Source organism: Streptosporangium amethystogenes, from assembly GCF_000721075.1.
Taxonomy (GTDB): Bacteria; Actinomycetota; Actinomycetes; order Streptosporangiales; family Streptosporangiaceae; genus Streptosporangium; species Streptosporangium amethystogenes.
Map to the genome: position 1 here is coordinate 227,747 of NZ_JOEQ01000015.1, position 56,943 is coordinate 284,689.

General features: G+C 70.5%; 47 protein-coding genes and 1 pseudogene (2 of these 48 only partly in view). 27 read left to right on the plus strand and 21 right to left on the minus strand.

Translation table 11 applies throughout. The annotated features are described in order from the left end of the window. A protein-coding gene (locus IG98_RS50730) for an MFS transporter (RefSeq protein ID WP_051752666.1) crosses the window boundary here: on the minus strand, positions 1 to 368 show its 5' portion. It extends 7 nt beyond the left edge of the window; the window shows 368 of its 375 coding nt (coding positions 1-368); it begins with the start codon at positions 366 to 368; its stop codon lies beyond the left edge, outside the window. A 201-nt stretch (positions 369 to 569) separates the two neighbouring features. Next, positions 570 to 1,007, minus strand: coding sequence for a Rossmann-fold NAD(P)-binding domain-containing protein (locus tag IG98_RS0122770; RefSeq protein ID WP_211264059.1), 438 nt, complete (start codon positions 1,005 to 1,007; stop codon positions 570 to 572). Positions 1,008 to 1,086: 79 nt separating this feature from the next. Between IG98_RS0122770 and IG98_RS0122775 the strand changes: the two genes are divergently transcribed. Next, positions 1,087 to 1,419 (plus strand): WCX domain-containing protein, encoded by a 333-nt coding sequence (locus IG98_RS0122775; protein WP_051752668.1) that lies wholly within the window; start codon positions 1,087 to 1,089, stop codon positions 1,417 to 1,419. 99 nt (positions 1,420 to 1,518) lie between these two features. Beyond that, positions 1,519 to 1,647: a hypothetical protein gene (locus IG98_RS54340; RefSeq protein WP_281178509.1), complete on the plus strand. Its 129-nt coding sequence runs from the start codon at positions 1,519 to 1,521 to the stop codon at positions 1,645 to 1,647. Positions 1,648 to 1,767: 120 nt separating this feature from the next. On the opposite strand, the gene IG98_RS0122780 is transcribed toward IG98_RS54340, so the two are convergent. Beyond that, the gene (locus IG98_RS0122780; protein WP_030915571.1) at positions 1,768 to 2,508 is read right to left on the minus strand and encodes a Mut7-C RNAse domain-containing protein; all 741 of its coding nucleotides are present in this window, start codon (positions 2,506 to 2,508) and stop codon (positions 1,768 to 1,770) included. A gap of 560 nt (positions 2,509 to 3,068) precedes the next feature. On the opposite strand from IG98_RS0122780, the gene lanL reads away from it, so the two are divergent. The 3 genes from lanL to IG98_RS0122800 all read left to right on the plus strand — a co-directional run bounded on the left by lanL (position 3,069) and on the right by IG98_RS0122800 (position 8,167). Continuing rightward, positions 3,069 to 5,849 (plus strand): class IV lanthionine synthetase LanL, encoded by a 2,781-nt coding sequence (gene lanL, locus IG98_RS0122785; RefSeq protein WP_051752670.1) that lies wholly within the window; start codon positions 3,069 to 3,071, stop codon positions 5,847 to 5,849. Positions 5,850 to 6,047: 198 nt separating this feature from the next. Beyond that, positions 6,048 to 7,814, plus strand: coding sequence for an ABC transporter ATP-binding protein (locus IG98_RS0122795; RefSeq protein ID WP_030915579.1), 1,767 nt, complete (start codon positions 6,048 to 6,050; stop codon positions 7,812 to 7,814). Between the two features lie 122 nt (positions 7,815 to 7,936). Further along, entirely contained in the window at positions 7,937 to 8,167 is a 231-nt protein-coding gene (locus IG98_RS0122800) for a zinc-ribbon domain-containing protein (protein ID WP_030915582.1), read from the plus strand. A gap of 399 nt (positions 8,168 to 8,566) precedes the next feature. Here the strand turns inward: IG98_RS0122800 and IG98_RS0122805 are convergent, their stop codons facing one another. Further along, complete coding sequence (locus IG98_RS0122805) at positions 8,567 to 10,840, minus strand: ATP-binding cassette domain-containing protein (protein WP_030915585.1); 2,274 nt, start codon at positions 10,838 to 10,840, stop codon at positions 8,567 to 8,569. A 116-nt stretch (positions 10,841 to 10,956) separates the two neighbouring features. On the opposite strand from IG98_RS0122805, the gene IG98_RS0122810 reads away from it, so the two are divergent. Continuing rightward, entirely contained in the window at positions 10,957 to 11,760 is an 804-nt protein-coding gene (locus IG98_RS0122810) for a TetR/AcrR family transcriptional regulator (RefSeq protein ID WP_030915588.1), read from the plus strand. A 66-nt stretch (positions 11,761 to 11,826) separates the two neighbouring features. Continuing rightward, positions 11,827 to 11,994 carry a DUF6203 family protein gene (locus tag IG98_RS50735; RefSeq protein WP_157594463.1) on the plus strand — a complete coding sequence of 56 codons (168 nt, stop codon included), beginning with the start codon at positions 11,827 to 11,829 and terminating at the stop codon, positions 11,992 to 11,994. Positions 11,995 to 12,086: 92 nt separating this feature from the next. On the opposite strand, the gene IG98_RS0122820 is transcribed toward IG98_RS50735, so the two are convergent. Next, the gene (locus tag IG98_RS0122820; RefSeq protein ID WP_030915591.1) at positions 12,087 to 12,854 is read right to left on the minus strand and encodes a HalD/BesD family halogenase; all 768 of its coding nucleotides are present in this window, start codon (positions 12,852 to 12,854) and stop codon (positions 12,087 to 12,089) included. A 159-nt stretch (positions 12,855 to 13,013) separates the two neighbouring features. Between IG98_RS0122820 and IG98_RS0122825 the strand changes: the two genes are divergently transcribed. Further along, a complete protein-coding gene (locus IG98_RS0122825; RefSeq protein WP_030915594.1) occupies positions 13,014 to 14,939 on the plus strand; it encodes a B12-binding domain-containing radical SAM protein in 1,926 nt (641 codons plus the stop codon). 108 nt (positions 14,940 to 15,047) lie between these two features. Here the strand turns inward: IG98_RS0122825 and IG98_RS45140 are convergent, their stop codons facing one another. The 3 genes from IG98_RS45140 to IG98_RS0122840 are packed head-to-tail and all read right to left on the minus strand — an operon-like array spanning position 15,048 to position 20,365. Beyond that, positions 15,048 to 18,314 (minus strand): non-ribosomal peptide synthetase, encoded by a 3,267-nt coding sequence (locus IG98_RS45140; RefSeq protein ID WP_037970984.1) that lies wholly within the window; start codon positions 18,312 to 18,314, stop codon positions 15,048 to 15,050. Between the two features lie 12 nt (positions 18,315 to 18,326). Beyond that, positions 18,327 to 19,559, minus strand: a complete 1,233-nt coding sequence (locus IG98_RS0122835; protein ID WP_030915600.1) for a cytochrome P450 — start codon at positions 19,557 to 19,559, stop codon at positions 18,327 to 18,329. Further along, on the minus strand, positions 19,556 to 20,365 hold the full coding sequence (locus IG98_RS0122840) for an FkbM family methyltransferase (RefSeq protein WP_084195566.1): 810 nt from the start codon (positions 20,363 to 20,365) through the stop codon (positions 19,556 to 19,558). The genes IG98_RS0122835 and IG98_RS0122840 overlap by 4 nt, the downstream gene beginning before the upstream one ends. A gap of 70 nt (positions 20,366 to 20,435) precedes the next feature. On the opposite strand from IG98_RS0122840, the gene IG98_RS0122845 reads away from it, so the two are divergent. Next, positions 20,436 to 21,788: an MFS transporter gene (locus IG98_RS0122845; protein WP_030915604.1), complete on the plus strand. Its 1,353-nt coding sequence runs from the start codon at positions 20,436 to 20,438 to the stop codon at positions 21,786 to 21,788. 2 nt (positions 21,789 to 21,790) lie between these two features. Here IG98_RS0122845 and IG98_RS0122850 read toward each other — a convergent pair whose 3' ends face one another. Genes IG98_RS0122850 through IG98_RS0122860 form a run of 3 tightly spaced genes read right to left on the minus strand, consistent with a single transcriptional unit; the run spans position 21,791 to position 25,005 of the window. Further along, positions 21,791 to 22,546 (minus strand): thioesterase II family protein, encoded by a 756-nt coding sequence (locus IG98_RS0122850; protein WP_030915607.1) that lies wholly within the window; start codon positions 22,544 to 22,546, stop codon positions 21,791 to 21,793. Beyond that, a complete protein-coding gene (locus IG98_RS0122855; RefSeq protein WP_051752674.1) occupies positions 22,543 to 24,282 on the minus strand; it encodes a non-ribosomal peptide synthetase in 1,740 nt (579 codons plus the stop codon). The genes IG98_RS0122850 and IG98_RS0122855 overlap by 4 nt, the downstream gene beginning before the upstream one ends. 12 nt (positions 24,283 to 24,294) lie before the next feature. Then, the gene (locus tag IG98_RS0122860; RefSeq protein WP_051752675.1) at positions 24,295 to 25,005 is read right to left on the minus strand and encodes an LmbU family transcriptional regulator; all 711 of its coding nucleotides are present in this window, start codon (positions 25,003 to 25,005) and stop codon (positions 24,295 to 24,297) included. Positions 25,006 to 25,279: 274 nt separating this feature from the next. On the opposite strand from IG98_RS0122860, the gene IG98_RS0122865 reads away from it, so the two are divergent. Then, positions 25,280 to 26,686, plus strand: a complete 1,407-nt coding sequence (locus IG98_RS0122865) for a cation:proton antiporter domain-containing protein (RefSeq protein WP_084195567.1) — start codon at positions 25,280 to 25,282, stop codon at positions 26,684 to 26,686. Positions 26,687 to 26,693: 7 nt separating this feature from the next. On the opposite strand, the gene IG98_RS0122870 is transcribed toward IG98_RS0122865, so the two are convergent. From IG98_RS0122870 to purF, 4 genes are read right to left on the minus strand one after another with little or no spacing between them, the layout of a single operon-like run. Beyond that, positions 26,694 to 27,722: an ATP-grasp domain-containing protein gene (locus IG98_RS0122870; RefSeq protein ID WP_030915619.1), complete on the minus strand. Its 1,029-nt coding sequence runs from the start codon at positions 27,720 to 27,722 to the stop codon at positions 26,694 to 26,696. 40 nt (positions 27,723 to 27,762) lie between these two features. After that, a complete protein-coding gene (locus tag IG98_RS47185; protein WP_051752678.1) occupies positions 27,763 to 29,004 on the minus strand; it encodes a DegT/DnrJ/EryC1/StrS family aminotransferase in 1,242 nt (413 codons plus the stop codon). Next, on the minus strand, positions 29,001 to 29,711 hold the full coding sequence (locus IG98_RS47190; protein WP_051752680.1) for a class I SAM-dependent methyltransferase: 711 nt from the start codon (positions 29,709 to 29,711) through the stop codon (positions 29,001 to 29,003). The genes IG98_RS47185 and IG98_RS47190 overlap by 4 nt, the downstream gene beginning before the upstream one ends. 32 nt (positions 29,712 to 29,743) lie before the next feature. Then, on the minus strand, positions 29,744 to 31,234 hold the full coding sequence (gene purF, locus IG98_RS0122885) for an amidophosphoribosyltransferase (RefSeq protein ID WP_030915626.1): 1,491 nt from the start codon (positions 31,232 to 31,234) through the stop codon (positions 29,744 to 29,746). Positions 31,235 to 31,355: 121 nt separating this feature from the next. Here purF and IG98_RS0122890 point away from each other — a divergent pair, with 121 nt between their 5' ends. The 3 genes from IG98_RS0122890 to IG98_RS0122900 are packed head-to-tail and all read left to right on the plus strand — an operon-like array spanning position 31,356 to position 37,488. Then, on the plus strand, positions 31,356 to 31,559 hold the full coding sequence (locus tag IG98_RS0122890; RefSeq protein ID WP_030915629.1) for an MbtH family protein: 204 nt from the start codon (positions 31,356 to 31,358) through the stop codon (positions 31,557 to 31,559). A gap of 56 nt (positions 31,560 to 31,615) precedes the next feature. Then, positions 31,616 to 34,075 (plus strand): amino acid adenylation domain-containing protein, encoded by a 2,460-nt coding sequence (locus tag IG98_RS0122895; protein WP_157594464.1) that lies wholly within the window; start codon positions 31,616 to 31,618, stop codon positions 34,073 to 34,075. After that, on the plus strand, positions 34,072 to 37,488 hold the full coding sequence (locus IG98_RS0122900) for a condensation domain-containing protein (RefSeq protein WP_169750165.1): 3,417 nt from the start codon (positions 34,072 to 34,074) through the stop codon (positions 37,486 to 37,488). Before IG98_RS0122895 ends, IG98_RS0122900 begins: the two co-directional genes overlap by 4 nt. A 133-nt stretch (positions 37,489 to 37,621) precedes the next feature. On the opposite strand, the gene IG98_RS0122905 is transcribed toward IG98_RS0122900, so the two are convergent. Then, entirely contained in the window at positions 37,622 to 38,404 is a 783-nt protein-coding gene (locus tag IG98_RS0122905) for an IclR family transcriptional regulator (protein WP_030915638.1), read from the minus strand. 100 nt (positions 38,405 to 38,504) lie between these two features. Between IG98_RS0122905 and IG98_RS0122910 the strand changes: the two genes are divergently transcribed. From IG98_RS0122910 to IG98_RS0122945, 7 genes are all read left to right on the plus strand, one after another. Continuing rightward, on the plus strand, positions 38,505 to 39,653 hold the full coding sequence (locus tag IG98_RS0122910) for a cupin domain-containing protein (protein ID WP_030915641.1): 1,149 nt from the start codon (positions 38,505 to 38,507) through the stop codon (positions 39,651 to 39,653). After that, positions 39,650 to 40,486, plus strand: coding sequence for a fumarylacetoacetate hydrolase family protein (locus tag IG98_RS0122915; protein WP_030915643.1), 837 nt, complete (start codon positions 39,650 to 39,652; stop codon positions 40,484 to 40,486). Before IG98_RS0122910 ends, IG98_RS0122915 begins: the two co-directional genes overlap by 4 nt. Continuing rightward, positions 40,486 to 41,208, plus strand: coding sequence for a maleylpyruvate isomerase family mycothiol-dependent enzyme (locus IG98_RS0122920; protein ID WP_030915646.1), 723 nt, complete (start codon positions 40,486 to 40,488; stop codon positions 41,206 to 41,208). The genes IG98_RS0122915 and IG98_RS0122920 overlap by 1 nt, the downstream gene beginning before the upstream one ends. Positions 41,209 to 41,240: 32 nt before the next feature. Next, complete coding sequence (locus tag IG98_RS0122925) at positions 41,241 to 42,524, plus strand: FAD-dependent monooxygenase (protein ID WP_051752684.1); 1,284 nt, start codon at positions 41,241 to 41,243, stop codon at positions 42,522 to 42,524. Between the two features lie 591 nt (positions 42,525 to 43,115). Beyond that, positions 43,116 to 44,564 carry an argininosuccinate synthase gene (gene argG / locus IG98_RS0122935; protein ID WP_030915654.1) on the plus strand — a complete coding sequence of 483 codons (1,449 nt, stop codon included), beginning with the start codon at positions 43,116 to 43,118 and terminating at the stop codon, positions 44,562 to 44,564. A 356-nt stretch (positions 44,565 to 44,920) separates the two neighbouring features. Then, the gene (locus IG98_RS0122940) at positions 44,921 to 45,406 is read left to right on the plus strand and encodes a hypothetical protein (protein ID WP_030915657.1); all 486 of its coding nucleotides are present in this window, start codon (positions 44,921 to 44,923) and stop codon (positions 45,404 to 45,406) included. Beyond that, positions 45,403 to 45,711 (plus strand): winged helix-turn-helix domain-containing protein, encoded by a 309-nt coding sequence (locus IG98_RS0122945; protein ID WP_030915660.1) that lies wholly within the window; start codon positions 45,403 to 45,405, stop codon positions 45,709 to 45,711. The genes IG98_RS0122940 and IG98_RS0122945 overlap by 4 nt, the downstream gene beginning before the upstream one ends. A gap of 309 nt (positions 45,712 to 46,020) precedes the next feature. Here IG98_RS0122945 and IG98_RS0122950 read toward each other — a convergent pair whose 3' ends face one another. Next, positions 46,021 to 46,518 carry a hypothetical protein gene (locus tag IG98_RS0122950; RefSeq protein ID WP_030915663.1) on the minus strand — a complete coding sequence of 166 codons (498 nt, stop codon included), beginning with the start codon at positions 46,516 to 46,518 and terminating at the stop codon, positions 46,021 to 46,023. A gap of 193 nt (positions 46,519 to 46,711) precedes the next feature. Here IG98_RS0122950 and IG98_RS0122955 point away from each other — a divergent pair, with 193 nt between their 5' ends. The 3 genes from IG98_RS0122955 to IG98_RS0122965 are packed head-to-tail and all read left to right on the plus strand — an operon-like array spanning position 46,712 to position 49,778. After that, on the plus strand, positions 46,712 to 47,245 hold the full coding sequence (locus tag IG98_RS0122955) for a PadR family transcriptional regulator (protein WP_030915666.1): 534 nt from the start codon (positions 46,712 to 46,714) through the stop codon (positions 47,243 to 47,245). Further along, positions 47,242 to 47,982, plus strand: coding sequence for an ABC transporter ATP-binding protein (locus IG98_RS0122960; RefSeq protein ID WP_030915669.1), 741 nt, complete (start codon positions 47,242 to 47,244; stop codon positions 47,980 to 47,982). The genes IG98_RS0122955 and IG98_RS0122960 overlap by 4 nt, the downstream gene beginning before the upstream one ends. A gap of 5 nt (positions 47,983 to 47,987) precedes the next feature. Then, positions 47,988 to 49,778, plus strand: coding sequence for an FtsX-like permease family protein (locus tag IG98_RS0122965; protein ID WP_030915672.1), 1,791 nt, complete (start codon positions 47,988 to 47,990; stop codon positions 49,776 to 49,778). A 94-nt stretch (positions 49,779 to 49,872) separates the two neighbouring features. Here IG98_RS0122965 and IG98_RS0122970 read toward each other — a convergent pair whose 3' ends face one another. The 4 genes and pseudogenes from IG98_RS0122970 to IG98_RS54890 form a co-directional block, all read right to left on the minus strand. After that, positions 49,873 to 50,547 carry a class I SAM-dependent methyltransferase gene (locus IG98_RS0122970; RefSeq protein WP_030915674.1) on the minus strand — a complete coding sequence of 225 codons (675 nt, stop codon included), beginning with the start codon at positions 50,545 to 50,547 and terminating at the stop codon, positions 49,873 to 49,875. An 85-nt stretch (positions 50,548 to 50,632) separates the two neighbouring features. Beyond that, a complete protein-coding gene (locus IG98_RS50745) occupies positions 50,633 to 50,791 on the minus strand; it encodes a hypothetical protein (protein ID WP_157594465.1) in 159 nt (52 codons plus the stop codon). Between the two features lie 162 nt (positions 50,792 to 50,953). Further along, entirely contained in the window at positions 50,954 to 51,595 is a 642-nt protein-coding gene (locus IG98_RS45150; protein WP_084195570.1) for a GNAT family N-acetyltransferase, read from the minus strand. 112 nt (positions 51,596 to 51,707) lie between these two features. Then, positions 51,708 to 51,826 (minus strand): annotated as a pseudogene (locus IG98_RS54890) (IS30 family transposase); the annotation flags it as partial. A gap of 760 nt (positions 51,827 to 52,586) precedes the next feature. On the opposite strand from IG98_RS54890, the gene IG98_RS0122985 reads away from it, so the two are divergent. The 4 genes in view from IG98_RS0122985 to IG98_RS0123000 are tightly spaced (at most 48 nt apart) and all read left to right on the plus strand, a layout consistent with a single transcriptional unit that may run on beyond the window. Continuing rightward, the gene (locus IG98_RS0122985; protein ID WP_157594466.1) at positions 52,587 to 54,161 is read left to right on the plus strand and encodes a pyridoxal phosphate-dependent decarboxylase family protein; all 1,575 of its coding nucleotides are present in this window, start codon (positions 52,587 to 52,589) and stop codon (positions 54,159 to 54,161) included. Beyond that, positions 54,158 to 55,699 (plus strand): phenylacetate--CoA ligase family protein, encoded by a 1,542-nt coding sequence (locus IG98_RS0122990; RefSeq protein WP_030915683.1) that lies wholly within the window; start codon positions 54,158 to 54,160, stop codon positions 55,697 to 55,699. Before IG98_RS0122985 ends, IG98_RS0122990 begins: the two co-directional genes overlap by 4 nt. Before the next feature lie 48 nt (positions 55,700 to 55,747). Continuing rightward, positions 55,748 to 56,248 carry a hypothetical protein gene (locus tag IG98_RS0122995; RefSeq protein ID WP_030915687.1) on the plus strand — a complete coding sequence of 167 codons (501 nt, stop codon included), beginning with the start codon at positions 55,748 to 55,750 and terminating at the stop codon, positions 56,246 to 56,248. Between the two features lie 25 nt (positions 56,249 to 56,273). After that, positions 56,274 to 56,943, plus strand: the 5' portion of a protein-coding gene (locus IG98_RS0123000; RefSeq protein ID WP_030915690.1) for a hypothetical protein. Its footprint extends 113 nt past the window's final position; the window shows 670 of its 783 coding nt (coding positions 1-670); its start codon is at positions 56,274 to 56,276; the stop codon falls past the right edge of the window.

The window sequence follows — 56,943 nt, forward strand, 5'->3', positions numbered from 1 at the left end:
GAACGTCCAGGCGGGCCAGCCGTACTCGCGGCTCTGAACCAGCGGGAAGACGAGCAGCAGTGAGGCGGTGGAGGCGAGGACCGCACCGGGCAGGTCAAGCCGGAGCTCCGGATCGGGCGGGTGGCGGGCAGGAATCTGATCGCGGCGAGTATGGCGATCAGGCCGATCGGCAGGTTGATCAGAAAGATCATGCGCCAGCCGGTGCCGAAGAAGTCGGCGTCGACCAGCCACCCCGCCAGAGTGGGGCCGCCTACCGCCGACAGCCCCATGATCGGGCCCATCGCGCCGAAGGCCGCCTGCAGCTCTCTGGGCGGGAACATCTCCTTCATCATGCCGAAGCCCTGGGGGATCATGGCCGTACCGAACAAGCCCTGCAGTACGTGGGCGGCGATCTGTATGGGGTGGCAGGGGCGGGCGGCGTCGCGAGAGATGTCAGGTTGTCGGTCATCAGGTCTCCAAGCTGCGGGACAAATCGACCGGACCGGGCCGTTGAGGCATCGGCCGGCACGGAGCAGGGAAGCGGGTGTCTCGTTCAAGGCGGGAACAGGACACCCGTGTGAGAGCGGCGGTCAGCGGAAGTCCACAAGGTGGTCGCGGGCCCATTCGGCGTAGTCGCGCGGGGCGCGCCCGGTGACCTGTTCCACGTCCGGCCAGACGCGCATCAGCGCGGACCAGTCCTGGTCGGCGTAGCCGTCGGCGCCGGACGCCGCGCCGCCGTCGTACTCGACGAAGCCGAGCATGAGGTCGGCGGTCTCCGCGGCGAATCCGCCCTGGGCCTTCATCAGCTCCCGGGCGCGCTCGCGGGTGACCTCCTCGTAGCGGACATGTTCGCCGAGCGCTTGGCCGATGGCCTGGACCTGCTCGCGGACGGTGACCAGTGCGGGCCCGGTCAGGGTGTAGGCCTTGCCGTGGTGGCCGTCGTGCAACAGGGCGGCCACGGCGACGGCGGCGATGTCGGCCTCGTGGATCAGGTTCATCGGCTCGTCCGCGAACGGGTAGCGCACCACGCGCTCGGACCGGACGGACGGCGACCTCGACCGCCTCACCGGCCCGGCCACCACCGGAGCTCGTTTCCGCCAGCGGGAGTTGCCCGCGGCCGACGCCGCCGAGTTCGTCCAGGACCGGTTCGACGCCCGCCCCACCCGCTACGACATCGTGGTCCACCTCCACGCCCCGGCAGGTGATGTCGAGCAGGTCGTCGCCGTCACCGGAGGAAGGGTCGAGCCCGTCGACGACCACACCTGCCGCCTGCACATGAGCGTCGACGCCTTCGACTGGCCGGTCATGATCCTCGCGGCGGTGCGTGCCGAGTTCGACGTCGTCCAACCCGCCGAGTTCCGTGACCACATTCACGCCATGAGCGAGCTCTTCATGCGCGCCGGCGGACCGCGCCAGGCGTCGGAGTCATCTGGGCCATAGGACGGGCCGTCACCAACAAACCGCCTGATCAGGCCAGAATCTGACCTGTAGCCCCGTTGGCGTCGGGCACGTTCCCACCCCACGCCAGGAGGCAGTCAGATGACCGTTAAAGCAGTTCCCGATGGCTACTCGACCGTTACGCCGTGGATCACCTCATCCGATACCGCCAAGCTCATGGACTATGTGAAGGAAGCATCCGGTTCAGGGCGCCGTGTTCGGGTTTCTTGAACGCCATGGTGATCGTGCCGGTCTCGCCTCGGTGCGGTCAGTGCGTGGTCATCCGCCCACGCGTGCCGAGGAACCTTGAGGTAGGCCACCGCGGGGCGCTCCGGGCCGTGAAGCTCGAACCTATGGGCCAAGGGTGGCCGTGTGCATGGCCGAACGTACGATCTCCTCCAGGTGTTCGCTGTGCGCGCCGCGCCAGTAGATCTGGCCGCACTCCGAGCAGCGGCCGTAGACGTCGTAGGAGCGCCTGGTCCCGGCCTCCAGCAGGCGGTCGATCTCGTGCTTTTCGACGGGTATCAACTCTCCGTTGCAGGCCGTGCAGCGGGTCCACGGCCGCAGCGGTGGTGCGAACCGCTCCAGCAGGTCATGGAGTTGATCATGCGCCTTGTTGCCTCGTACGTAGGCGCCGAGCCAGAGCGCCCGGCGGCACAGCAGACCGTGGTCCTGGGTCAGTAGCACGCGGCGTTCCCTGTTGGCCTCAACGACCAGTGCGGGATCGTCCATGTCGTTGTGGTAGGTCGCGTCCACGCCCAGCAGCCGGAGCCTTCGCGCGAGGGTGCCCAGGTGGACGTCGAGCAGGAACCGGGGCCCGTGCCGTCCCGGTTCGAGCGGCACCGGCTGGGGGCGGGGCACGGCGTGAATGTGGACCACGTCACCGGCCGCGGGCAGGTAGGACGGGCCGACCTCCACGCCTTCGACGATCAAGGGCCCCACCTCCGGCAACGGAACACCGAGCGACTCCACGACATGGCCCAGTGTCGATGTCCCATCGGGCGTCACCCGCTGCCACTCGCGTCGCCGGCGCGCGGGCAGGAACAGCAGCAGCTCGGGGGCGACACGCAGGTGGATGTCAGGTTCGCTCACACTGCCAGCATGCCATCCGCCACAGGCTCCGGCTTGACCTCCTCCCCCCTGGAAGGGAGAGGATTCCCACGGTTGCCCGTGAGGGTTCCTGCTTCACCGCCGGTCGCCCGCCAGGAGGATTCCCCCTTGAGGTCTTACACCTGGCTGCGGTCAGGACCACGGCTAATCGGTGTGGCGTGCGCGCCAGGGTATTCTGTGCGGTGTCTCCTCGGGGGCAGGCATCCCTGTCTCACCGGATATCGGTTATGGCCGCGTAGTAAGGTGAAGTCATGACAAATGTAAATAACTGACATTACTTTACGTATGAATGATAATTTTCGTCCTTGACAGAGTGCGCCGCGTACAGCTGTTTCGGCGATCCGAACCCCTGTAGGAGGTTGTCGGGGTGAGCGTGTTCATAAATGCGAATAATGGTGTGACCAATTCGCTGAAGATTTTTTTCCGCACCGGATAAACGCCCTCTCACCTCGTCGGCAATTGAAAATCCAGTCATTGGCAATAGCTCTCTGTTAATCTCAGGTTCTGCGAAAAAGAATCCCGACGACAGGGGGTGGGTCCACGTGAGGACGCGTCCGGGAGACCATGCCATCCTCTGTGACATCGTGACCGCCGAGGTCGGGCGCGCGGGCGCCCGGGAGTGGTCGATCACTGATGACGGACTCTGGTGCAAGGTCACGCCGGACACCTATGCGATCCCCGACCAGGGGTGGAAACTGCACGTCTCCGCGACGATGCTCTCCGCCCCCGTGGTGCTCTCCCGCGTCTCGCGGGTGCTGGCCGGAGCCAGGTGCGCCTTCAAGTTCCCCGCCCGGCTGCACGACTACTGGAAATTCCTCGAACCGCACTGCAGCCGCGCGCAGGCCGGGAAGTTCGTCACCGTCTACCCGCGCGACGACGCGGAGTCGGTCCGCCTGGCCGCCCTGCTGGACGAGGTCACCCGGGGCCTTCCCGGACCCGTGATCCTCTCCGACCGCCCCTACCGGGCGGGCGGGATCGTGTACTACCGTTACGGCGCCTTCCGCGGGCACAGGACGCTCGGCAACGACGGGTTCTACGAGATCCGGCTGCGCTCACCGGAGGGCCGCCTCGTCCTCGACGCGCGGGAGCCGCGCTTCTCCCCGCCGCCGTTCGCGGTCTGCCCGTTCGAGGCTCCGGTGGCGGACCGGCGGCCCGGAGCGGCCGCGGTCATGCTGAACGGCCGCTTCGTCGTCCGCGAAGCCGTGAGGCACGCGAACCGGGGCGGGGTGTATCTCGCCGAGGACACCACGACAGGGCGCGAGGTGGTCGTCAAGGAGGGCCGCCTGCACGCGTGCGCCGATCTGAGCGGCAGGGACGCGCGGGACCGGGTGGCGACGGAGCGCTCCCGCCTTGAGGATCTCGCGGCGACCGGGGCGGTGCCGGCCGTGGTGGACTTCTTCGAGCAGGGCGGGCACGCCTTCCTCGTCGAGGAGCGTGTGCCGGGGATCACGCTGCAACGCTGGTCGGACGGGAACGCCGGCCCGCTGGGCGAGAACGGCTTCGGCAACGGGGCGGCGGAGGTCCTGCCCCTTCTTGGCCGGCTGGTCGAGCTGCTGAAGGCGGTGCACGGCCGGGGGCACGTGTTCGGCGACCTCTCGCCGAACAACGTGATGCTGCTCCCCGGCGGCGGACTCCGGCTCATCGACCTGGAGCACACGGCCGTGCCGGGCGCCACCGTCATGGTGGGCGGGACCCCGGGCTACCTGGCGCCGGAGCTGGTGGAGCATGTCGGGGAGCCCTGGCCCGCACCGGACGGCGGCGCCGACCTCTACAGCCTCGGCGCGATGGCGTACTTCCTCGCGGTCGGCGCCCACCTGGACCCGCCGGGCCCCGAGCTGGACCCGCCGGGCCCCGGCCGGGTCGCGCCGGTGGCCACCGACAACCCCACGCTGGCCCTGCTGCGGCCGCTGGCGGAGGGTCTGCTGGCAGCGGAGCCGGAACGCCGCTGGTCCTTGGAGCGATGCGAGCGCTTCCTCGCCGGACTCACCCGCCGGCCGGGCGCCGCCGGGCTCACCGCCGGGCCGGGCGCCGCGGAACCGGTCCGGCCGCCTCACCGGATCGATCGGCTGATCGACGACGGGATCGCACACCTGGTGGAGGCGGCGGATCCGGGCGACGGCAGCCTGGCGGCGTGGTCCGATGCCTCCGGCGGGCCCGAGGCGGATCCGTGCTCGGTGCACGCCGGCGCGGCGGGCGTCCTCGGGGTCCTGACGCTGGCCATGCCCGCACCGGAGGCGACCGCCGCGGTCGCCGCGCTCTCCCGCCGGCTGCGGCTGCGGCTGGCGGAGGAGGACGTCTGGCGGCCCGGCCTCCACTTCGGCCGCTCCGGAGCGGTGTGGGCGCTGTACGACGCGGCGGTGGCCCTGGACGACGCCGGGCTGGCCCGGTACGCGGTGCGGGCGGCGGGCCTGCTGCCGACGGATCACCCCGGCCCGGACGTGACGCACGGGCTGGCCGGATGCGGCATGACGGTCCTGCGCGTCGCACTGCGATCCGGCGATCCGGCGCTGCGGGAACGCGCGGCCACGATCTTCCAGAACCTGCACGACGCGCGGTCGTACCTGGACGGCCACCCGCAGTGGCCGACACCGCGGACGTTCGACTCCGGCCTCGCCGGAGCCAACCACTTCGGTTTCGCGCACGGCCTCGCCGGAATCGGGACCGCGCTGCTCCACGCGGGCCGGATCCTCGACCGGCCGGACTGGACGGCGACCGCGCACGAGGTCGCCCGCGCCCTCTACGCGCACGTGGACGTCGACGGCGACACCGCCTGGTGGCCGACCCTCCGCGGTGACCTGGGAACGGTCCGTCCCCGCAGGCCCCACTGGTGCAGCGGATCCTCCGGAATCGGCTCCTTCCTGGTGAGGTACTGGCGCGCCGCCGGCGACCCGAAGGCACTGGACCTCGCACGCGGGGCGGCGGCGGCCGTGCACCGCACCCGGTGGCAGTCGGGGCCGGTGCCGTGCCACGGGCTTCCCGGCGACGGCGAGTTCCTGCTCGACATGGCCGATCTCACCGGTGACGACCGCTACCACCGGTGGGCCCGGGACCTGGCCGCCTGCCTGGAGACCAGGGCGGTCGGCCGTTCCGGCCGGCTGCTCGTGCCCGACGCCCAGGCGGGCTTCTCACCCACCTTCCTCGGAGGTACGGCGGGCGTCGTCGCCTTCCTCCTCCGGCTGCGTCACGGGCATCCCCGGCTGTGGATGCCCGATGACGTCCCCAAGCTCGCCGTTCGCGACGGGACGGCGATGAAAGAAGAGCGGGCCGTATCAGAGGTGGCCCCGCCGACCACAGGAGGTGAAGACCATGTCCTTCGACGTTGAGGACCTGCAGGCTCTCCAGGAGCTGGAGCCGGGTGCCAATGAGGCGCTCCGGCTGACCAACTGTTTCAGGCACGCCGGTTGCACCGACAACTGACGTGACGGGTGACTGAGGTGAAGGCCCCGCCCTCCCGCTCTCGGGAGGGCGGGGCTCTGTCCGATCACCAGGCGTTCGATTATCAGACAAGGACCGGTACGGCCGTGCGCGATCGTCCCCCCTCCGTCCCGGAGCCCCCTCCCGCCCCAGGGACCTGGCGCAGGGTCGTGCGGCTGTTCATGCCGTACCGGGGCGCCGTCTGCGTCCTCGTCGTGCTGATCGCCGCCTACTCCGCCCTGAACGCCGCCGTCCCGCTGCTGACGCGGGTGGTTTTCGACCGGGCGCTCTTCGGGCCTGGCGGCCCCGACCTGCCGCTGCTCGCCCTGATCGCCGGGCTGGCCGCGGCGATCGCCTGCGCGGTGGGCGCCGTGGACATGGGACAGACGTGGCTGTCGGCCCGCGTCGCGCAGCGGGTGGTGCACGGGCTACGCGCGGAGATGTTCGGCCGCCTGCAGCGCATGCCGCTCACCTTCTTCGCCACGGAGCGGGGCGGCGAGATCCAGTCGCGGCTGGCCGGAGACACCACGCAGATCGAGTACGCGGTCAAGGACACCCTGCCCGGCGCGCTCTCCGGCCTCATCGGATTCGTGGTCGCGGCCGGCGCGATGGTGACCCTGTCACCGGTGCTCGCGGGCGTCGCCCTGATCCTCGCGCCGCTCGTCCTGCTGGTGGCCTCCCGGTCGGGGCGGGCGCTCTCGACCCTGTCGGCCGACGGCCAGCGCACCCGGGCGGAGCTCTCCTCCATCATCGCCGAACGCCTGTCGCTGGGGGGCGTCACCATGGCCAGGGTGCACGGCAGGCGTCAGGAGGAGGCCGCCGGGTTCGCCGCGGAGAGCGAACGGCTGGCACGGCTGGGGGTCCGTTCCGGCTTGGTGGCCCAGCTGGTGCTGAGCGTGGGCCACGTCTTCTTCGTGCTGACCCCCTACCTGGTGTTCGTGGCGGCGGGGCTGACCGGCGGGATCACTCCGGGCACCCTGGTCGCCTTCACCGTGCTGCAGGCGAGGCTCTACCAGCCCCTGTGGCAGATCCTGCACATCTCCACCGAGTTCCGCGCCGCCCAAGGGGCGTTCGAGAGGGTCTTCGGCTACCTCGACCTCCAGCCGGAGCCCGAGGCGGGACAGAGTCCCGCCTCGGGCCCCGGCGCGCTCGCCGCCCGCGAGGCCGGCTTCCGTTACCCGGGGACGAGTGAGGAGGACCGTCCGGCGCTGTACGGCGTGAGCCTCGACATCCCGGCCGCCTCCACCACGCTGGTGGTGGGTCCGAGCGGTTCGGGCAAGACGACGCTCGGCCACCTGCTCGCCGGGCTGCACCCGCCCACCGAGGGAGCGGTCGTGATCGACGGGACGGAGTTCGGGGCGCCGCTGCCCGGACGGATCTGCATCGCCACGCAGGACCCCTTCCTCTTCCAGGGATCGGTCGCCGACAACCTCAGATACGCCGCGTCCGGCGCCACGATGGACGATCTCGTGCGGGCCTGCCGGATCACCCGGATCCACGAGCGGATCGCGGCGCTCCCGGACGGCTACGACTCGCCGGTGGGCGAGCGGGGGGCGCTGTTCTCCGGTGGCGAGCGGCAGCGCATCGCCCTGGCCCGCGCGCTCCTGGCCGACGCGTCCGTGCTCGTGCTCGACGAGGCGACCTCCGCGCTCGATCCGCTGACCGAGCTGAAGGTCGTCGAGGCGATCCTGGCGGAACGGGCCGGACAGACGACCGTGATGATCACCCACAGGTTCGGCATGCTCGACTCCTTCGACACCGTCGTGGCGCTGGAGGAGGGGCGGGTGGTGGAGTACGGCTCGCGCCTTGACCTGCTCGGCGACCGGTACGGGCTGTATGCCCGGATGGTCCGCGCGCAGACCGGCGCGGCGTAGCCTGCTCGGGTCCGCGCTCATGGAGGCGGGGGTCCGGCTCACGGGCCGGTGGCGGCCCCGCGCCCCCTGAGACCCGGCCGCCCGGCGGGCCACCGGCAGGTTCCGTCGGGTATGACTGGGGGATGCTCATCTTCGGACTCCGCACCGTGACCCACCGGCTCGGCGTGCTGACGCTTCTCTGCCGCAACTGCGGCAACACGGCGGCGCAGGTGCTGTCCAGAAAGGTCACCAAGTTCAGTCTGTTCTTCGTCCCGCTGTTCCCGGTGCGGACGAAGTACGGGGTGCAGTGCACTTTCTGCGGGGCGTCCTATGACATCTCGAAGGACGAGGCGGATCGTCTGGCGGTCCGCTGAGCACCGCCCACGATCATCCGGCACGTCATGGAACACTTCGCCCGCGTCCCGGAACCGCTCGAACCAGACCCGCGACTTCTCACGCCGACCGAGCGAGAACGGGCGGTACCGACCAGGATCGGCCACGGGGACACCAACGGTGAGATCACTGCGGCGCTCTTCATCAGCCCGGCGACGCACCTACGCCAGCCGTATCCTGACCAAGCTCGATGTCCGGGACCGCACGGCACAGGCCGTCATCGCCAACCGCTCCGGGTTGAGCGGCGGCGAGGAGGCCTGGGACCGGCGGTCGCCCGGACGACCGCCGCCGGCCCCCGCCTCTCGGACCCCCGCGGCGGTTCGGCCTCTGCGGCCAGGGGGAGACCTCTTCGAATCCTGACCGGGCCTCCCTGCCGACGTCTAGTTCTTCCCCAGGTAGGTGCGCAGGTGCCGGGCGGTGAGCGAGTCCCCGCTGGAGACCAGGTCCGCGGGAGTGCCGGTGAAGACCACCCGGCCGCCGTCGTGGCCGGCCCCCGGGCCGAGGTCGATGATCCAGTCGGCGTGGGCCATCACCGCCTGGTGGTGCTCGATGACGATGACCGTGTTGCCGTCGTCGACCAGCCGGTCCAGCAGGGCCAGGAGCTGGTCCACGTCCGCCAGGTGCAGGCCGGTGGTCGGCTCGTCCAGCACGTACGTGGTGGCCTTCTCCGCCATTCGGATGGCAAGCTTGAGCCGCTGCCGCTCGCCGCCGGACAGGGTGGTGAGCGGCTGGCCCAGGCCGAGGTAGCCCAGGCCCACGTCGGCGAGCCGGTCCAGGACGGCGCGGGCCGGGCCGGAAGCGAAGAAGTCGCGGGCCTCGGCCACCGACATGGCCAGCACCTCGCTGATGTCCTTGCCGCGCAGCTTGTGGGTGAGCACCTCGGGGGTGAACCGCTTCCCCTCGCACTGCTCGCACACCGACGCCACCCCGGCCATCATCGCCAGGTCGGTGTAGACCAGGCCGATGCCCTTGCAGTTGGGGCAGGCGCCCTCGGAGTTAGCGCTGAACAGGGCGGCCTTGACCCCGTTGGCCTTGGCGAAGGCGGTACGGATCGCATCGAGCAGCCCGCTGTAGGTGGCCGGGTTGCTGCGGCGCGATCCCCGGATCGGGGCCTGGTCGACCACCGCGACGTCGTCCCGGCGGGGGAGCGAGCCGTGGATCAGCGAGCTCTTGCCCGAGCCGGCGACGCCGGTGACCACGGTCAGCACGCCCAGCGGGATGTCGACGCTCACGTCCTTCAGGTTGTGCAGGCGGGCGCCGGTGATGGACAGCTGTCCGCTGGGCTGCCGTACCTGCTCGCGCAGGCGGGCCCGGTGGTCCAGATGGCGGCCGGTCAGGGAGTCCGACGCGCGCAACCCGGCCACGTCGCCGGTGAAGCAGATCCGCCCGCCGGACGGACCGGCCCCGGGACCGAGGTCGACCACGTGGTCGGCGATCTCGATCGTCTCCGGCTTGTGCTCGACCACCAGAACCGTGTTGCCCTTGTCGCGCAGCCGGAGCAGCAGGCCGTTCATCCGCTCGATGTCGTGCGGGTGCAGTCCCACCGTGGGCTCGTCGAAGACATAGGTGACGTCGGTCAGGCTGGAGCCGAGATGCCGGACCATCTTCACCCGCTGGGCCTCGCCTCCGGACAGGGTGGCCGATTCGCGGTCCAGGCTCAGGTAGCCCAGGCCGATCTCGACCAGCGAGTCCAGGGTGTCGCGCAGGGTGGCGATCAGCGGCCGTACCGACTCGTCCTCGATGTCCCGGACGAAGTCGGCCAGGTCGCTGATCTGCATGGCGGCACAGTCGGCGATGTTGCGGCCGTTGATCTTCGAGCCCAGTGCGGCGGGGTTGAGCCTGGTGCCGCCGCACGCCTGGCAGTCGGTGAACGTCACGGCCCGGTCCACGAACGCCCGGATGTGCGGCTGCATGGACTCGCGGTCCTTGGCGAGGTAGAGCCGCCGCACCTTGACCAGGAGCCCCTCGTAGGTGGTGTTCATGGTGCCGATCTTGATCTTGGTGGCGGGCTTGTGCAGGAAGTCCTCCCACTGGGCCGGGGTGTAGTCCCTCAGCTTGACGTCGGGGTCGAAGTAGCCGGAGTGGACCATGTTCTGCCAGTACCACGAGTCGACGTTGAAGTTCGGGGCCGTGATGGCCCCCTCGTTGAGTGAGAGGTCGACGTCGACCAGCTGGGAGACGTCGATGTCGTTCACCCGGCCGAGCCCTTCGCACGCCGGGCACATGCCCTCGGCGCTGTTGAAGCTGAACGCGGTCGAGGTGCCGACGTGCGGGGTGCCGATCCGGCTGAAGACGATCCGCAGCATCGTCTGCGCGTCGGTCGCCGTGCCGACCGTGGAGCGGGAGTTGGCGCCCATCCGCTCCTGGTCGACGACGATCGCCGCGCTCAGGTTGCGCAGGGCGTCGACGTCGGGCCGGCCGAGGCTCGGCATGAACGACTGGACGAAGGCCGTGTAGGTCTCGTTGATCAGCCGCTGCGACTCCGCGGCGATGGTGCCGAAGACGAGGGAGGACTTTCCGGAGCCGGACACCCCGGTGAAGACGGTGAGCCGGCGCTTGGGAATGTCCAGCGAGACGTCGGCCAGGTTGTTCTCCCTGGCGCCGCGGACCTCGATCACGTCGTGGCTGTCCGCGGCGGCCCGGCCGGGCCGCATGTCGTGGTCGTCGGCGGGGGTGGGGGTGGAGGGGAACACTGACCTTCTCCCTTGATATCCTTAGGGTGTAAAGAGATGGCCCGGTAAAGTTAGTTTATGCCGTAAGGAGTGGCAAGTTGGTCGTCTTCGCCGGACAGGGCGACGCGCGCCGTTCGATGGCACTGCTGTGGCACACCCCGAGGCCGGAAGGAGGGCGTCCCGGCCCCAAGCCCGGCCTGAGCGTGGATGTGATCGTGGATACGGCCATCGCCGTCGCCGACTCCGAGGGGATGGCCGCGCTCTCCATGCGCGCGGTGGGTGAACGGCTCGGCCGCACCGCCATGGCCCTCTACACCTACGTGCCCAGCAAGAGCGAGCTGGTCGACCTGATGTATGACCGGGCCCTCGCCGAGTTGCCCGTCGACTACGAGCTGGGGGCGGGCTGGCGGGCGGCCGTGACCTCCTGGGCCGAGGACGCCTGGGCGTTCTACCTGTGCCACCCATGGGTGCTGCAGGTCTCGCAGGCGCGTCCGGTGCTGGGCCCCAACGAGTACGTCATGCTGGAGACGGCGCTGCGGATCCTTCGCGAGACGGGCCTTACGGCCGGGGTGCTGCGGCGCCTCGTCGGGGTGCTGTTCCACTTCGTCCGCGCGGCGGCGCAGACGGTCGCGGAGTCGCGCCAGGCTCCGGCGGCGACCGGGATGTCCGACGAGGAGTGGTGGTACGCCCGCTCGGCCCTGCTGGAGGAGGTCGCGCCGGACTTCGCCGAGCGGTTCCCGACGCTGACCTGGCTCGACAGCGAGGGTGCCTACCAGTCCGAGGACGAGAGCGTGCCCTACCTGGAACAGGAGGCGAAGGAGACCTTCGCGGCCGGTCTCGCCGTCCTGCTGGACGGCATCGAGGCGGCGATGAACAGGGCCGGCGTCCGAGCGCTCCCGTGATCCTCCGGGGGCGGATCCGGGGCGCGGCGCCTGACTGATCGGGCCGCCGCCGGGCAGAGGCATCTCATGAAAAGGTTCTTCAAGGTCGTGGTGGCACGCTGGCTGGCCCGTACGCCGATCGGGCTGGCGATCCTGGGAGTCGGCTGGTTCCTGGGACGGCGGCGCAGGCAGCGGGCCCAGGAGCAGGGCGGGGTGAACAGGCCCCGGAGCCGTGATTCACGCGGACGCCGATGACCCTTCGAGTTCACCGCGCCGGTGACGTGAGACGAGCGGGACGGCCCGGTCAACCGGCCGGGCCGTCCCGCCATCGCCTGAGCCCCCGCGGGTCAGTTGAACATCGCCTCCATGGTCTCGTGTGACTGCTCCTTCTTCGCGTCGGACTCGCTGCCCCAGCAGGTGTTGAGGATGATCCGGGTGCGGTCCTCCGACAGCGGGACCGTGCGGTGCAGCGTCGTGTCGGAGCGCAGGAAGTAGATGTCGCCGCTCTGGTGGGCGTAGGTGCTGATCGGGTAGCGGATGAGGTGGTCGTGAACCCGGGGGTCCTCCTTCACCCAGTTGGTGTGCGGAACGCACTGGAGCATGCCGCCGTACTCGCTGCTCGGCGCCTCCAGGATCCAGATGAGGGTGAAGCTGAAGTCGCCCCAGTGCCAGCCGTGGGTGTCGCCCTGCTTCTCCTGGCGGATGATGACGTACTTCTCCTCGTCCCAGGGGCAGTTGACGACGGGCTCGTTCGCCAGCCGGCCCAGGAAGCCCTTGAGGGCGGGGGAGTCGTAGAGCTCCGGGATCAGGGAGCTGTCCTGAGCGATGGACTGCTGACTGACCGTGCTCATCTTGCGCGGGGAGTTGCTGGTCTCCTTGAGGTTGATGTCGATCCGGCGCGCGTGCAGGTCGAGCAGGCGCTCCACCTCGTCCGAGACGAGATCCTTGACCTCCTCGGAGACCACGTTCCGCAGTTTGACGTAGCCGTTCCTGCGGAAATCATGGGAGAATCTGCGAATTTCCCAGGGGTCCTGAAAGGTCTTTTCGAGATGCTCCGCGATCCGGTCGTCGAGTGAGAGCGTCCCGAGGCCGGTCTCGTAGTCATGAGTCGGCATACGGTTTCTCCTCCGTGGTTATCGAGGTTTCCAGAACCGTAACACGCGAGTGGTGTCCGCAATTAGTGCGCGTTGTCCGTCCGGTCCCCCTGTGAAAGCATGAGCGGATTCCATCCGATCGGCTTCAGAAATTACTCGGACTACGCAGGGACGAGCGTCATGAACACCAAAGTCACATTCGTCGAGCTGTCTGCATTCGAGGCCATCCTGCCCCTTGCCTCCGGTTACATGCAGGCTTACGCGCAGCACGATCCGGAGGTGGGGCCGCGATGTGATTTCGAGATCTTCTCCGCCCCGGTGTCCGCGGACAGAAAGGAGGTGATCGCAGAACTCCTGGAAAAGCGCAGCGACGTCTACGCCATCAGTTGCTACATCTGGAACATCGGATTCGCGCGCGCGGTGCTGGCCGCGCTGCACGAGCGGCTCCCGGCGGCCCAGTTCATCCTCGGCGGCCCCCAGGTCATGCTGCACGCCGAGGAGTACGTCGCCCCCGAGCAGGAGAACGTCGTCGTCTGCAACGGCGAGGGCGAGAAGACGATGCTGCAGTACCTGCGCCAGGTGATCGGCGACGACCCCGACTTCTCGGCCGTCGACGGGATCAGCTTCTGGCGGTCGGGGGAACTCGTCACCACCGAGGCCGCCGAGCGGGTACGCGACCTGATGGAGGTGCCCTCGCCCTTCACCTCCGGCGTCTTCGAGGAGGGCAGGTACACCACCGCCATCCTGGAGACCAACCGAGGATGCCCGTTCAGCTGCGGTTTCTGCTTCTGGGGCGCGGCGACCAACGACAAGGTCCACAAGTTCGAGGACCAGCGGGTCCGCGACGACATCACCTGGATCAGCAAGCACGACTTCGTGTCGATCTTCATCGCGGACGCCAACTGGGGCATGGCCCCGCGCGACGTGGAACTGACCCGCCACCTGGTGGAGTGCAGTGAGGAGAACGGCTACCCGGTGATGGTCTCGATGGCCGCGGCCAAGAACAAGCCCGACCGGATGGCCGAGATCACCGAGATTCTCGTGCGGGGAGGACTGCTGACCAGCCAGCCCATCTCCCTGCAGTCGATGAGCTCCAGGACCCTGGAGCTGGTCGACCGCTCGAACATCAAGCCCGCGACCTACACCGAGCTGCAGAGAACGCTCAGGGAAAAGCGCATCAGCTCCTACATCGAGCTGATCTGGCCGCTTCCCGGAGAGACCCTGGAGTCATACAAGGAGGGAATCGCGGAACTGTGCCGGCTCCGTGCCGACACACTCATCGTCTATCCGCAACTCCTGCTGCACAACACCTCGATATATGCCAAACGGGAGCTTCTCGGAGTGCAGGTGGAGCGCGTTCCCAGTGACGTCACGGAAGCCGACGTGGTGGTCGGCACCAACTGGGTCAGCCGCGCGGAGTGCGAGCGCGGAACCTGGTTCTACTACGCTGTCCACTCGCTCTACAACCTACGCGGCCTGTATTACCTCGCCAATTATCTGGAGAGGTCCGGAACAAGGCGGCTGGAGGATTTCTTCACCGACGCAGCGACGTATTTCGAGAGCCGCACCGACACCGAGGTCGCCAGTTTCTTCCGCGATTCCGTGCAGAAACTCTGGAACTATGACTTCCACAATTTCGGGATGGTCGCGCACCTCGTCCTGCACTCGCACCGTGAGGAGTTCGACGGACTGCTCGTCGACTTCGCCCGCGGTCAGTCCTGGTGGCGGGACGCCGGGGCGCGGGCCGCGTTCGAGCTCGACCTGCTGGCCAGGCCCTACATCTACCTGGCCAGGCCCAAGCCGCCGGGCTACGACTTCACCGAGTTGCGCGTCGAGCCGCACGGGAAGACGGCCTCGGTCGTCGACATGCCCGCCGACCTGGCCGCCCTCCTCATCGACCTCGACGTGACCGGCCTGGAGGCCGGCCGGGAGCCCCTCACCCGGCTGGTGCTCGACCACCCGCGCGGGCGGAAGCTGCCGTTCATGCCCGAGCGCAGCCTGGAGCACAACGCCTCCTACTGCCAGGGCATGGTGCTGCGGCTGCGGGAGTATCTGCCCACCTGGCGGCCGGAGTCCGAGGTCGCCGCGTTGCCGGGCCGCCGCTGAGCCGCCTCGGCCGGGCCGCGAAGGGCCCGCGTATGACGAGGGCCGTGAGGATGATCCTCACGGCCCTCGTCATACGCGGGCATCCCGCCCGGCGGGATGCCCGCGGGCTCAGACCCCGGCCTTCGCCTCGGCCTTGGCCGAGGCGCCGTCCACCGCCTCGGCGAAGTCGGCGAGCACCGGGTTCTCGAACAGCACCCTGATCGGCACGTTCACGGTGAACCTCTCCCGTACCCGGGTGATCACCTGCGCGGCCACCAGGGAGTGACCGCCGATCTCCAGGAAGTCGTCCTCCCGGGCGACCCGCCTGAGCTTCAGCACCTCGGCCCAGATCCCGGCGATCGTCTGCTCCGTCGGCGTCCGCGGCGCGTCGAAGTCGTCCTCGCCGCCCCCGCCCCCGTCGCCGTCCAAGCCGCCCGAGCCGGGCTCCGGCAGTGCCTGACGGTCCACCTTGCCCGAGGAGGTCAGCGGCATCGCGTCCAGCGTCAGGTAGGAGGCGGGCAGCATGTACGCGGGCAGCGAGCCCTGCAGGAACCGGTGCAGCTCGCCGGTCAGGCCGCTGCGGTCGGCGATGATCCTGGAGGCGTCGTCGAGCACGACGTAGGCGACCAGCCGGTCGTCGCGCACGACGACCGCCGCCTCGCGGACGCCCGGGTAACGGGTGATCGCCGCCTCGATCTCGGCCGGTTCCACCCGGAAACCACGGATCTTCACCTGCGCGTCGACCCGGCCCACGTACTGCAGCCGGCCGTCGGGCAGGTAGCGGGCCAGGTCACCGGTGCGGTAGAGCCGCGCCCCCGGAGGGCCGTACGGATCGGGCATGAACGACCGCGCGGTCATACCGGGCCTGCCCCGGTAGCCGTGGGCCAGACCGGCGCCGCCGACGTACAGCTCCCCGGGCACACCGGCCGGGAGCGGGTTGAGCCGGCGGTCCAGCACGTAGGTCCTGAAGTTGGCCAGCGGCCGGCCGATCGGCGGGGCGTACGCTGCGGCGGGGTCGCACGCGCCCATCGTGGCGCACACGGTCGTCTCCGTCGGCCCGTAGGCGTTGACGAACCTGCGGCCCGGCCCCCAGGTCCGCACCAGCCCGGTCGGGCACTGCTCGCCCGCGACCACCATCAACCTGACCGTGCCCAGTTCGTCGCCCCTGAGCGTGCTGAGGAACGTCGGCGGGAAGGTGGCCGCGGTCACGCCCTGGTCGCTGATGACCTTCGCCGTCTCCTGCGGGGTCATGGCCGAGGGGTCCAGCACGCACAGCGCCGACCCGTTCAGCAGCGCCATCGTGATCTCCCAGATCGAGGCGTCGAAGCTGAGCGAGGCGAAGAGCGCCACCCGGTCGTCGGGCGTCAGGGAGAACTCCCGCGACAGGGCCGAGGCGAGGTTGCTCACGCCGCGGTGCGGCACCTCCACCCCCTTGGGCCGGCCGGTCGATCCCGAGGTGTAGATGAGGTAGGCGGTGGCGTCGGGCGCGGGCGTCACGCCGGGGCCGGTGGCCGGCTCCGCCGCCTCGATCGCGCTCCAGCCGGTGTCCAGCTCGACCGTGCGCACCCGGCCACCGGGCACCCGGCCGGCGTGCTCGGCCACGGTCAGGACCAGCCCGGTTCCGCTGTCGTCCAGGATGTGGCCGAGCCGGTCGGGCGGTAGCGCCGGGTCCAGCGGCAGATAGACGCCGCCGGACTTGACGGTGCCGAGGAAGGCGACGAGCGCCTCGGCCGAGCGGCCGGTCATCGAGCCGACGACCTGGCCTGGCCGTATTCCGTCACGGATCAGCCGGTGGGCCACCCGGTTGGCGCGCTCGTCCAGCTCACGGTAGGTCAGCCGCCGCTCGCCGCAGAGCACCGCGAGTGCGTCGGGGGCGGCGGCGGCGCGCGCCTCGAACAGCGCGCCGATGCTCGCCTGCTCGTCGAAGGGGGCCTCGGTACGGTTCCACTCGGCGACCACCAGCCGCAGTTGCTCGGCGTCCAGCAGGGACAGGCGCGAGATGGGCCGGGTGGGGTCGCCCACGGCGTCGGTCAGGAGCGTGACGTACTGCTCGGCCCTGGTTCTGGCGCCGGGCGCGTCGAACAGGTCGAGCGCGTAGCGCAGCTCGCCCTCCAGCGAGCCGGGCACCAGGACCAGCGCCAGATCCGAGGCCAGCGGGAAGCGGTCCGCCCCCAGCTCCGAGGTCCGCACGCCGGGCAGTCGCAGCGCGCTCCAGGCCGGGGCGGCCTGGTCGAACTCCGCCTGGTAGAGCGGCCGCACGCCGCTGGAGGCGTCCAGCCGCAGTTCCTCGGCGAGCCGGTGCGCAGGGTAGGAGCCGTGCGCGGCCGCCCCGTCGAGCGCGTCACGCACCCGGGCGACGACGGTGGCGAACGACGGGTCGCCCTCGCAGCCGATCCGGATCGGGAACACCGGGGCGCGGCCGTCGCCGGGCACGGGTACGCCGACCACCACCTCGTCCTGGCCCGACCAGCGGCACAGTGCGACCGCCCAGGCGGCCAGGGTGACGGCCCGGGTGTCGGTGCTGGTTTCGGCGCCGGGGGTGGCCGCCTCGGCCTGCCCCGACCAGCGCGACAGCGCCATCGCCCGCGCGGCCTGGGCGGCGGCCCCGACGGCGGCCCCGACGGCGGCTCCGTCGCCGGTGCCGGTCTCGCGTGCGAGGGCCTCGATGCGCGCGGCCGTCTCCGGCGGGACGCCGAAGGTCACCCGGGCGCCCGTGAGGCCGGGTACGGCGGGACGGCCGCGGTCGGCGGGCAGGTCGAGGACGGGAGGCGCACCGTCGAGCCGGTCACGCCAGTAGGCGAGATCGGCGACGTCGCCGGCCTCCGGGGAGGACGCGGCGCGACCGTTCGGACCGGCGGCGCGTCCGCCGGGGGACGGGTCAGGGGAGTCGTGGCCGCTCGCGGAGACGCCGTCGCGAGCGGCGGCGGGGGAGCCGATCGCGCTCCGGTAGGCCCGGGAGATCTCCCCGGCGAGACCGGCCAGGACGCGCTCGTCGGCCACCAGTCGGTGCGCCGTCAGGACGAGCGCGTGGTCGTCGTCGGCCAGCCGGGCCAGGACGATCCGGAGCGGCGGCCCCGCTTCGAGGTCGAGACCGCGGTTGGCCTGCTCGGAGACCAGACGCGCCAGTGACTCCTCGCGGCGGCCCGGTTCGTGTCTGCCCAGTTCCACCGGCCGGGGAACGGCGACGGGCACTGTGACGGGCACGGGGCCACCCGGCGGGGCCGGCCGTAGGTCCTCGCGCGCCTCCAGTACCTCCTCCAGCGCGGCGGTCAGGGCCTTCTCGTCCAGAGACCCGCGTAGCCGCGCGGCGAGGGTGACCTGGTCGGTGTGGTCACCGGCGGATTTTGCCCGGTAGGACCTCCACCAGCTCTCCTGGATCGGCGACATGTCCGGCATGGGGTGCTCCAATCAGTGCCCTGCGTGGTCGAGTTCGAGATGGACGGGGACGCGGTCGACGCCCCACATGAGGTTCGAGCGCAGCCGCTTGACCGGCCCGGTGAGTTCCATATGGGCCACCCGGCGGGTCAGCTCCTCCAGCAGCACGCGCAGTTCGAACCTGGCCAGCGCCGCACCGATGCACAGGTGCCTGCCGAGACCGAACGTGAGGTGCCGGTTGGGGGTGCGGCCGACGTCGAAGCGGCGCGCGTCGGGGAAGGCGTCCTCGTCGCGGTTGACGGCCGGGTGCCACACACTGACCCGCTCACCGGCCCGGATGATCTGTTCTCCGATCCTGGTGTCGCGCAGCGCGGTGCGCATCACGTTGAGGCTGGGGGCGGTCCAGCGCAGCACCTCCTCCACGGCGGTCGGGATGAGCGAGGGGTCCTCGCGCAGCCGCCGCCACTCGCCGGGGTTCTCCACCAGGGCGATGACGGCTCCGGCCGAGGCGTGCCTGGTCGTCTCGTTGCCTCCGGTGATGAGGCCGTTGATGTTGAGCAGGATCTCCTCGTCGGTGAGGGGTGTTCCGTCGATCCGGCCGCGGATCAGCACGCTGATCACATCGTCGCCGAGGGCGCCGCGCCGTTCGGCCAGCAGATCGGCGTAGTAGGCGAAGATGTTGGCGTTCGCCTCGGCCTTCTCCGCGTCGGAGATGACGTCGTCGGAGGTGGCGGAGCCGAACGCGGTGCGCGTCCACTGGATCATCAGGTCCCAGTCGGCACGGGGTACGCCCAGCAGCTCGCAGATGACCGAGAGCGGTAGCCTGCCCGCCACCGTGTCGACGAAGTCGAAGGAGTCCCTGGGCGCGTTCTGCTCCAGCATCCCGCCCACCGTCTCGCGCATCGCGCCTTCGAGGCGGCGCACCACCCGGGGAGTGAGCGCGGGGTTCATCACGTCGCGCAACTGGCTGTGGCGGCCGTCGGTGACGATGAGCATCTTGCCCGCGGCGGCGCGGGCGGCGGACTCGGTCTGCCCGACCTGCATTCCCCGCTCGGAGGTGAAATTCGTCTTGTCAAGATAGACGGCCACCCCGTCGGCGTATTTGGTGAACGCCCAGAAACTCGGCCCCGTCGACCTGGAGTTCCAGAACATCGGCCGGTGCTCCTGCAGGTAATGCAGGACACCGAGGCCCGAGTCGGGTGCCGTGTAGATGTCCGGATCGGCGAGATCCAGCTCGTTCAGATCAACCGTCGTGTCCACTGTCATGTGGAATTCCTCCGTGCGTACACATCAAAGATGTCCGTGTTCCTCAGCAGGGGATCCTGGCCGATGTCGACCTGGAATCCACGACCGGTGAGATCGTCGCGTACGGATGCCAGCCGGCCGTCGATGTCATGGACCTGCATGACGATTTGGTCGACCGCTTCCCAGTCAGCGGGGGCGATTCCATCCAGCACATCGCACTCGGCTTTCTCGACGTTGATTTTCAGCAGGCCTATTCGGTGCACGCCCTCGGCGGCCATCACCTCTGAGATCGTCCGTACCCGGCACTCCTGCTCCTCGGTGACGTGCCTGCCCTCGGCCATGTCCGTCACATCCTCGGGGGCGAACCCGCTGTTGGCCAGGAAAGTCCTGGTCACCTCCGCATCGTGGCCGACGTCCGCGTACATCCCGGACATCGCGGTGGTCTCCGGATAGACGGTGAGAGTCGCCGTTCCCGGGGTATGGGAGAGCGCGCAGTCGAACGCCTTGGCGTTCAGGCCGTGGGCGGCCAGATTCGCGCACAGCGCGTCGTAAAGCGGCCGGGCAGGCTCGAAGGCAAGAATTCGAGTGCCCGGACATTCCCAGTGAAACGCCAGCGCTGCGATTCCTATGTTAGCGCCCACGTCGAACACCGTCATTCCCGGCTCAAGGCGTACGTCGTGTCTGAAGTAACTTCTGTCGCCCACGATGCTGCGATACTGCAGGCTGGTCTCGGCGGGATTGAGCTGGAATACCACATGCCCGTCCGGCAGTGTCATCTGGCGTACCCGCTGATTGTTTTCCAGGGTGTCTCTCCGCTGATTTCGCATATCATCACCCTTAACAAAAAGCTTATTCCAGTCAACCAGAGGTGAAACCCGACAGGGACGGAATGATCTTATGGACACACAGAGAACGGAAGTCAGGGAGCCGACGGAAAAGCCGCCCTCGCTCTGGCGCAATCCCGACTTCAACCGGCTCTGGGCCGGTCAGTCGATCTCGGTCCTCGGCTCCGAGCTGACCACCCTGGCCCTGCCGCTGACCGCGATCCTCATGCTGCAGGCCAGTTCCTTCGAGGTCGGTCTGCTCAACACCATGCGCACGATCGCCGCGCTGCTGCTGACGCTGATCGCCGGTGTGCTCATCGACCGCTACCGGCGCAGACCACTCATGGTCGGCGCCGACATCGGACGGGCCGTGGTCGTGGCCCTGATCCCGATCACGGCCTTCGCCGGGTTCATGGACATGTGGGTGCTCTATGTGGTCGCCGTGGTGGTCGGTGGTCTCTCGGTGGTCTTCGAGATCGCCTACGCCGCCTACATGCCGACGCTGCTGAGCGAGGAACAGCTGGTGGCCGGCAACAGCCGGATGGCGGCGACCGAGTCGGTGGGCGCCATCGCGGGCTCCAGCGCCGGAGGCGTGCTCATCGACCTGTTCCGGCCGGCGTACGTGATGCTGGGAGACGCGATCTCCTTCCTGGTCTCCGCCTTCGCCCTGTCGCGCATCCGTCACGTCGAGCCGCCCGTCGAGCGCCAGGACAGCGGCGGGCGCGGCGCCGTCGCGGCGATGCTCCACGACATCAAGCACGGCCTGAGGGTCACCTACCGCAACGCCTACGCCCGCCCGCTGATCCTCAACTCCGCCGGGGCGAACTTCGGGTCGATGATGATCCTGACCCTGTTCATCCTGTACGCGGCCAGGGAGCTCCAGCTTTCGGGCACCTGGATCGGCTTCATCTACGCGGTGGGCAGCATCGGCGGTGTCATCGGCGCCGTCTTCGCGGGCAAGCTGTTCGAGAGACTCGGCTACGGGCGCGGCATCATGACCGCCCTGATCGCGTTCCGGGTGCTGTGCCTCACACCGTTCGTGGCCGGTCCGCAGTGGCTGCAGATCACCCTGTTCTCGGTGATCTGGTTCGTCACGGTGTTCGGGGTGGTGGCCGGGAACATCGGCCAGCTCACCCTCTTCCAGTACGTGATCCCCAACCACCTGCGCGGCCGGGTCATCGGCGCGAGCCGCGCGGTCTACCTCGGCATCCTGCCGCTGGCCGCGATGCTGGCCGGGGTGCTGGGCGAGCTGATCGGGGTCAAGCCCGCCATCTACGTGGGTGCCGCGTTCCTGCTGCCCTGGATCATCCTGCTCTTCCTGTCGCCGGTGCCGAACCTGCGCAGGCTGGAGGACGCCGAGATGCTGCAGGACATCGAGGAGCCCGCCGGGAGGCCCGGCGGGCGCGAGGACGGCAAGGACACCTGAGGTCAACCAGGGACGCGCGCGGACATGCTCCGCGCGATCTCGTCGAGCAGGGCGGTGGGCGCCTGGAGGTAGCTCCAGTGCCCGCCGTCCAGCACGGTGTGGCGGGTCCGGCCGTAGAACTCCCAGCCGCCCATCTGCTCGGGGGGGATCTGGGTGTCCCCCGACCAGCCGATCGTGGTGATCGGGCACGGCAGCTCCACCGGGTCGGTCCGCTCGAAGCGGCCGTAGGCGGCCACGTCGGCGCGCATGACGCTCGCGGCCATCTCCACCAGTTCGGGCAGCGGCTCCGCGCCGCGGGCCCGCATGAGATCCGACACCAGCGCGCCCACCTGTTCCTCGTCGAGCCGTAGGATGCTCGGCCACGACGCCCGGTGCGGAGGGACCATCGAGGAGGCGAACAGGTGGCTGGGCAGCGGGCCGCCGCGCTCCATGAGCAGCAGCGTCGCCTCGTAGCCGATGAAGACGGTGCCGCAGTGGCTGATGAAGCCGAACGGCCGGTCCAGGTAGGGCTCCAGGCCCTTCAGCATCTCGGCGGCGACCTCCGCGTAGCTCTCGAACGACGGCTCGCGCAGCCGGTTCTCCCTGCCGGGCAACTGCACCGGGCACAGCTCGATCCCGTCCACCTCGGCCGGCCACCCGTGGTACATCGACGCCCCGGCACCCGGGTAGGGCAGGCACCACAGCCGTGCCCTCGCCTCGGGGTCGGGGGCGCGCAGCAGCCACGTGGGGCGGCTTCTCCTCCGCCTTCTCTCGGTCATCGTGTGCTTCCTTCCGCCCTGATGGTCTGGATGAGGGTCTCGGGTGTCGGTGCCCTGAGGAACTCGCGCAGCCGGATCCGCACGCCGTAGCGGTTCCCGATCTCCTCGACGAGACGGGTGGCCGACAGGGAGTCGCCGCCGGAGCGGATGAAGTGGTCGCCCAGCGCGCCACGCGCGCCGAGTGCCCGCTCCCACAGCTCCAGCACCCCCGCCGTCACCGGGTCCGCGCTCCGCTCACGCCCGCGCGGGGACGCCCCCCACGAGGGCGCGGGCAGGGCGCGGCGGTCCACCTTGCCGGCCGCGTTCAGCGGCAGCCGCTCCAGCGCCGTCCAGGCGGTCGGAACCATCGGCTCGGGCAGCCGGGCCGAGGCGAAGGCGCGCAGCTCCCCGATCTCGAACCGGGCGCCGTCCGCGGTACGGCTCGGAGTGCCGGCCTCCGGAGTGACGGCATGGACGAGGTAGGCGCACAGCCTCAGGTCGCCGCCGGGGCCCGGCACTCCGACGACCACGCATTCGCGCACCCCGGGGTGCCCGAGCAGCACGGCCTCCACCTCCGCGGGTTCCACCCGGTGGCCGCGGATCTTGACCTGCGCGTCGACGCGGCCGTGGTGCTCCAGCCGCCCGTCAGGCCGCTCCCTGACCAGATCACCGGTCCGGTAGACGCGGCCTCCCCCGCCGGCGGGGTCGGGCAGGAAGCGCTCGGCGGTGTGGGCCGCCTCGCCCAGGTAGCCGCGGGCCAGCTCGGGTCCTGACACGAACAGCTCGCCGACCTCGCCCGCCGCGACCGGCCTCAGCTCCGAGGTCAGCACGCCTGCGCCGACCTCGGGCCAGGCACGTCCGATGGGGGGACGGGTCCGCCTGGCGGCCTCGTCGGCGGTGACCGAGGTACAGCGGTCCTCCAGCGGCACCAGGCAGCTGGTCACGCCGTTGGCCTCGGCGGAGCCGTACTCCACCGCGACCTCGAAGGGCAGGTCGGGTGCGGGCCACACGCGCACCGCGTCGCTGCCGACCGTCATGAGCCGCAGCGACGTCTCGGCCGGCCACGGCAGGGCGTACAGCGGTTCGGCGAGCGGCATGTTCACGTACGCGCGGGTGATTCCCGAAGCGACCATCCAGTCGCGCAGCTCGGACGGCGAGCCCGAGGTCGCCGGGTCGGCGACGTGCACGCTCGCACCCGAGCAGAGATAGGGCCACAGCTCCACCACCGAGACCGACGAGGCCGGGGGAGCCAGCCAGCTGGAGCGGTCGGCGGGGGTGATGCGGTAGGCCTCGGTGTGGGTGGCGACCCGGTGGGCGATCGCCCGGTGGGTCACCCCGACGAGCTTGGGCCGCCCGGTCGACCCGGAGGTGTGCACCGCGTACGCGAGCTGGTCGGGGTGCGCGGGGATGCCGGGCCCTTCGTCGGAGGGGGCGGCATCCAGGGGGCCGTCGATCACCACCGGACAGCCGTCGAGCACCGGGGCGAGGCGGTCCTCGGGCCAGCCGGGGTCGAGCAGCACCGCCGTGCCGCCCGCCTTGCAGACGGCCAGCAGCGCGACGAGCAGCTCGGGGGAGCGGTCCAGCCGTAGCGGGACCGGTGTCTCGGGGCCGACACCACGGTGCAGGAGCAACCGGGCCAGGCCGTTGGCGCGGGCGTCGAGTTCCCGGTAGGTAAGCAGCACGGCCCCGGAGACCAGGGCCGTGCTGTCCGGCGTCTCGAACGCCCGCTTCTCGAACAGGGTGTGGACGACGTCCACCTGTCCCTCCGTTCACCCGGCCTTGGCGTCGTGGATGCCGCGGACGGGGATCTCGCCGGTGGCGACCTGGTTGAGGATGAGCCTGGCCCACTCCTCCACGCTGCGGTTCATCCGGCGGGCCGCGTCACGCCACGACTGTTCCTGGTCGGCGGGCACGTCTATCTGGATCACGGCCTTCTGGCTGGCGGTCTCCGCGGTCCGGCCGGAGAGGGCGGCGGTGCGGTGTGCCTTGATCTGGCTGCGAAGACGGTTGCGGGACCAGTTGAAGCGTTCCGCGCGGTCCAGCCAGAGCGTCTGCTCGTGCTCGGGGAGCGCGGCCACCTCCGCGTGGTGCTGGAGGCTGAGCCTGTCTCGCCGGCGGGATACCGGGAAGCGCCGGGCGACCCAGGCGTAGTTGCGCAGAGTCTGGATGTCGAGGGAGCTCTCCTCGACCGCTCTCTTGTAGCGGTCGGTGTACTCGTTCTCGCCGTAGACCAGCCAGTCGCCGAGCCACCAGGCGGAGGAGTCGGCGATGAGGGAGATCTGGTGGCCGATCCGGCGCCAGGTGTCGAAGGGGAGGCTCACCGGGAGCTGGAGCCCGGTCCGCCTCGGCTTGGCGGACGCGTCCAGGGCGAGTTTGGAACCCTGGGAGGGGGTGGCGCGTGGGCTGGGGACGGGCGGCCGGTCATCACGTGGGGGCGGCGCCTGGCGGTTCGCCTCTCGGTTGGGGGAGAGCACCTGCATGCGACTTTTCCTCCGGATTTCTGTGCATGTGGAGTGAGTCAGGTCGGTACCTTACCCACGGTTTTCGGTAGCGCACTTTCGATCATGAGTAATTTGCAGATGCCTTTTCCGCGGTACAACGGAAAGCTGGAGTCGGGTCGATGACCAGCGGAATCTCCATTGTTCTTGGCGATTATTTTTGTTCTGTGATATGCGCGCCCAGGAAAACGCGACCTCTCGGAAACGGAATTGGCTCATGACTTATCCATGGTTTCGGTCCACTGATAAGCGCACGATGCGTCATTACACGGTCGCGTACGGTCTCGCCGTCGTGCTGCCCGCCGCGCTGGCGCTGCTGATGCTGGGGTTCGACGCGGGGACGGCCACCGGCCCCGTCCCGACGCCCTCGGTGGGGGTGGGCCGGCAGCAGCAGGTGCCGGCCACGCCTCTGCTGCTGCTCTCCATCACGGTGGTCGTCGCGCTGGCCCATCTCGGCGGGGCCGTGCTGAGGCGGCTCGGCCAGCCCCGGGTGATCGGGGAGATGGCCGCCGGCATCGTGCTCGGCCCCTCCCTGCTCGGCACCGTCTGGCCCGAGGCGTACCGCGTGCTGTTCCCCGGCGCCGTCATGCCCTACCTGAACCTGCTGGCCCAGTTCGGACTGGCCTTCTTCATGTTCCTGGTCGGGCTGGAGCTCCGCGGTGACCTGCTGCGCGGACGGGGCCGGATCGCACTGCTCTGCGGCCAGGCGAGCGTGGCCATCCCGTTCGCACTCGGGGTCGCGCTGGCCCTGCTGATCTACGCGCCGCTGGCGGCCGCGCCCGTCGAGTTCCCGGTCTTCGCGCTGTTCGTCGGCGCCGCGCTGAGCGTCACCGCCTTTCCCGTGCTGGCCAGGATCCTGCTGGAACGCGGGCTCTTCCACACCCCGACCGGGGCGCTGACCATCACCTGCGCCGCCATCGCCGACGTGACCGCGTGGTTGCTGCTGGCCGTGGCGATCACCATGGCCAGGGGCTCCTCACCCGCCGAGGCACTGCGCACGCTCGGTCTCACCGCGGCCTTCGCCGCCGTCATGGTCGGGGTGGTACGGCCGCTGCTGACCCGGTTGCTGCGCCGGGGGCTCTCCCCGGAGGCGACGCTGCCCGTCGTCATCGTGGGCCTGCTCGTCTCGGGGCTGCTGACCGAGCTGATCGGCATCCATCTGATCTTCGGCGCGTTCCTGTTCGGCGTCCTGTTCCCGCGCGACGGTGACGTGCGGCTGAGGCGGGTCCGCGAGCGCACGCAGGACTTCACCACGTCCTTCCTGCTGCCGCCCTTCTTCGCCTTCGTCGGGCTCAACACCCAGATCGGGCTGCTCGGTCAGGAGGCGGCGAGGTGGGGCTGGTGCCTGCTGATCCTCGCCGTCGCGGTGGCGGGCAAGATCGGCGGTGTGGCGGCCGTCGCCAGGCCCCTGGGCGTGCCCTGGCGGGAGGCCTCGCGGCTCGGGGTGCTGATGAACTGCCGGGGCGTGACCGAGCTGGTGATCCTGAGCATCGGCCTCGGTCTCGGCATCATCACCCAGGCGCTCTTCACCATGTTGGTGATCGTCGCGCTGGTCTCCACCGCCGCGACCGCGCCCCTGCTGGAGTTGCTGGACCGCCGGGACGCACGGCGTGACCGGAGGACAGGGGGGACGGCGGAAGTCCGGGTACGCCGGTCCGCCTGAGCGGCCTTTAGCAGGCGCGGGGCAGCACCCGGGGCTCCGCGCCCAGCTCGCGCAGCTTGGCGCGGACCTCGCCGGGACTCTCCCCGGCGACGGTGAGCCGGGAGGTGGCGAACACCTCGCCGTCGGCGTCGGTGATCGGGGCGCCGCTGTAGGGGACCTCGCCGCTGAAGCGGGCGGCGCAGAGGTGGTCGCGGAGCTCGGGCCTGGCGTGCAGGGAGAAGATCGGCAGCCGGGTGGCCATCGCGGCCAGCCGCATGGTGCCCGACACCCGGGGGTTGATCTCCAGCAGGTGCACCTCGCCGGCCGGGGTCAGCAGGAACTCCGCCTCCAGGTAGCCGTGCGCCTCGGCCAGATCGGCCAGCCGCTTGCCCACCGCCCGCAGCTTGCGGTCCCAGGTGCCGCCGAGCGCCGGGTCCGGGCAGAGCCGCAGCCGCTGCCACGGCGGCACCAGGTCCTGGGTGGTCGGCCCCTTCCACACCGGCGGGAAGGTCGCCGTGCCGTGCTCGTCGCGGTAGATCAGCACCGAGTACTCGACCCCGTCGACGTACAGCTCGCCCAGCTCGTTGGGGGCCAGACGGCACTCGTCCGCGCGGGCCAGCCGGGTGCCGACGCTCTGCGTCCCGTGCCGGTCCTTGATCACCACGGGGGTGTCGGGGCCGGCCTCGGGCAGCGGCTCACCGGCCCGCGCCCACGGTGGGGAGACCAGGCGGTAGCGGTCGAAGAACTCCTTCATCAGGATCTTGTCGCTGCCCAGCGAGGCGCAGAGCCGCGACTGGCACTCGGCCCGGTGGCCGAGCTCGCGGAGCCGGAACGCGAGCAGCTGGTCGCGGCCAAGCGTCGTGTGGCTGGAATGGAAGATCACCGTCGCCCGCGGGGCCCGGCCGATCGCCTCCAGCAGCGGGGCCACGTCCACACCGGTGTCCTCCCCGGTGAAGACGGCCCGGTCCCCGGGGGCGAGGTCGACGAAATGGCCGAACCAGCTCTCCAGACTGGTGGGGGCGACGGCGTGAATGACGGGAAACGTCTGTCGGCTCATTTGGATTACTCCGGAATCGACGCTGGAAACAGGGGCGACGTTACCCGGTACGGGCCATCGAGAATGCGTCGTCGAACGCCTCCAGATACGCCTCGACCAGCGGCGAGTTCTGTTCCCAGAGGAAATTCACCGGCAATTTCATCCATCGGGCGAACAATTCCGTGGAACGCGGAAACGGGCGGTCGTTCACCGTGGCCGCGGCCCGGACCGCGGCGGCGACCTGGGGCGACCAGTCAGGCGCGGTGCCCTGGAAGAGGGGGAAGACGTGCAGCGGCCGGGTGGCCGGGGCGCGCACCTTCAGACCGCGCTCCTGACCGGCCGCCACCAGGCCGTCCCTGCTGAACGGGCACTCCGGCGTCACCTCGACGACCCCGTCGTACCAGGCGCCCATCGTGACGCCCTCGGCGACGGGGGCGGGGCGCACCCCCGGCAGCTCGCCGAGTCCCGAGGACAGGGCCGACATGTTGGCCACCCGGTGCTCCACCAGCTCGTCCAGCCGGTCGAGGTGGCTCTGGGCCAGCACCGCGCCGGGCGTGGAGATGCGGAAGTTACCGCCGAGACCGGTCAGCAGGAACGGCCGGTAGCGGACGGCGTCGATGGTCAGGTCGGTGCGGTGCCGGAAGTTGGTCAGCAGGCAGGCGCGGGCGAAGACGTCCTCGGAGTCGGTCAGCAGCATGCCGCCCATGCCCCCGGAGACCAGCTTCCTGCCCCCCACACTGAAGATCGCGACATCGCCCAGGGAGCCCACCGGCCGGGAACGGAAGGTGGAGCCGTGGGCGTGCGAGCAGTCCTCGACCAGGGCGAGCCCGCGCCGGGAGGCCACCGCCCGCAGGGCGTCCATGTCGCAGCTGTGGCCCCACAGATGGGTGACGACGATCGCGACGGTACGCGGCGTGACCAGTGCCTCCACGGCCGAGGGGGCCACGTTCCCGGTGGCGTCGCCCGCGTCGCAGAGCACCGGCACCGCGCCCAGCAGGAACAGCGGTGAGGCGGTGCTGAAGAACGTGAGGTTCGGGACGATCACCTCGTCCCCGGGGCCGATGCCCAGCGCGAAGTAGGCGGCCAGCAGTCCCGCGGTACCCGAGGTGAGCGCCAGCGCGTGGGCGCGGCCGTGCCGCTCGGCGAACGACCGCTCCAGTTCGGCCAGTTCGGGCCCGTAGTCGTAGTCGAACGTGCGCCCCCGCGTCACCAGCTCGGCGACCCTGGCCGCCACGCCGTCGTCGTAGACCGGCCATTCGGGCGGGTGCGGCGGGCCCGCGAGTCCATCTTCCAGCGAGCTCACCCGTCCACCCCCCGGCGCGCCACCAGCCTGGTCACCGCGTGGGTGTGCGGCTCCTCATGGCCGGTGTGGGTGTGGGTGGAGTCGGTGTCGGTGGCGCTCAGCACGGTCCACCCGTCGTACCTGGCGAGGTACCAGTCGTGGGGCAGCAGGACCGGCAGGCGCATCTCGCCGGCGGGAGGCCGATAGGCGTGGCCGCCGTTGAACATCAGCAGGGCGTTGACCCCTCCCGGGGAGGTCGCGGCCTGGAGCCTGGCGATGACGTCGGCCACCTGCCTCTCGTCCCGCAGCCAGTGCAGGACGCTGCACGCCAGCACCCCGTCGAACGAGCCGGGCGCGAGCCGGGTGGTGCGCGCGTCGCCCCGGCGCCACTCGATCCCTCCGGCCCCGCCGCCGGTACTGCCCCAGGCCCGCGCGCCGTTCTCCAGCGCGGCGGCCGACATGTCCATCGCCAGCACCCGCGCGCCCCGCTGGGCGAGCCGCACCGCGTTGCGCCCCTCGCCGCACCCCACGTCGAGCACCGTGGGCGCGCCCGCGCCAGGTGGAGCGGAGGGCGGAGCGATCTCCTCGGGTGCCGGGGGCAGCGAGAGCGCGTCCGCCAGGGTGTCGGAGATCCCGTCCGGCCTGCGCCCCCACAGGCAGGTGGTCCGGGTGTAGCGGGCGTCGCAGCCACCGTCGTCGTAGCCGTTCGTTTCTGGTTCTTGGCTCATCTGGCGGAGGCTAGGCGCGGCCCTGAGCACCGTCAACGGAGGCGGGCGGCCGTCGTGCGCCGCGGGGTTCGCGCGGGTACGAGCCTCGACTTGTCGCGTGCCGAGCTCACCCGGGTGGGGTAGTGGCCGGTGATACACCCCTCGCAGAGACCCTCGCCCGCCGCGCTCCCGAGCGTGTGCCGCATGCCCGCCACCGACAGGTAGGCCAGGCTCGTCGCGCCGATGATCCGGCACACCTCCTCGCTCTCGCGCCCGGTGGCCACCAGCTCACCGGTGTCGACGAGGTCCACCCCGTAGTGGCAGGGCGCGATCAGCGGCGGCGCGGCGATCCGCACGTGCACCTCGCTCGCCCCCGACTCGCGCAGCAGCGCGACGATGCGCCGCATGGTGGACCCGCGCACCATCGAGTCGTCGACCACCACGACCCTGGCCCCGTCCACCGGCGAGCCGACCGAGAACTTGCGCCGCAGCTTGCGCTCACGCCGTCGCAGGTCGGGCTCGATGAACGTCCTGCCCACCTGCTCGTCACGGACCAGCGCCCCGGCCAGCGGCAGTCCCGCCGCCCGCGCGTACCCGCGGGCCGCCGGCACGCCGGAGGCCGGGACGGCCACGACCAGGTCGGCGTCCGCCGGGGACTCCAGCGCCAGCCGCTCGCCGAACGCCACCCGCGTCGCGCCGGTTCTGGTGCCGTCGATCCTGGAGTCCTGCCTGGTCAGGTAGAGATGCTCGAAGACGCAGAAGCTGCGCGGGGCGGGCTGGGCCACGCGGTGCGCCCCGATCTGGCGGCCGTCGCGCAGCACCAGTACCTCACCCGGTTCCACCTCCCGCTGCTCGGTGCAGCCGAGCGCGTCGAGGGTGCAGGTCTCCGAGGCGACGACCGCCCTGCCCTCGGCGAACCCCGCCACCAGGGGGCGCAGACCGTGCGGGTCCCGGAAGGCCACGAGGTGGTCGCCGACGGCGCACACCACCGAGTACGCGCCCCGCAGCACCCGCGTGGCCCGCGCGACCCCGGCCACGATCGGGCCGGTGTCCACAAAGTGCCTGCCCGCCGGGCCGGATGTCTCGCCCGTGTCGGCGAGCAGGGCGAGGATGATCTCGGAGTCGCTGGTCGAGCGGAACCCGTACCCCTCGCGGCCGAGCCGGGCGCGCAGCTCGGCGGCGTTGGTGAGGTCCCCGTTGTGCGCCAGCGCGATGCGCCGTGCCTCGTGCACGAAGGGCTGGGAGTTCTCCGGCACCGTGGCGCCGGTGGTGGAGTACCGGGTGTGGGCGACCGCCACCCTCCCGGCTCGCCCGGCCGGCAGGCCGTCACGGGCCGGGCCATCGTGAACCGGGCCATCATGGGGCGAGTCACCACAGGCCGAGCGCGAGGCGAAACCGAGCGCCCGCCGGACCCGCACACCGCCGGGGCCGACCACCGCGATGCCCCAGGACTCCTGGCCGCGGTGCTGCAGGGTGACGAGCCCGTCGAAGGCCGGTTGCCCGGCTGTTCCCTCGATAACGGATACACCGACTATTCCGCACATACGCTGCCCCTTCAAAACCCTAACATTTCCCGAAAAATGTGTTAAATCGCTTCTGTCTGGCCATGGCATTGTTCTGATGGCAGGCCCTATCGAATGATGAATGAAGCGAAGGAGACCCGGAATGGCGGAGAACGCCGAGTACACGGTGGTGCGCAATCACGAGGAGCAGTACTCCATCTGGTGGACCGACCGTGACATTCCCGAGGGCTGGCGGAGCGTCGGCCACAGCGGCACCCGTGAGGAGTGCCTGGCCCACATCGAGGAGGTCTGGACGGACATGCGCCCGCTGAGCCTGCGCCGGTGGATGGACGGCGAGCGGTCCTGACCCGCGGGCGCACCGACGAACAGTCCCGGAAGGAACGGTCCCCGAAGGAGGAGCCGATGGACACGATCCAGGAGCACGACGCGCGCCTGGTCGTCGAGGAGTGGAACCGCACCGAGCTGGCCGACGAGCCGGCGACCGTCATCGAACGGTTCGCCGCCCAGGTCGCCAGGTCGCCCGCAGCCACGGCGCTGACAGACGAGGAGGGCACCACCCTCGGCTACGACGAGGTGCGCCGCGCCGCCAACCGCCTGGCCGGGCACCTGCTCGGCCTCGGCCTGCGCCCCGAGGACCGCTGCGCCATCTACCAGCGCCGTTCGGCCGGCATGGTGGTGTCCATGTTCGGCACGCTGGCCGCCGGGGGCGCCTACGTTCCGATCGACGAGGGCAACCCGCCCGAGCGGGTCGAGGCGATCCTGCGCGACGCCGGAACCGCCGTGGTGCTGGCCGACTCCACCACCGAGGCCGAGGTGCCGCCGGGGCCGTGGTGCGTGGTGAACGTCGACGACCACCCCGGGGGCGACGAGGACGACCCGGGGGTGCCGCTGCACCCGGCCAACCTCGCCTACGTCATGTACACCTCAGGCAGCACCGGGACGCCCAAGGGCGTCCTCATCGAGCACCGCGCGGTCACCGCGTTCGTCCGGGGCGCCCAGCACCTGTACGGGCTCTCGCCGCAGGACCGCCTCGTGCAGTTCTCCTCGATCGCCTTCGACGTCTCCACCTTCGACGCCTTCGGGGCGCTGCTCTCGGGGGCCGTCCTGCACGTCGCCGCCGCCGAGACCCGTACCTCCGCCGAGCGGTTCCGCGACCTGCTGCGCGAGCGGCGCATCTCCGTCTACATGGGCACCCCCGGCATGCTGAGACTGCTGGAGCCCGGCGACTTCCCCGATCTGCGGGTGCTCGCGGTCGGCGGCGAGAGCTACTCGGGTGACTTCACCACCCGCTGGGCGGCCGGACGCAGGTTCGTCAACAGCTACGGGCCCACCGAGACCACGGTCGGCGTCATCACCCAGGAGTGCCGGGGAAACTGGGACACCTCACCGCCCATCGGGCGCGCCATGCCCAACCACCGGGCCTACGCCCTGGACGAGTCGATGCGCCCGGTCCCGATCGGCACGGTCGGCGAGCTGTACGTCGGCGGTCCCGGCCTCGGCCGCGGCTACCTGGACCGTCCCGGCGCGAGCGCGCTCTCCTTCGTCCCCGACCCGTTCGCCACCACGCCGGGCGAGCGGCTCTACCGCACCGGCGACCTGGTGCGCTGGACCGCAGACGGCGAGCTGGTCTTCGCCGGGCGGGCCGACCGCCAGGTCAAGGTACGCGGTGTCCGGGTAGAGCTGGAGGAGATCGAGCAGACCCTCCGCAGGCACCCGGCGGTCGCGCACGCCGTGGTCGAGGCGGAGGCCCTCGACGACGGCGACGCCCGCCTGATCGCCTATGTCGTCTGTACGACAGGGGAGCCGCCCGGCGTGACCGAGCTGCGCGAGACCGCCGCCCAGTGGCTGACGGCCCCGCTGGTCCCCAACGAGTTCGTCCACGTCCCAAAGATTCCGCTCACCCCGGCCGGCAAGGTCGACCGCGAGGCCCTGGCCGCCGCCAGGACCTCACACGGCGGCACCGACACCGGCACCGGCACCGGCGATGGCGATGGCGCCGACTGGACGCCGACCAGGCGCAGGGTGGCCGAGGAGATCGTGAAACCGCTGCTCGGCGTGGACTCGCTCGGCCCGCACGACCACTTCTTCGAGCTGGGCGGCACCAGCATCCAGGTCATCCAGCTTCTCGGCCGGGTCCGCACGATCTTCGGCATCGAGGTGCCGGTCGCCGACTTCTTCGACCGGCCGACCATCGCCGGGGTCGCCGACGCCGTCGACTCCGAGGTCCGCTCCGATCTCAAGGACATCGTCCGCGAGGGCTGGGACGACATCGCCGACCGCTACGCCGCCTTCCAGTCGGAGTTCTCCGACGGCCCCCGTACGGAGTGGACCGGCCACCTGCTCGCGATGCTGCCCGAAGGCGGTTCGGTGCTGGAGCTGGGCGTCGGCAGCGGCCACGAGTCCTCGCGCCGCCTGGCCGAGGCGCACGCCCTCACCGCCGTCGACATCTCCGCCGAGCAGCTCAAACTCGCCGAGAGGACACTGCCCGGCGCCACGCTCGTGCAGGCCGACATGGCCCAGGTGCGCTTCCCCGACGCCTCCTTCGACGCCGTCGTGTCCATCTACACCCTCACCCACCTGCCGCGCGAGGAACTGCCCGGCCTGCTGGGCGGCATCGCCCGCTGGCTGAAGCCGGGCGGCCTGCTGCTCGCCACCCTGATGACCGAGGACATCCCCGGCGCGATCGAGGAGTGGTTCGGCTCGACCATGTTCTTCTCCGGCTTCCCCGCCGAGGAGAACCTTCAGCTGCTGCGCGCGGCGGGCCTGGTACCCGAGCGCGAGGAGGTCGTGGCGCAGCGGACACCGCTCGGGGAGTCGCGCTTCCTGTGGGTGATCGCCAGGAGGACGGAGACCGCGTCGTGACCGGTCTGCCCGACCGCACCGCCCCGCTCTCCTACCTGCAGGAGCAGCTCTGGTTCGTCGAGCAGGACGATCCCGGCAACGGCTCGTACAACGAGCTGAAGGTGCTCGTCCTGGACGGCACGCTGGACGCGGCCCGGCTGGGCCGGGCGCTGGACGAGGTGGTGGCCCGGCACGACGTGCTGCGCACCACCTTCGTCTACCAGGGAACCGAACCGGTCCAGGCGATCTGGGCGCGGGGCCCCGTACTGCGTGAGGCGTCCGCCGGCGGCGAGCAGGCGCTCATGGAGTACGCCCGCGAGGTCGCCGAGGCCCCCTACGACCTGGCCGCCGGGCCGCTGCTGCGCGCCTCGCTCGTCACGCTCGGCTCGGAGCGGCAGGCGCTGGTGCTCGGGGTGCACCACATCATCAGCGACGGATTCTCGATGAACCTGCTGCTCGACGAGCTGGACGCGGCCTACCGGGGCGAGCCGGCGAAGGGCGCGCCCGCCCAGTACGGCGACTTCGCCCGCTGGCAGCGCGAGCGGCTCGCCGGTGGCCGCCTGGCCGCCGACGTCGACCACTGGCGGCGGACGCTCGACGGCGCGCCCACCGTGCTGGAGCTGCCCGCGGACCGGCCCCGGCCGCGCCGGCGGGCCGGCGCCGGCAGGCGCGATCGATTCCCGCTCGACCCCGGCCTGACCGGCCCGCTCGGCGAGGTCGCCGAGCGGGTCGGCGGCACCCTCTTCACCGTGCTGCTCTCGGCCTTCGCCGCCACCCTCTACCGCTACACCGGACGCGGCGACATGGTGCTGGGCACCGGTGCCCCCGGCCGTCCCGGGCGCGAGTTCGACGGCACGCTCGGTTTCTTCGCCAACATCGTGCCGGTACGGTTGCGCCCGGCGGGCGAGACCCCCTTCACCGAGCTGGCCGACGCGGTCAGCGAGGCCGCCTTCGACGCCTTCGACCACCAGTACGTACCGTTCGAGAAGCTCGTGGAGTTCCTGCAGCCCGAGCGTGACGCCGGGCACACCCCGCTGGTGCAGGTCGTCTTCACCATGTGGGACGCGGGCGCGGCCGAACGCTCCATCGGCGGCGTGCCCGCCACCGAGATCGAGGTGACGCGCGGCCGGTCCCGCTTCGACGTGGCGGTCGAGGCGGTACGGCGGGGCGAGCGGGTCGACTTCTTCGTCGAGTACGACGACGCCCTCTTCGACGAGGTCACGATCGCCCGCCTGATGCGCCACCACGAGCGGGTGCTGCGGGCGGTCGCCGCCGATCCCGCCCGGCCCCTGTCGGAGATCCCGATGATCTCCCCGCAGGAGTGGGCCACCCTCACCCAGGGCGACGTGACCGTGCTCGACCCGGACGGCAACGTGCTGCCCGCCGGGGCCGTCGGCCAGCTGGTCCGTCACTCCGGCCGGCACGGACCCACCGGCCGCCTGGCCGTCCGCAGGCCCGACGGGCGGGTGGTCGAGCGCGGGCGCGAGGACCGGCTGGTCGGGTTCGGCCCCTTCCAGGTGCAGCTGGAGGACGTCGAGGAGGTCCTGCGCGCCCACCCCGCCGTACGCGACGCCGCGGTCATCGCGGTCGAGGGCGGCGCGGGACGCGAGCTGATCGGCTACGCCGTCGCAGGGCAACCGCCCGACGCGCTGCGCGCCACCCTCGTCGAGCGGCTGCCGAACTACATGGTGCCCGCCGTCATCGTGGTGGTGCGGGAGATCCCGCGCGACGAGGAGGGCCGGGTCAGGACCGCCCTGCTGCCCGAAGCGGCCGAACTCGGCGAGCGGAGCGAACTGCCCGCTCTGGAGGCCGCGCTCTGCGCCATCTGGGCACGCGTCATGAACCTCGACGTGGTGGAGCCCGACGACGACTTCTTCGCGCTGGGCGGCCACTCGATGCTGGCGGCCCGGCTGGTACGCGAGCTCGCCTCGGTGCTCGCCGTACGTGTCCCGCTGACGGCCCTCTTCGAGCACTGCACCCCCGCCGACCTGGCCGACTACCTGGCCGCCAGGCACCCCGCGCTGGAGCACACGCTCGCCGGCGCGAGCCGCGCCGATCGCGCGGGGCGGCCCGAGCCGGAGCCCGAGCCGGAGTGGGCGCCCGCCGGGCGGGCCGTACCGGACGGCACGGAGCCGGACGGCTGCGCGCTGTCCACCGCGCAGCTGCAGATCTGGATCAACGAGCGGCTCGCGGGCGGCGACGCCCGGGACTTCATCGCCGCCGTCACCTACCGGATACGCGGCCCGCTCGACGTGGACGCCCTGCGCGGCGCCCTCGACGCGCTCGTCGCCCGGCACGAGAACCTGCGCGCCCGGGTGGCGCTGGTGGGCGACGTGCCGGTGCTGCGTTTCGACGCCGATGCCCGCGTCGAGCTGCCCGTCGAGGACCTCACCGGCCTGCCCGAGGCGGGGCGGGCGGCGGAGGCGGCCCGCCGCACGGCCCGCGACGCCGAGCGCGGCTTCGACCTGTCCGTCGCCCCCCTGGTGCGGGCCGGCCTCTACCGTCTCGGCGACGGCGACCACGTCCTCGCGCTGGTCCAGCACCACCTGGTCACCGACGGCGTCTCGATGGGCCTGCTGATCGGCGAGCTCGGCCGCCTGTACTCCGACCGCGACACCGTGCCCGCCGCACCGCACCTGCGCTTCTCCGACTACGTGGCCTGGGAGCGGGCCTGGCTCGGCGGACCCGAGGCCGCCGCCTCGGAGCGGTTCTGGCGGGAACGGCTGCGTGGGGCCCCCGAGCTGGTCCTGCCCAGGACGCGCGAGGGACGGCGGGAGAGCCGCGACACCGAGATGATCGCCCATCAGCTGCCGCCCGCGGACTCACGCCGGCTGCTCGGGCTGGCCAGGCGGAGCAGGACCACGCCCTACATGCTGGTGACCGCCGCCTTCGCGGCGATGCTGGCCCAGTGGAGCGGCCAGGACGACGTGGTGATCGGCACCACCGCCGACAACCGCCCGCTGCCCGGCCTGGAAGGCGTGGTCGGCTGCTTCGTCAACATGGTGGCGCTCCGCCTCGACTGCGGCGGCGACCCCACCTTCACCGAGCTGGCCGGGCGGGTGCGCCGGACCGTCCTGGAGGCGTACGCGCACCAGAGCACCCCGTTCAACGAGGTGGTACGGGCGCTGAGGATCCACCCCGACCCGCGCAGGATGCCGCTCTTCCAGGTCACCTCCGACTGGGCGGGCGACGGCCCCGCGGTGCCGGAACTGGCCGGCTGCGAGGTCGGCTTCGACTACGTGCACACCAGGGCCAACCGCTACGAGCTGGAGATGTACGCCGGGATGGCGGGGGAGCGGGTGGTGCTCGACCTGGAGTACGCCGTCGAACTCTGGGACCGCAAGGAGGCCGAGGACCGCCTGGCCAGAGTGGCCGCGCTGCTCACCCGTGCGGTGCTGGCCCCGGACACGAAGCTCTCGGCACTGCTCAGCTGAGCAGTGCCCCCCGGTGAGACGACCTCCCGCGAGGCAGGGGCGTCTCACCGATCCCGCCACCGGTGCTCACCGGGCCCCCGCGGCACCGGCCCATCCGGGACGGGGCCGGCGATGGTGATCCGCAGTGCAGGACTCACGAGCGGGTGCGGGGGAGGTCGGCACCTCGCACCTCCTCCTCGATGTCGCGGGCGGTCAGGGCCAGGGCGCTGACCAGGTCCGGAAGGCGATCCCGGGAGAAGCGGCTGGTGGGCATCGACACCGAGACGGCTGCCTGGGCGCGGCCGTCCTCGCCGCGTACGGCTCGGCCGATGGCGGTGACGCCCTTTTCGGTCCGGCCGGCGTTGATGGCGAAACCCCGGTCGCGGACGGTTCGCAGCTCGCGACGGAGCGTCGCGAGGTTGGGGCGCTGGTCCAGGCGATCGGCCCATTTCGCCTCGCTGTACAGTGCGTCGAGCCGCTCGGGCGGCAGGTCGGCGAGCATGACCTTGCCACCGGAGGCCAGATGCGCGGGGAAGACCATGCCCTCGCGGTTGCCGACCCGCAGCGCCTGGGTGCACTCCACCGATCCGATGAACCGTACGTGGTCACCGCCCAGGATCTGCAGGTTGGCGCTCTCCCGGATCCGCTCGACCAGGCCGGCCAGGTGCGGCATGGCGACCGAGCGCAGCAGCGCGGTACGCGACTGGGAGCTCCCGCCCAGCGAGAGGACCGGTCCGGCCGCGTACCGGTGATCTTCGCGCCGGATCGCGAAGTCCCGGTAGACGAGCATGGCCAGCAGCCGGTGCGCGGTGGAGGGCGCCACCCCGAGACGCTCGGCGGCCTCGCCCACGCCGAATGGACCCTCGACCTGGAGCATGACCGCGAGCTGGAGCGCGTGGTCGACGCTGCGCACGGAGTAGTTCGGTGGATTCTTCATAGCAGAATCTCCTGTTCTTCTCTGGCACTCAGGATACAAGCTGGCAACACGGCGAGACCGGCGACCACCGCCGTGCCACGCCACGTTGAAGGAGCCAGAGATGACCGAGACCGCGAACTCCCCGGTTCGCCTCGCCGTGGTCGACTCGCCGGACCAGCCGACGCCGTCGGTGGCGTTGGAGGAGTTGTACCGCGGCTTCGAGAAGGAGCTGCTGGTCCCGCTGTGGACCGAGATCGGCGACCTGATGCCGCCGCACCCGCGGTCCAAGGCGGCACCGCACCTGTGGCGGTGGGAGAGCCTGCTGGCCCTGGCGGACCGGGCGGGGCATCTGGTGCCGGTCGGGCGGGGCGGGGAACGGCGGGCGATCGCGCTGGCGAACCCGGCGCTGGGCGGCCGGCCGTTCGCGACGCCGACGCTGTGGGCGGCGATCCAGTACCTGATGCCGGGTGAGGACGCCCCGGAGCACCGGCACACCCAGCACGCGTTCCGCTTCGTCGTCGAGGGCGAGGGGGTGTGGACCGTGGTCGGCCGCGATCCGGTGCCGATGCGCCGCGGGGACTTCCTGCCCCAGGCGGGCTGGAACTGGCACGCCCACCACAACGCGACCGACAAGCCCATGGCCTGGATCGACGGTCTGGACATCCCCTTCCAGTACGTCACCGAGTCGCAGTTCTTCGAGTTCGGCCGTGACGAGATCAGCGCGGCCGAACGCACCACCCCCGAACGTTCCCGCTCGGAGCGGCTCTGGGGTCACCCCGGCCTGCGCCCGGTGTCGGCTCCCGGCGCTCAGCCCAGCACCCCGTTGCTGGCCTACCGGTGGGTCGACACCGACCGCGCGCTGGCGGACCAGCTCAATCTGGAGGCCGAGGGCCATGCCGGAACGGTCGAGCCCGGCCACGCGGCGGTGCGTTACACCAACCCCACCACCGGAGGCGATGTGCTGCCGACCATCCGGGCGGAGATGCACCGGATCCGCAGCGGCGCCGAGACCTCGCCCCGCCGGGAGACCGGCTCCTCGGTGTACCAGGTCTTCGACGGTAGCGGTCGCGTCACGGTCGGCGACGCGTCCTGGTCGGTCACCCGAGGTGATCTGTTCGTCGTCCCGTCCTGGGTGCCGTTCTCGGCGAGGTCCGAGGCCTCGGCGTCCGACTCCGACTCGGGCGCCCTCGATCTCTTCACATTCAGCGACGGACCAATTTTCGAGGCGCTGCACCTGGACCGCGCCCACGTGGAAGGACGAAACGCATGAAGCTCGCCACCATCCGCACCGCCGACGGCGCCACCCGGGCCGTACGCGTGGAGGGGGAGACCCTGGTCGACCTCGGTCTCGCCGACGTCGGTGAGCTGCTGGCCCAGCCGGACTGGGCGGAGCGCGCGGCCCGGACGCGGGGAAGTGCGGTCGCGGGCGTCGGCTACGCGCCGGTGGTCCCCCGCCCCGGCAAGATCATCTGTGTGGGCCTGAACTACCGCAACCACATCCTCGAAATGGGGCGGGAGCTGCCGCGGTACCCGACGTTGTTCGCCAAGTACCCCGAGGCGCTCATCGGAGCCAACGACGAGATCCAGCTCCCGCCGGAGTCCGAGCAGGTGGACTGGGAGGCCGAGCTCGCGATCGTCATCGGTAAGACCGTGCGGCGGGCCACCGAGGCCGACGCCGCCGAGGCCATCGCCGGGTTCGCCGTCCTCAACGACGTCACCGCGCGCGACTGGCAGTACCGCTCCCCGATGTGGCTGCAGGGCAAGACCTGGGAGGGCAGCACGCCGTTCGGCCCCTACCTGGTCACCCCGGACGAGCTGCCCGGTGGCAGCCGGCCCTCGCTCACCCTGACCGGATCCGTCGACGGCGAGGTGGTGCAGCAGGCCGACACCTCGGACCTCGTGTTCGACCCCGTCGCCCTGGTGCGGTACATCTCCACGATCCTCACGCTCAGCCCGGGTGACGTGATCGCCTCCGGCACCCCCGGCGGGGTGGGCCACGCCCGCAAGCCCGCCCGGTACCTCGCCGACGGCGGCGTCCTGGCCACCGAGATCACCGGGCTGGGCCGGTCCGAGGCCAAGGCCGTCGCCGAGTCGGTCGCCTGATGGCGGCCGACAGGAGCCGTGCCGACGCCCTGCGCTGGATGGCCCAGGGCACCGGGACCTTCTTCGGCGCCCTGATCACGCTGCCGGACGACCGGCTGGCCCGGCCGACGGCGCTCGACGGCTGGACCGGCGGGCACCTGCTGGCCCACGTCGCCGCCAACGCCGACGCGCTGGTCAACCTGGCCCATTGGGCGCGCACCGGCGAGGAGACGCCGATGTACTCCTCTCCGACGCAGCGGGACGCCGACATCGAGGCCGGTGCCGCGCGGCCGGCGGCCGGGCTGCGCGCCTGGGCCGCACAGGCCGCCGAGAGCCTGGAGGCACGGCTCGCCGAGCTGGACGAGCGACAGTGGACCCGCCAGGTTCGCACCGCCCAGGGCCGCCACGTCCCCGCCGAGGAGATCCCCTGGATGCGCGCACGCGAGGTCATGGTGCACGCCGTCGACCTCGGCGCCGGGGTGGGCTTCGACGATCTCCCGGCCGACTTCCTCGCCGCCCTGATCGACGACATCACCGCCAAACGCTCCGGCGACGGCACCGGACCCGCGCTCACCCTCACGGCCACCGGCCACAACGGCACATGGACCGTCTCCGGCACCGGAGACCCCACTCCGGTGACCGGCACCCTGGCCGGCCTCACGGCCTACCTCTCCGGCCGCCGGACGGACGGCGTCACCGGCGCGGAAGGCCGGCCGGCACCCGAACTTCCGCGGTGGCTCTAGCCCGGCGCGACGCCTTGAAAGGAACGACAGACATGGCTGAAGACGGCAACGACGTCGACGTTGTGGTGGTGGGCGGAGGCATCGGCGGTCTGGCCAACGCCCTCGCACTCACCCGGAAGGGCCTGCGGGTGCGGGTGCTGGAGCAGGCCTCCCAGTTCGGTGAGGTCGGCGCCGGTCTGCAGATCGCGCCCAACTGCACCCGCATCCTGAGCCACTGGGGTCTGCTCGACGAGGTCAAGTCGCTCGGCGTGCTCCCCGAGAGCATCGTCATGAAGGACGCCGTCGACGCCGACGTCCTCACCAGGCTCGACCTGCACGACGTGGAGCGGCGCTACGGCTTTCCGTACATGGTGATCCATCGCAGCGATCTGCACGGCACGCTGCTGCGCGCCTGCCGGCGGGCGGGGGTGGATCTCGTCAACGACGTCGCGGTGACCGGGTACGAGCAGGCCGAGGGGGGCGCTGTCGCCGTGCACGACGGAGGGCGCGAGTTCGGTGAGATCGTCATCGCCGCCGACGGCCTCCACTCCGTGGCCCGCGGGATCCTGAGCGACGACCGGCCGGTCAGCTCGGCGTACGTCGCCTACCGGGGCGCCATGCCGATCGAGAAGGTCGCCGATCTCGACGTGCACGTCAAGGACGTGGTCGTCTACGTCGGCCCCAGATGCCATTTCGTCCAGTACTCGCTGCGCCACGGCGAGATGTTCAACCAGGTCGCGGTGTTCGAGTCGCCGAAGGCGCTGGCCGGCGAGGAGGACTGGGGCACGCCCGACGAGCTGGACGGAGCCTTCGAGGCCACCTGCGCCCAGGTGCAGGCCGGTCTGCCGCTGATGTGGCGCGACCGCCGGTGGCGGATGTTCGATCGCGAGCCGATCATGGACTGGGTGCGGGGCCGGATCGCCCTCTCCGGGGACGCCGCCCACCCGCCGCTGCAGTATCTCGCGCAGGGCGCGGTCATGGCCATCGAGGACGCGTGGGTGCTGGCCGAGCACGTGGGCGCGCAGGGTGTGACGGGCTCCGCGGCCGCGGGGACCCCGACGGGCGTCGACTGGGACGCCGCCCTGGCGGCCTACAACGCCGTCCGCCCGGAGCACTGCCGTCGCGTGCTGACCACGGCGCGGGCCTGGGGAAACCTGTGGCACCACGACGGGGAGAAGCGGGCGTGGCGCAACGAGGTGCTCCGTGACCGCGACATCTACGACTACGACTACGTGGACTGGCTCTTCGGGCCGACCGCTCTCACGCCCGGGCAACTGCCGCCGATGTTCCCGGCACACGCCACCGGAGGCACGGTCCGGGACCGGTCGCGGGGGTGACGCGCCGGGCTGCGCCCGGAGGACCGGACGGGCCGGCAACGCACCCGGCAGCGTGCGCTTTGAGACAAGGCCGCGTGGTCAGTGGCCGTGGTGGGGTCTTCGCCACCAGGATCTGGGTGGAGCCCCGATGAGTTGGCCGCGCCCGTCATCATGTCGATCTACACCAACGGCAGGGCCGCGGACGCCGTCCTCGACGACCAGGTGATCGCGGACACCGCGACGATCCTCGCCCGAGGCCTCGGCAAGCTCTGAGGCGCCCGGTGGGGTGACCACCCACGGGCCGCCGGGGCCAGCAAAGACGGTATCGAGCGCGTCGGCCGGGCGATCATGTCCCCCCCCGGTCGAGCACGGATCTTTCTCCTGGTCCGGCAGGGTGAATTGATCAAGGCCCTGGGGCGGCGTCGGCAGCACCGGCTCGGGGCCGTCTGTCTTTCTCCGGGCGACCGGCTCGCGCCGGACGGAGAAGTCCGTACCCCCACGGGTGGGTGCTGTTCGGTGAACAGCGCAGGTGGTCACGGCCGCCACGTGTGAGATGGCGGGCCGCGAGTCGAGAGTTTGCATGACCATGCAACGCAGTGCATAATCTTGTTTATGTCCAAGGTTCTCACCTCCCTGCCCGCCGGCGAGCGCGTCGGCATCGCCTTCTCCGGCGGCCTCGACACCTCGGTCGCCGTCGCCTGGATGCGCGACAAGGGTGCCGTTCCGTGCACCTACACCGCCGACATCGGCCAGTACGACGAGCCCGACATCGCCTCGGTGCCCGGCCGCGCGGTGACGTACGGCGCCGAGATCGCGCGCCTGGTCGACTGCCGCGCGGCGCTGGTCGAGGAGGGTCTGGCCGCGCTCACCTGCGGTGCGTTCCACATCCGCTCGGGAGGGCGCGGCTACTTCAACACCACGCCGCTCGGTCGTGCCGTCACAGGGACCCTGCTGGTCCGGGCGATGATCGAGGACGACGTGCAGATCTGGGGCGACGGCTCGACGTTCAAGGGCAACGACATCGAACGGTTCTACCGGTACGGCCTGCTCGCAAATCCTCACCTGCGCATCTACAAGCCCTGGCTGGACGCGGACTTCGTGTCCGAGCTCGGCGGCCGCAAGGAGATGTCGGAGTGGCTGCTCGCCCACGACCTGCCCTACCGCGACAGCACCGAGAAGGCCTACTCGACCGACGCCAACATCTGGGGCGCCACCCACGAGGCCAAGACCCTGGAACACCTTGACAACGGCATCGAGACCGTGGACCCGATCATGGGCGTGCGATTCTGGGATCCCGCGGTCGAGATCGTCACCGAGGACGTGACCATCGGCTTCGACCAGGGCCGCCCTGTGACGATCAACGGCAAGGAGTTCGCCACCCCGGTCGACCTGGTGATGGAGGCGAACACGATCGGCGGACGGCACGGCCTGGGCATGTCGGACCAGATCGAGAACCGGGTGATCGAGGCCAAGAGCCGGGGCATCTACGAGGCGCCCGGGATGGCGTTGCTGCACGCGGCGTACGAACGGCTGGTCAACGCGATCCACAACGAGGACACCCTGGCGAGCTACCACACCGAGGGGCGGCGGCTCGGCCGGTTGATGTACGAGGGCCGCTGGCTCGACCCGCAGGCGCTGATGCTGCGAGAGTCGCTGCAGCGCTGGGTCGGCACGGCGGTCATCGGTGAGGTGACGCTGCGGCTGCGGCGCGGTGAGGACTACTCGATTCTGGACACCTCGGGCCCGTCCTTCAGCTACCACCCGGACAAGCTGTCGATGGAGCGCACCGAGGACTCGGCGTTCGGCCCGGTGGACCGGATCGGCCAGCTCACCATGCGCAACCTCGACATCGCCGACTCGCGCGCCAGGCTTGAGCAGTACGCCAGCCTCGGCATGGTCGGGACCACCCAGGCCGCGCTCGTCGGCGCCGCCCAGGCGGCCTCGACCGGACTGATCGGCGCGATGCCGCAGGGCGGCGCCGAGGCCATCGCCTCACGCGGCGAGGTCTCCGGCGACGACGAGATGCTCGACCGCGCCGCGATGGAACTCGGCACCGACTGAACCGCCGACGTCTACCGCACCTCTGAAACGACGCGACTCCGGAGACCGGCTTCCGGAGCACACCGGCGGCCCCCGATCGGCCTCAGGGCCGCCGGGGGCCGGCTCACCGTTGACAGATCGTGACGGCCGGGCTCGCCTCGTCGGCGAACGTGGCCTGTTCGCTCCTGTGTGGCCGTGACTCGCCGCCGTCCGAGATGCCGCTGGAGGCGGTACTCGACGGGCCGGCCGAAGGTCGCGCCAGGTTCGGGATCCGGAGCCGGGTACTGCTCGGCCGCTCCGTACGGCGTCCTGGAAAGTATTTGACGATATGGAAACTAGAAAGTACTTTCCAGGTAGGAAAGAAGGAGGGCCGACCCATGGACGTCACCCCCGAGGAAGCCGCGCGGTCGCTGGCTCAGGTCCACGAGACGCAGCACAGGGTCCTGCGCGCCGCACCGCCGATGTTCCCCGCCTGGTATCCGGTGGCGGTCTGGACCTTCGTCACCGGAATGCAGTTCGTCACCGAGATCACACCCGCCTGGTGGTTCTGGATCGCCGTGACGGCCCTGTCGGCCGGTCTCGCCGTCGCCGTCCTCAAGTTCGTGAGCGACGTCAGGAACGCGAACCTGCGCCCGCACTCCTCCATGACGGATCCATGGGCATGGGTCGGCTTCACCGCCTGGGTGATCATCACCGGTCTCGCGGGCGCCGTGCTGGCGTTGTGGTTCAAGGAACTCGGCCTCGCCTACCCGCGCACCGTGATGGGTGTGATCATGACCGTGGTCGTGGCGGTCACCGCGCCGCTGCTGGCCCGGTGGATGTCCGCGCGGACCGCTCGGCGGGCGGAGACGCCGAAGCGATGACGTCGCGACTCGACCCGGCGATCCACGCGCCGACCCGGCTGCGGATCGTCTCCCTGCTGGCCGCTGCCGAGGAGGCCGAGTTCGCCTTCGTACGCGACAACCTGGGCGTCAGTGACTCGGTGCTGTCCAAACACGCGAGTGCCCTGGAGGCGGCGGGCTATGTGAAGATCCGCAAGGGATACGTCGGCAAGCGCCCCAGGACGTGGTTCAGCCTCACCCGCGAAGGACGCGCGGCCTACACCGGTCATGTCGCCGCGCTCCAGGCCATCGTCGCCCGGTCAGGTCTCTCGGTCCTTCCCGACTGAGGAGGAACTCGCGGGGGCCGGGTTGCCGAATGCGGCCCCGGTAAGGGGTCCCGAGAGCAGTGGGCGGGTTGTCGATCGCTGTCGGATGTGCCAGGTCTCCACGAGTGATCTCCCAAGTCTTGACGAAGGCCGCTTCTGCGGGACCACGTTGGGTTGGGCTCGCCCGACACGGTCTTCCGGTCGTGCCCGATGTCAAGTGAACGGCCTGGTCGCAGGGCGGTGAGGCGCGATGAGTTGGCTTGTTGTTCTTGGTCAGCGGCGGCCCGGGAGGTTGCGTCCACGGAGGTGGTGTACGAGTTTCCCCGGCTCCTAGCCGGCTGAGCGGTGAGTGTCCGCCTGCTCGGATGGTGCTGTGGCTGCGCCGATGCCGCTGTCCAGGATGTCCAGTGCCCGCCCGACCGTGTCGGTCAGGGTCACGGCGATCTGCTCCGGCGTGCGGCCCTCGCTCCGTAGTCGTGTCGCCTCGTTGATCATGGCGGTGACGGTGGTCAGGATGAAGGCGGCGATCGCGCGCGCCGCAACGGGTCCCAGATGCGCGGGCACCCGGTCGGACAGGATCGCCGCCAGGTCCTCCTGGTAACGGCTGCCGCGTAGCTGCAGCGCGTCCAGCAGCGCGGGACTGTTCCGGATGATGGCACCGACGCCGGCGAGTCGCTCGTCAACCGCGGTCCGTGGATCTTCGTGGTCCGGCGCCTCCGGTACCTCGGACAGTCCGGCGAGCATGCGCGGCAGCTCGTCCTTGAGGAATTCCGGCAGTGGAGTGCTCAGGGGGAGTTGGTCGATCATGTCGATCAGGTCGGCCTCCACCGGGCGGTGCCAGGCCAGGAGGAGGTCCTCTGGCAGGCGATCAAGGTAAGTGTCGGGCGGGTCCGCCCCATTACCTCGGCCTTTCCCTTCATTCCTCGGCTGACGGCAAGCCGGTCCAGGAGGCCGCCGGGTGTCGTGTTTTGACACCTCTTATGGGTAACCGCTATCTATTAGCCAACCGTTAGGGGGCGACATGCAGGACGCGGTGCTGGCGATGCTCGCCAAGGAGCCGTCGCACGGGTACCACTTGCACGCTCGGCTGCGGCGCAGTCTCGGCCCGCTGGGCGAGTCGATGAACCGCGGCCAGATCTATGTGACATTGGCCCGGTTGGAGCGAGCGGGGCTCGTTGTCTGCGAACGGGCCGACGGCCTGCCCGAACGGCCGGAGCGCAAGGTCTATGCGCTGACACCGGCCGGGCAGCAGCGGGTGGCCGCCTGGCTGGCCGAGGTGGGCTGGCCGAAACCAGACCTGGCGGAATTCCATCTCAAGCTCGCCGCTGCCGCCGCGGCCCGGCTGGCCGACCCGGTGGAGCTGGTGGCGGCGCAGCGCCGTGAATTGCTGCGCCGCTTGCGTGAGGCGCAGCGGGCGGCGCTGGCCGAGCCGGTGGGGTCGGGCGCCGGCCTGCTGCTGGAAGGGGTCGTGCTGCGGTTGCAGGCGGACCTGCGCTGGCTGGATGCCTGTGAGCGGGCCTGGTCCAAGGTCGATGACGAAGTTGAGGGTGGATGAACGTGTCGAGCGCCGCGGTCCGGGCCTGTGGCCTGGTGAAGACGCATGGTCAGGGGCAGAGTCGGGTCCGCGCGGTGGACGAGGTCGACCTGGAGGTGCCTCAGGGACAGATGCTGGCGGTGATGGGGCCCAGCGGCTGCGGGAAATCCACTCTGCTGCATCTGCTCGGTGGCCTGGAGCGGCCCACCGATGGAGAGGTGTGGGTGGCCGGGCGGCGGATCGACCCGCTGAGCGAGCGAGCTCTGGCGCGCATGCGGCGCCGGTCGGTGGGGTTCATCTTCCAGGCCTTCCATCTGGTGGAGGAGTTGTCGGCGGCCGAGAACGTGGAACTGCCCGCGCTGCTGGCCGGGCGCTCGCGCCGCCAGGCCAGGCGGCGCGCGAGCCTGCTGCTGGAACGGGTCGGGCTCGCCGACCGCGCCCGGCACCTGCCGTCGCAACTGTCGGGCGGGCAGCGTCAGCGGGTCGCCATCGCCCGTGCGCTGGCCAACGACCCGCTGGTCGTCCTGGCCGACGAGCCGACCGGCAACCTCGACACCACGGCGACCCTCGACGTGCTGCGGATCTTCGAAGAGCTGCGTGCCGCGGGGCAGACCCTCGTGATCGTCACGCACGACGAGCGGGTCGCGGCCACCGCGGACCGGCTGATCTCGATGCGCGACGGGATGTTCGTCGACGACACCCGGCTGGCCGGCACCGGCACCGGATGGCTCGGCGACCTGATCGGGCTGGAGGGCTGAACGTCATGGGCTCCGTCATGCTCGTCGTGCGACTGGTGCTGGCTGACGTGCGCCGGCACAAGGTCCAGGCCGCGATGCTCCTGCTCGCGGTCACCGCGGCAACCGCCACCCTGGCGTTGGGCCTGTCCCTGCGCGGCGTGAGCGACGCGCTGTACGAGCAGACCCGCGCGGCCACCGCCGGGCCGGACGTGGTGGCACTCTCCCCCGCCTCCGGCCCGGCCGTGACCCCGGCCCTGACCTCACTGGCGAACGAGCCCGAAGTCATCGCCCACCATGGCCCCTATCGCATCGTCTACGCCGACCTCACCACGCGCGACTCCACCTCGTCCTCAGTGGTGGTGCAGGGCTTCGCCGAGACGCCCGGCGCGGTCAACCGGCCGCTGGTGACCTCGGGTCGTTGGGTACGCTCCGGCGGCACGGTCCTCGAACGCGGTTTCGCCACCGCGCTGGGCGTCGGCGTCGGCGACCACGTCACCATCGCCGGCCGGTCGTACCCTGTCGTCGGGATCGCTGTCACCGCGGCCACCTCCATCTACCCCTGGGCGGCGCAGATCGGCCCGTACGGCGGCGGGAGCGACTACAGCGGCCTGGCCTGGATGACCCGAGCGGACACCCGGACACTGGCATCGTCCCAAGATCTCCCGGTGACCATGGCCCTGGACCTCAAGCTACGCGACCCCGCCGCCACCGAGGCCTTCCGCGACGCCCACCGCGACTCCACCATCTGGATCAACTTCCACTCCTGGCAGTTCACGGCCGAACAGGACATGGTCATCCTCAAGGACAGCCGGCCGATCCTGGTCGTCGGCAGCTGGCTGCTCAGTTTCCTGGCCGTCACCGGAGTGGCGGCGCTGGCCGCGGGACGCGCCGTCGAGCAGACGCGCCGGGCCGGGCTGCTCAAGGCCGTCGGCGCCGCCCCGGGTCTGATCGCCGCCGTCCTGCTCACCGAGTACCTGGCGCTGGCGCTGGCCGGCGATGCGCTGGGGCTGGTGATCGCCCGCCTGGCCGTGCCCGCCATCGCCAGCCCCACCGCCAGCCGGATCGGCGACGCGGCCGGGGTGACCGCCGCCACCGTCGCGGCGGCGACCGTCCTCGCCGTGGCGGTGGCGGTGCTGTCCACGCTGCGTCCCACGCTGCGGGCCAGTCGTACCGCGACCGTCACGGCGCTGACCACCACCGCGCACCAGCCCCGTCACCGACCCTGGCTCACCGCGCTGTCCGCGCTGCTGCCCACGCCGTTCCTGCTCGGGCTGCGGCTGACCGCCCGCCGGCCCGGCCGGGCCGTGCTGCAGGCGTGCTCCACCGCCACCACAGTGATCGCGATCGTCGCCCTGCTGACCCTCTACGCCCAGCAGGAGAGGGGCTACGGCCTGGATGGCTCGTCCACCCTGCCCAACCTGCGCGGCGAGCACGACCGCCGGCTGATGCTCGCCGTCACCATCCTGCTGATCGCCCTCGCCGTCGTGAACACCATCACGCTCACCTGGACCACGGCCATGGAGGCCCGGGCGAACATGGCCATCGCACGTACGCTCGGCGCCACCCCAGGGCAGATCACCGCGGGACTGTCCACCGCCCAGCTCCTGCCCGCGCTGGCCGGCGCCGTCATCGGCGTCCCTCTGGGCATCGGCCTGCTCTCGCTCTTCGCCGCCAGGAATGCGGCGGAACCCCCCTCCTCCTGGCTGCTCGGCGCCGCACTCGCGACTCTCCTGGCGACGGCGGCACTCACCGCCCTGCCCGCGCGCCTGGCGGCCCGCCGGTCCGTGGCACAGACCCTCAGCGCCGAAACGGCGTGATCAGCCCCGCCCGGCAGGCGTCGGCAGCACCCATGGCCGGTATTGAGTCGACGCCTGGAACCTGACGGCTCCCCGTCCGGCCGGTTGGATGCGCTCATGTGTTCGGTCGGACAGCCCCTGCCTGGGCTTTGCGGGCGAGCAGGTGAATCTCCTGGAACTGCCGCCGGTCGGTGGGCTGAGGCTCGCGAACCATCCGGGCCACCTCGGCCAACCCGGACTCGCGCAGCATCGCGGCGAGGTGATCAGGCCACCACCGATAGGCCGGCGCGACTGCGTGATCGAAGACCTGCGTCGGGTGAGACGGGTCATCGCTTGCCGAAAAGCCGACCAGAAGGTGGCCGCCGGGTGCCAGCACACGATGGAACTCCGCCAGGATGACGGGGAGTTCCTGCGGCGGAGTGTGGATGATGGACCAACGTGAGAGTACGCCGCCCAGCACGCCGTCGGCGATGTTCAAAGCGGTCATCGAACCCACGTCGAACCGCAGGCCCGGATAGGCCTGCCGAGCCAACTCGATCATCGCAGGAGAGGCGTCGACACCAAACGCCGCCAGCCCCAACTCCTCTAGACAAGCGGTGATATGGCCAGGCCCGCACCCCAGGTCCGCGACCTGACCGTCCCCACTCGCACGTACGACCTCGGCGAAGGCACCCAAGATCGCGCGGTCCAGGGGCCTGTCACGCAGCTCGTCGCGGAACAGTTGCGCATAGGTGGGGGCAACGGCGTCGTAAGCCTCGAGGGTGGCACTGAGGGCATCGTGTTCGACCATGCTCGCGACAGTAGTTCCTGGCGCCGAGGTGAGCCGAGAGAATCACGATCCTCCCTCCCGTCCGTTCGCCCGGGCTATCGCCGGTTCAGGGAAAGCTGCGGTCGCTGCCCACTTCTTCGAGTTGATCCAGTTCGGCGGTCGCCCAACGTCCCTCGATGAGGGCCAAACGCCCGCTGGTGCGCAGCAGGCTCATCCATCGGCGCAGCGCCTCCTTGGGGTCGGGCAAGGTCCACTGCCTGCTCATGCGGTGCGAGTCGCGACGACGCGGTTCTTGGGCAACCGGCGGGCGATGCGTCCGCCCTGCTCTCAGCCGCTCCTGGGCGACGCGGTGGTCTCGGCGTGGCCAGGGAGGCCGACGGCTCCTCACGTCCGTGACAGGAGCGCGCCGTAGCTTGAGCGGATGGCATCAGAGGCCGAACATCGGGCGGCAATCTGTCATCCCGTCAACCCTTACCGGCTGCCGGTTCTGCTGAGTCCATTTCTGCCTGGTGAGCCGTAGACGATCGGACATGACGACCTCGTCACCGCGGGCATCGACTGAGACGCCGTCGTGCTCGTAGCCGAGCTTGCGGGACACGCCCTGAGAGGCATGGTTGTCCTGGAATACCTCGGTACGCGCAGCATGTGCGTCGAGGTGGTCGAAGGCCAGGGTGAGCAGACCGACCCGAGCCTCGGTTCCGTAGCCCTTGCCCTGGTGTTCGATGCCCAGCCACGCGGACGTTGTGACCTCCCGGACGACCAGGAAATCGCGCGCTCGAAGCGTGACCACGCCAAGCGGTCGGCCGTGGCGGAAGACCCCGAGTCCGAGCCGCCACGCTGCCACGCTCCATCCTGCGAGCTGGCTCCAGTGTTCCTGGAGCACAGACCGTGCTCGATCCTCGGGACCGCCGTCGGTCCACGGGGTCAGGAACGGGCGCTCGTCTGCCCGGTGCACGCCCTTGCCTGCGAGATTTGCGAGTGCCGCCAGTTCTTCCTCGCGCGGCAGGCGGAGTTCAAGTCGTGGTGTGAAGATGCTCAGGCCGTATTGGGGCCACAGGTCAGCAAGCACAGGCCAGATCATTACGACTCAGTCCATGCCATACAACTGAATTACTGTCGAGATCGGGATTGTCATCGGCATGTCAGCGCATCGCCACTGTGCGCGACCTTGCCCGGTCGAGCCGCGGCAGGCCGTTGGTGTTCTTGTTGGAGCCGCGTTGCCATGGGTGGCCGGGGCGCAGAAGTAGACGGGCATGTCGGCGGCGGCGGAGAACCCGCGGTGGCGGCCCACATCGCTGCCGGCGTGTGGCGACTCGATCAGATGGCCCTTTAGTGCCGACGTGCCGGTAAAGACCGACACGTCATCTCATCAAGCCTTCTGTCGAGTTTTTGTGAGTAAAACCATATGTAGTAAGAATGTCATGTTAGTAGGCTCGCCGGCCGAGGTGGCAGCCTCGAATTCCGGGCTTAGTCCAAGTTTGCGAGAAAAACTCATAAGCCTCAAAACAGCTGAGAACCGCCCAAAATCTTCCATCTCAATCGCCGTGCGCGAGTAACTGTGGCCGGAATCTGTCACTCCACCTGCATTCGAGGTCTTGCGCCCCCCTGGCATCAATGATTAGCTCACTTACATGACAGGCGCGCCAACGTGTATGGCGAGTGAAATTCAGGTTGAATTAATCGCGATTCGTCCACGCTAGGTCTGATCCAGATCCTGATCATCGGCGACGTCGCCGCCGGACTGATCTGAACTGCTCGAACAAGGCGTGAACAGGGGGCAATGAGGCCCTCTCATGCCATCTCCCACCTCATCGGTCGACATTCCCTCTCGAAATTGGACCGTTCCAACCTGTCGGAACAGATCAACGGCGGCATGAATGCCGCCCCGTGCCCCCGCATGTCGAGGATCCCTTTCCCGCTCGACGCAGCACCGCAGATCGCGCGTTTATTAACGAGAACCTTCATGTGACCGCCTGGGAATTCAATGCACCACGTCTGAATTCTCGTCCAAGCGCGACCACATGGACGTTTTCGACGTCGGATCATTTGGAGGCTCCTCCGTGACGAGTTCGCTTTCCGATGTCCAAAGTTCCCTTCCAGAGCCGACGACCGGCGAAGGCTCCCGGTCACCCACGCCGGGCCTCACCGCGGCCTTCGACCCCGAACGTTTCCACGACGGCGCCGTGGACATCGTCAGCCGCCTGACGACGTACCTGGGGGACCGGTCGGTCCGGGGACTCGACCTCCTCGATCCGGCGGTGCTGCTGAAGGCCGCCCGGGAACTGATGACCCCGGAACGGCAGCGCATCGCCGACTTCGACGCCGACCGGGTGAACCAGATCGTCGACCTGTACACGGGGACCGGCATCCCGGTCTACTCACCCGGCTACCTGGGACGGCAGTTCTCCGGCGTGGTGCCGCTGGCCAGCCTTATCGACCTGGTCGGCTCGGTGGTCAACCAGCCCTCCTCCTTCTATGAGGCCGGGCAGCTCCCCAGCGTCGCCGAGCGGCTCATGGCCGAGGAGCTCAACCGTTTCATCGGCTGGGACCGCGACCGGTTCGCCATGGTGACGACCTCGGGGGGCTCCCTGGCCAACCTGACCGCGCTGCTGGCCGCCCGCAACCGCGCCTTCCCGCACATCTGGACGCGCGGCGCCGCCGGCATGTCGGGGCCCCCGGCCATCGCGGTCAGCGAGGAGGTCCACTACAGCGTGGCCCGGGCGGCCGGGGTGCTCGGCATCGGGGAACGGCAGATCGTCCGGCTCCCGGTCGACCGGGCCGGGCGGATCCGCTCCGATCTGGCCGGCCCGGTACTGGACGAGGCGTACCGGCGCGGTCTGCGCCCGTTCTGCCTGGTGGCCTCGGCCGGGACCACGTCGATGGGCGCCTTCGACCCGCTGGAGGAGCTCGCGGCCGTGGCACGCCGGTACGGGCTCTGGCTCCATGTGGACGGGGCGCACGGGGCGAGCCTGCTGCTGTCGGACCGGCACCGGGACAGGCTGCGCGGCATCGAGCAGGCTGACTCGCTGACCTGGGACGCCCACAAGATGCTGTTCATGCCGGCGCCGTGCACGCTGCTCTTCTACCGCGACGGTACGGCGGCGCGCGGCGCGTTCCGGCAGCGCGCCAGCTACGTCTTCGACGAGGAACCGGACGTCTACAGCGCCTACGACAGCGCGGACAAGAACTTCGAGTGCACGAAACGCCCGATGATCATGCCGCTCTGGACGGTCTGGTCGGTCTACGGCCCGGCGCTGTTCGCGCAGAAGATCGACCGGCTGTGCGCGATGGCCCGGCAGGCGTACCGGATGCTCGCCGCCGAGCCGGACTTCGCCGTGGCGCACGAGCCGGAGTCCAACATCCTGTGCTTCCGGTACCGGCCGGACGGCCTGGAGGAGGCGACCGTGCACCGGCTGCAGCTGGAGATCCGCAACCGGATCCGGGGCGGCGGGCGCTTCTTCATCTCCAAGGTCGACATCGACGGGGTGGCGGCGCTGCGAATGGTGGTGATGAACCACCTGATCGACGCCGACCACCTGGCCATGCTCATCGCCGAGATCAGGGACATCGGGCAACGGGTGCTGCGCGCGAGCGCCACGGCCCGGCACGACCAGCGGAATGGGAGTCATTCATGACCATGACGGATGTGGACATCGCCGCCTCGATGGAGCTGGCGGCACGGCTGATCCCCGAGGAGGAGCTGCGGCCCCACTCGGTGGACGACGTCACCCGGCTGCCGTCGTTCGCGGAGAAGCTGGAGGAGTGCGGGCGGCTCACCGGAGTCCCGTACTGCGAGTCCCCGCTCGACCTCCAGAACGCGCTGGTGTTCCGCCGGCTTCAGCAGCTCGTCGGCATCGCCCTGCTCAACCCGCTGTGGCGCGAGCGGCTGCACTACTTCGGGATCCGCAGCGCCCCCGCCGACATGTCCGAGTGGGAGCGGATCCCTCTCTCGGACAAGACCGTACAGCGGGACATGTTCATGGGCGCGCGGGCCGGGATGGTCGTGCCGCTCGGCCACGGTGGGTTCGAGGTGGTGGCCAGTGGCGGCACCGGTGACGGCATGCCCCTGGAGATCGTGTACTCCCTGCGGGAGCTGCGCGACACCTACCGCATCGCCGGGGCGTTCATGGGCGCCTACCAGCTCGGCCGCTACCTGCGCGGCCCCGCGCCGCGCTGGCTGTTCACCACCCTGGCCGACTACCAGATGTGGAGCAGCGGGACCATGGTCGGCGGCGTCCTATCCCACGTCCCGGGGGTCAACTACATCGGCGCGGGACCGGTGAGCGCGCCGGTGCTGGAGCACATGTTCTCCTACCCGGGCCCCAAGGCGCTGATGGGCATCACCGCCGGCATCGCGCTCCTGCCCGAGCTGGGCGCGGGCCTGCCCCAGCACGCCAGGGCGAGCTTCCGGGTCGCCATGTACGGCAGCGGCTCCCTGCCGCAGCGCAAGCGCGACGAGCTGCAGGCCTTCTTCCCCAACGTGTCGATCCTCAGTTACTTCGCCGCGACCCAGGCCGAGTGCGTCGGGCTCCAGCTCGACCACACCTCGCCGGCGCTCTCCGCCGTGCCCGGGCTGCACCTGGTGGAGATCGTGGACGAGCACGGCCGTGCCGTCGCCGAAGGCGAGGAGGGCGAGCTGGTCGTCACCCGGCTGCACGCCGACGAGACGCCGCTGCTCCGGCTCAAACTCGGCGATCGGATGATCCGCCGCCCCGCCCTGAACGGGCCCGGGCTGCGCACCGAGCGGTTCGAGTTCGCCGGGCGCACCGCCGACGTGCTGCACCTCAACGACAGCCAGTATTCGGCGACGCTGGCCTACGCGGCGCTGCGCGGGCGGCTGCGCTCGACGGCCGGCGTCGACCTGGACCTGGTCGCGCACGAGGTCCAGTTCCACAACCACCGTGAGGACCGGACCCTCACCCTGCTGGCGGCGGTGGACGACGCCGAGGGCACGGCCGCGGCCGTCGAGCAGTCCCTCGGCCCGAGCGGGACGCGGCAGCTGTTCACCCAGGCGCTGCCGAGCTCCCTGTCGCTCTTCAACGACCGGGAGGCCAACGCGGCGGCCATCGAGCAGACCGGATACGGGTTCCGGCTGGTGTTCGTGCCACCCTCCTCACCGCAGATCGAGCGGACCACCGTCGGCAAGACGCCGCTGGTCAGGGACCGGGGCTGAGCACCTGACGGCCCGTATGCCCGAATGACATCCGACAAGGGAGGATCGATGAAGGACAGGATCAGCATCGTCGTGATGGTCGACGCCGTCGGGGCGTTGTCCGACCGGACGCTGCACAACGGCAACCTCTCACTGGTCGACGACAGCTCGGCGGGGAGCAGGCACCAGGGGACCCCCGACCTCGTCACGGTGGTGGTCCCGGGACAGGTCGTCCAATGGACGCCCATCCACGTGGACGTGCAGACTCCGGTCGAGATCAAGGCCATCGAGTTCCTGTCCGGTGCGGCCGCCCAGCCCCCGGCTGACCAGACTGTGCCGGCGTACCCGGTGGAGCCCTCCACCGTTCCGGCACCCGCCGCCGTGTCCGGGGAGGGGGTCGACGCCACGGGTTCCAACGGGCACGAGAACTACGACCTCCTGGTGTGGGAGGGCGTCGTGCCCTACGACATGACGCCCGGTGTCCCGTACCGGTACCGGATCTCCCTCCAGCTCCACGAAGGACCCAACAGCGTGCTGCACATCGACTCGCCCGCGCTGCTGCGCGTGTGAGCCACGTTCTGCGAAAGGCGGTTTCATGGCCCAGCAACACGGGATCATCGTGCTCTTCGACGTCGAGAACGCGCTCCGGACGCGGTCGCTCGACGGCAACACGTACTGGTTCGACAACATGAAGTTGCTCGGCTCGGTCGGGGTGGGCACCGAGCAGCTGGTGACGATCGTGCCCGGCACCCATTTCCTCGACGGGTCGCAGGCGACCGAGCAGGTGCTGAACTGGTTGCCCGCGGCGCTGGGGTCGATCCCCCCGACGGTGCCGCGCAACTACCTGGCCGAGCAGGAACGCGCCGACGACCGGCGCACGCTGGAGGAACTGGCCGCGCTCGGCAGCGCGGGCAGCGTGAGCGACGCCGATCTCAAGCGGCTGCAGCGGCGGGTCGGCAAGCGCGCCCGCAAGTCGGGCAGCGGGCGCGGCCTCACCGAGGCCAAGCTGCTGGACGTCACCGGCAAGACCACGACCAGCCCCGGCGCGTACAACTATCCGGCTCCGGTGATCACCGATATCACCGGCCAGGCCGTCAGCGAGAAGATCATGTACCCGGCCCAGTACGGGTCGCCCGACATGATCTACGACGGCTGGTACTGGGCCGCGACCGTGGACACGAGCCGGCCCGGGGTCTACCCGTACACCATGCACGTCCAGCTGCACGAGCTGGTCGAGCAGGACGACGAGCTGGTCTGGCAGTCCG

Bases quoted from the DNA above. Each gene is read 5' to 3' on its own strand.
- IG98_RS54340 (WP_281178509.1), top strand. From the start codon at position 1,519: ATGACCGTTAAAGCAGTTCCCGATGGCTACTCGACCGTTACGCCGTGG.
- IG98_RS0122800 (WP_030915582.1), top strand. From the start codon at position 7,937: ATGCTCATCTTCGGACTCCGCACCGTGACCCACCGGCTCGGCGTGCTG.
- IG98_RS0122805 (WP_030915585.1), bottom strand. From the start codon at position 10,840: ATGCGGCCCGGCCGGGCCGCCGCGGACAGCCACGACGTGATCGAGGTC.
- IG98_RS50735 (WP_157594463.1), top strand. From the start codon at position 11,827: ATGAAAAGGTTCTTCAAGGTCGTGGTGGCACGCTGGCTGGCCCGTACG.
- IG98_RS0122820 (WP_030915591.1), bottom strand. From the start codon at position 12,854: ATGCCGACTCATGACTACGAGACCGGCCTCGGGACGCTCTCACTCGAC.
- IG98_RS0122825 (WP_030915594.1), top strand. From the start codon at position 13,014: ATGAACACCAAAGTCACATTCGTCGAGCTGTCTGCATTCGAGGCCATC.
- IG98_RS45140 (WP_037970984.1), bottom strand. From the start codon at position 18,314: ATGCCGGACATGTCGCCGATCCAGGAGAGCTGGTGGAGGTCCTACCGG.
- IG98_RS0122835 (WP_030915600.1), bottom strand. From the start codon at position 19,559: ATGACAGTGGACACGACGGTTGATCTGAACGAGCTGGATCTCGCCGAT.
- IG98_RS0122840 (WP_084195566.1), bottom strand. From the start codon at position 20,365: ATGCGAAATCAGCGGAGAGACACCCTGGAAAACAATCAGCGGGTACGC.
- IG98_RS0122845 (WP_030915604.1), top strand. From the start codon at position 20,436: ATGGACACACAGAGAACGGAAGTCAGGGAGCCGACGGAAAAGCCGCCC.
- IG98_RS0122850 (WP_030915607.1), bottom strand. From the start codon at position 22,546: ATGACCGAGAGAAGGCGGAGGAGAAGCCGCCCCACGTGGCTGCTGCGC.
- IG98_RS0122860 (WP_051752675.1), bottom strand. From the start codon at position 25,005: ATGCAGGTGCTCTCCCCCAACCGAGAGGCGAACCGCCAGGCGCCGCCC.
- IG98_RS0122865 (WP_084195567.1), top strand. From the start codon at position 25,280: ATGCGTCATTACACGGTCGCGTACGGTCTCGCCGTCGTGCTGCCCGCC.
- IG98_RS0122870 (WP_030915619.1), bottom strand. From the start codon at position 27,722: ATGAGCCGACAGACGTTTCCCGTCATTCACGCCGTCGCCCCCACCAGT.
- IG98_RS47190 (WP_051752680.1), bottom strand. From the start codon at position 29,711: ATGAGCCAAGAACCAGAAACGAACGGCTACGACGACGGTGGCTGCGAC.
- purF (WP_030915626.1), bottom strand. From the start codon at position 31,234: ATGTGCGGAATAGTCGGTGTATCCGTTATCGAGGGAACAGCCGGGCAA.
- IG98_RS0122890 (WP_030915629.1), top strand. From the start codon at position 31,356: ATGGCGGAGAACGCCGAGTACACGGTGGTGCGCAATCACGAGGAGCAG.
- IG98_RS0122895 (WP_157594464.1), top strand. From the start codon at position 31,616: ATGGACACGATCCAGGAGCACGACGCGCGCCTGGTCGTCGAGGAGTGG.
- IG98_RS0122905 (WP_030915638.1), bottom strand. From the start codon at position 38,404: ATGAAGAATCCACCGAACTACTCCGTGCGCAGCGTCGACCACGCGCTC.
- IG98_RS0122910 (WP_030915641.1), top strand. From the start codon at position 38,505: ATGACCGAGACCGCGAACTCCCCGGTTCGCCTCGCCGTGGTCGACTCG.
- IG98_RS0122915 (WP_030915643.1), top strand. From the start codon at position 39,650: ATGAAGCTCGCCACCATCCGCACCGCCGACGGCGCCACCCGGGCCGTA.
- IG98_RS0122920 (WP_030915646.1), top strand. From the start codon at position 40,486: ATGGCGGCCGACAGGAGCCGTGCCGACGCCCTGCGCTGGATGGCCCAG.
- IG98_RS0122925 (WP_051752684.1), top strand. From the start codon at position 41,241: ATGGCTGAAGACGGCAACGACGTCGACGTTGTGGTGGTGGGCGGAGGC.
- argG (WP_030915654.1), top strand. From the start codon at position 43,116: ATGTCCAAGGTTCTCACCTCCCTGCCCGCCGGCGAGCGCGTCGGCATC.
- IG98_RS0122940 (WP_030915657.1), top strand. From the start codon at position 44,921: ATGGACGTCACCCCCGAGGAAGCCGCGCGGTCGCTGGCTCAGGTCCAC.
- IG98_RS0122945 (WP_030915660.1), top strand. From the start codon at position 45,403: ATGACGTCGCGACTCGACCCGGCGATCCACGCGCCGACCCGGCTGCGG.
- IG98_RS0122955 (WP_030915666.1), top strand. From the start codon at position 46,712: ATGCAGGACGCGGTGCTGGCGATGCTCGCCAAGGAGCCGTCGCACGGG.
- IG98_RS0122960 (WP_030915669.1), top strand. From the start codon at position 47,242: ATGAACGTGTCGAGCGCCGCGGTCCGGGCCTGTGGCCTGGTGAAGACG.
- IG98_RS0122965 (WP_030915672.1), top strand. From the start codon at position 47,988: ATGGGCTCCGTCATGCTCGTCGTGCGACTGGTGCTGGCTGACGTGCGC.
- IG98_RS0122970 (WP_030915674.1), bottom strand. From the start codon at position 50,547: ATGGTCGAACACGATGCCCTCAGTGCCACCCTCGAGGCTTACGACGCC.
- IG98_RS50745 (WP_157594465.1), bottom strand. From the start codon at position 50,791: ATGAGCAGGCAGTGGACCTTGCCCGACCCCAAGGAGGCGCTGCGCCGA.
- IG98_RS0122990 (WP_030915683.1), top strand. From the start codon at position 54,158: ATGACCATGACGGATGTGGACATCGCCGCCTCGATGGAGCTGGCGGCA.
- IG98_RS0122995 (WP_030915687.1), top strand. From the start codon at position 55,748: ATGAAGGACAGGATCAGCATCGTCGTGATGGTCGACGCCGTCGGGGCG.